Annotated in this window: 48 protein-coding genes and 1 pseudogene (1 of these 49 running past the window's edge); 26 read left to right on the top strand and 23 right to left on the bottom strand. The window is 69.1% G+C overall.

Annotated features, from left to right (window positions below; genetic code table 11):
- The 5 genes from ABOD76_RS07560 to ABOD76_RS07540 all read right to left on the bottom strand — a co-directional run.
- A protein-coding gene (locus ABOD76_RS07560) for a tyrosine-protein kinase domain-containing protein (protein ID WP_350244196.1) crosses the window boundary here: on the bottom strand, positions 1–1,204 show its 5' portion. Its footprint begins 407 nt before the window's first position; the window shows 1,204 of its 1,611 coding nt (coding positions 1–1,204); the start codon lies at positions 1,202–1,204; its stop codon lies off the left edge, out of view.
- 391 nt (positions 1,205–1,595) lie between these two features.
- Positions 1,596–2,243, bottom strand: a complete 648-nt coding sequence (locus tag ABOD76_RS07555) for a hypothetical protein (protein WP_350244194.1) — start codon at positions 2,241–2,243, stop codon at positions 1,596–1,598.
- On the bottom strand, positions 2,240–2,740 hold the full coding sequence (locus ABOD76_RS07550) for a hypothetical protein (protein WP_350244193.1): 501 nt from the start codon (positions 2,738–2,740) through the stop codon (positions 2,240–2,242). The genes ABOD76_RS07555 and ABOD76_RS07550 overlap by 4 nt, the downstream gene beginning before the upstream one ends.
- Positions 2,741–2,851: 111 nt before the next feature.
- Positions 2,852–4,252 carry an O-antigen ligase family protein gene (locus tag ABOD76_RS07545; protein ID WP_350244192.1) on the bottom strand — a complete coding sequence of 467 codons (1,401 nt, stop codon included), beginning with the start codon at positions 4,250–4,252 and terminating at the stop codon, positions 2,852–2,854.
- On the bottom strand, positions 4,249–4,767 hold the full coding sequence (locus tag ABOD76_RS07540; protein ID WP_350244191.1) for a hypothetical protein: 519 nt from the start codon (positions 4,765–4,767) through the stop codon (positions 4,249–4,251). The genes ABOD76_RS07545 and ABOD76_RS07540 overlap by 4 nt, the downstream gene beginning before the upstream one ends.
- A gap of 429 nt (positions 4,768–5,196) precedes the next feature.
- Between ABOD76_RS07540 and ABOD76_RS07535 the strand changes: the two genes are divergently transcribed.
- Positions 5,197–5,418, top strand: a complete 222-nt coding sequence (locus ABOD76_RS07535; protein WP_350244190.1) for a hypothetical protein — start codon at positions 5,197–5,199, stop codon at positions 5,416–5,418.
- Positions 5,419–6,086: 668 nt separating this feature from the next.
- Here the strand turns inward: ABOD76_RS07535 and ABOD76_RS07530 are convergent.
- Positions 6,087–6,269, bottom strand: coding sequence for a hypothetical protein (locus ABOD76_RS07530; RefSeq protein WP_350244189.1), 183 nt, complete (start codon positions 6,267–6,269; stop codon positions 6,087–6,089).
- 308 nt (positions 6,270–6,577) lie between these two features.
- On the opposite strand from ABOD76_RS07530, the gene ABOD76_RS07525 reads away from it, so the two are divergent.
- The 3 genes from ABOD76_RS07525 (at position 6,578) to ABOD76_RS07515 (ending at position 8,809) form a co-directional block, all read left to right on the top strand.
- On the top strand, positions 6,578–6,811 hold the full coding sequence (locus ABOD76_RS07525) for a hypothetical protein (RefSeq protein WP_350244188.1): 234 nt from the start codon (positions 6,578–6,580) through the stop codon (positions 6,809–6,811).
- 794 nt (positions 6,812–7,605) lie between these two features.
- On the top strand, positions 7,606–8,190 hold the full coding sequence (locus ABOD76_RS07520; protein WP_350244187.1) for a DUF2271 domain-containing protein: 585 nt from the start codon (positions 7,606–7,608) through the stop codon (positions 8,188–8,190).
- A complete protein-coding gene (locus tag ABOD76_RS07515) occupies positions 8,168–8,809 on the top strand; it encodes a PepSY-associated TM helix domain-containing protein (RefSeq protein ID WP_350244186.1) in 642 nt (213 codons plus the stop codon). Before ABOD76_RS07520 ends, ABOD76_RS07515 begins: the two co-directional genes overlap by 23 nt.
- A gap of 93 nt (positions 8,810–8,902) precedes the next feature.
- On the opposite strand, the gene ABOD76_RS07510 is transcribed toward ABOD76_RS07515, so the two are convergent.
- Both ABOD76_RS07510 and ABOD76_RS07505 read right to left on the bottom strand, forming a co-directional pair.
- Entirely contained in the window at positions 8,903–9,352 is a 450-nt protein-coding gene (locus tag ABOD76_RS07510) for a cupin domain-containing protein (RefSeq protein ID WP_350244185.1), read from the bottom strand.
- Positions 9,353–9,383: 31 nt separating this feature from the next.
- Positions 9,384–10,223, bottom strand: a complete 840-nt coding sequence (locus ABOD76_RS07505) for a class I SAM-dependent methyltransferase (RefSeq protein WP_350244184.1) — start codon at positions 10,221–10,223, stop codon at positions 9,384–9,386.
- Between the two features lie 159 nt (positions 10,224–10,382).
- On the opposite strand from ABOD76_RS07505, the gene ABOD76_RS07500 reads away from it, so the two are divergent.
- Positions 10,383–13,235, top strand: coding sequence for an ATP-binding protein (locus tag ABOD76_RS07500; RefSeq protein WP_350244183.1), 2,853 nt, complete (start codon positions 10,383–10,385; stop codon positions 13,233–13,235).
- Positions 13,236–13,387: 152 nt separating this feature from the next.
- Here the strand turns inward: ABOD76_RS07500 and ABOD76_RS07495 are convergent, their stop codons facing one another.
- Positions 13,388–13,624 carry a hypothetical protein gene (locus ABOD76_RS07495; protein WP_350244182.1) on the bottom strand — a complete coding sequence of 79 codons (237 nt, stop codon included), beginning with the start codon at positions 13,622–13,624 and terminating at the stop codon, positions 13,388–13,390.
- Positions 13,625–14,444: 820 nt separating this feature from the next.
- On the opposite strand from ABOD76_RS07495, the gene ABOD76_RS07490 reads away from it, so the two are divergent.
- Positions 14,445–15,758 (top strand): lasso peptide biosynthesis B2 protein, encoded by a 1,314-nt coding sequence (locus ABOD76_RS07490; RefSeq protein WP_350244181.1) that lies wholly within the window; start codon positions 14,445–14,447, stop codon positions 15,756–15,758.
- A gap of 200 nt (positions 15,759–15,958) precedes the next feature.
- Here the strand turns inward: ABOD76_RS07490 and ABOD76_RS07485 are convergent, their stop codons facing one another.
- Together ABOD76_RS07485 and ABOD76_RS07480 are read right to left on the bottom strand one after the other, a co-directional pair.
- The gene (locus ABOD76_RS07485; RefSeq protein WP_350244180.1) at positions 15,959–16,915 is read right to left on the bottom strand and encodes an NAD-dependent epimerase/dehydratase family protein; all 957 of its coding nucleotides are present in this window, start codon (positions 16,913–16,915) and stop codon (positions 15,959–15,961) included.
- Between the two features lie 167 nt (positions 16,916–17,082).
- Positions 17,083–19,038 carry an FUSC family protein gene (locus tag ABOD76_RS07480; RefSeq protein WP_350244179.1) on the bottom strand — a complete coding sequence of 652 codons (1,956 nt, stop codon included), beginning with the start codon at positions 19,036–19,038 and terminating at the stop codon, positions 17,083–17,085.
- A 969-nt stretch (positions 19,039–20,007) separates the two neighbouring features.
- Between ABOD76_RS07480 and ABOD76_RS07475 the strand changes: the two genes are divergently transcribed.
- Positions 20,008–21,393, top strand: coding sequence for a S8 family serine peptidase (locus ABOD76_RS07475; protein WP_350244178.1), 1,386 nt, complete (start codon positions 20,008–20,010; stop codon positions 21,391–21,393).
- 106 nt (positions 21,394–21,499) lie between these two features.
- Positions 21,500–24,133, top strand: coding sequence for a tetratricopeptide repeat protein (locus tag ABOD76_RS07470; RefSeq protein ID WP_350244177.1), 2,634 nt, complete (start codon positions 21,500–21,502; stop codon positions 24,131–24,133).
- 4 nt (positions 24,134–24,137) lie between these two features.
- Here the strand turns inward: ABOD76_RS07470 and ABOD76_RS07465 are convergent, their stop codons facing one another.
- Entirely contained in the window at positions 24,138–24,569 is a 432-nt protein-coding gene (locus tag ABOD76_RS07465) for a hypothetical protein (RefSeq protein WP_350244176.1), read from the bottom strand.
- Between the two features lie 162 nt (positions 24,570–24,731).
- Between ABOD76_RS07465 and ABOD76_RS07460 the strand changes: the two genes are divergently transcribed.
- From ABOD76_RS07460 to ABOD76_RS07420, 9 genes and pseudogenes are all read left to right on the top strand, one after another.
- Positions 24,732–25,028 (top strand): hypothetical protein, encoded by a 297-nt coding sequence (locus ABOD76_RS07460; protein WP_350244175.1) that lies wholly within the window; start codon positions 24,732–24,734, stop codon positions 25,026–25,028.
- A gap of 141 nt (positions 25,029–25,169) precedes the next feature.
- Positions 25,170–26,162: an ion channel gene (locus ABOD76_RS07455; RefSeq protein WP_350244174.1), complete on the top strand. Its 993-nt coding sequence runs from the start codon at positions 25,170–25,172 to the stop codon at positions 26,160–26,162.
- Between the two features lie 109 nt (positions 26,163–26,271).
- Positions 26,272–27,834: pseudogene (locus tag ABOD76_RS07450) on the top strand (AMP-binding protein); the annotation flags it as partial.
- Positions 27,835–28,054: 220 nt separating this feature from the next.
- A complete protein-coding gene (gene meaB / locus ABOD76_RS07445; protein WP_350244173.1) occupies positions 28,055–28,957 on the top strand; it encodes a methylmalonyl Co-A mutase-associated GTPase MeaB in 903 nt (300 codons plus the stop codon).
- A 55-nt stretch (positions 28,958–29,012) separates the two neighbouring features.
- Positions 29,013–29,453 carry a cobalamin B12-binding domain-containing protein gene (locus ABOD76_RS07440; protein WP_350244172.1) on the top strand — a complete coding sequence of 147 codons (441 nt, stop codon included), beginning with the start codon at positions 29,013–29,015 and terminating at the stop codon, positions 29,451–29,453.
- A gap of 18 nt (positions 29,454–29,471) precedes the next feature.
- Complete coding sequence (locus tag ABOD76_RS07435) at positions 29,472–31,238, top strand: hypothetical protein (protein WP_350244171.1); 1,767 nt, start codon at positions 29,472–29,474, stop codon at positions 31,236–31,238.
- A 54-nt stretch (positions 31,239–31,292) separates the two neighbouring features.
- Complete coding sequence (locus ABOD76_RS07430) at positions 31,293–32,936, top strand: methylmalonyl-CoA mutase family protein (RefSeq protein ID WP_350244170.1); 1,644 nt, start codon at positions 31,293–31,295, stop codon at positions 32,934–32,936.
- A 77-nt stretch (positions 32,937–33,013) separates the two neighbouring features.
- Positions 33,014–34,852, top strand: a complete 1,839-nt coding sequence (locus ABOD76_RS07425) for an FAD-dependent oxidoreductase (RefSeq protein ID WP_350244169.1) — start codon at positions 33,014–33,016, stop codon at positions 34,850–34,852.
- A 9-nt stretch (positions 34,853–34,861) separates the two neighbouring features.
- Entirely contained in the window at positions 34,862–36,151 is a 1,290-nt protein-coding gene (locus tag ABOD76_RS07420; RefSeq protein ID WP_350244168.1) for a replication-associated recombination protein A, read from the top strand.
- Between the two features lie 193 nt (positions 36,152–36,344).
- On the opposite strand, the gene ABOD76_RS07415 is transcribed toward ABOD76_RS07420, so the two are convergent.
- From ABOD76_RS07415 to ABOD76_RS07405, 3 genes are read right to left on the bottom strand one after another with little or no spacing between them, the layout of a single operon-like run.
- Positions 36,345–36,737, bottom strand: a complete 393-nt coding sequence (locus ABOD76_RS07415; RefSeq protein ID WP_350244167.1) for a RuvX/YqgF family protein — start codon at positions 36,735–36,737, stop codon at positions 36,345–36,347.
- A 32-nt stretch (positions 36,738–36,769) separates the two neighbouring features.
- The gene (locus ABOD76_RS07410; protein ID WP_350244166.1) at positions 36,770–37,627 is read right to left on the bottom strand and encodes a GNAT family N-acetyltransferase; all 858 of its coding nucleotides are present in this window, start codon (positions 37,625–37,627) and stop codon (positions 36,770–36,772) included.
- A gap of 58 nt (positions 37,628–37,685) precedes the next feature.
- Entirely contained in the window at positions 37,686–37,865 is a 180-nt protein-coding gene (locus ABOD76_RS07405) for a DUF2256 domain-containing protein (RefSeq protein WP_350244165.1), read from the bottom strand.
- 129 nt (positions 37,866–37,994) lie between these two features.
- Here ABOD76_RS07405 and ABOD76_RS07400 point away from each other — a divergent pair, with 129 nt between their 5' ends.
- Together ABOD76_RS07400 and ABOD76_RS07395 are read left to right on the top strand one after the other, a co-directional pair.
- Positions 37,995–39,752: an ABC transporter ATP-binding protein gene (locus ABOD76_RS07400; RefSeq protein ID WP_350244164.1), complete on the top strand. Its 1,758-nt coding sequence runs from the start codon at positions 37,995–37,997 to the stop codon at positions 39,750–39,752.
- 43 nt (positions 39,753–39,795) lie between these two features.
- Positions 39,796–41,619 carry an ABC transporter ATP-binding protein gene (locus ABOD76_RS07395; protein ID WP_350244163.1) on the top strand — a complete coding sequence of 608 codons (1,824 nt, stop codon included), beginning with the start codon at positions 39,796–39,798 and terminating at the stop codon, positions 41,617–41,619.
- A gap of 200 nt (positions 41,620–41,819) precedes the next feature.
- On the opposite strand, the gene ABOD76_RS07390 is transcribed toward ABOD76_RS07395, so the two are convergent.
- Positions 41,820–42,395: a dienelactone hydrolase family protein gene (locus tag ABOD76_RS07390; protein WP_350244162.1), complete on the bottom strand. Its 576-nt coding sequence runs from the start codon at positions 42,393–42,395 to the stop codon at positions 41,820–41,822.
- A 128-nt stretch (positions 42,396–42,523) separates the two neighbouring features.
- Between ABOD76_RS07390 and ABOD76_RS07385 the strand changes: the two genes are divergently transcribed.
- From ABOD76_RS07385 to ABOD76_RS07365, 5 genes are read left to right on the top strand one after another with little or no spacing between them, the layout of a single operon-like run.
- A complete protein-coding gene (locus tag ABOD76_RS07385) occupies positions 42,524–43,936 on the top strand; it encodes a phytoene desaturase family protein (protein WP_350244161.1) in 1,413 nt (470 codons plus the stop codon).
- A gap of 23 nt (positions 43,937–43,959) precedes the next feature.
- Complete coding sequence (locus tag ABOD76_RS07380) at positions 43,960–44,976, top strand: GNAT family N-acetyltransferase (protein WP_350244159.1); 1,017 nt, start codon at positions 43,960–43,962, stop codon at positions 44,974–44,976.
- Positions 44,973–45,917, top strand: a complete 945-nt coding sequence (locus ABOD76_RS07375) for a GNAT family N-acetyltransferase (protein ID WP_350244158.1) — start codon at positions 44,973–44,975, stop codon at positions 45,915–45,917. Before ABOD76_RS07380 ends, ABOD76_RS07375 begins: the two co-directional genes overlap by 4 nt.
- A 2-nt stretch (positions 45,918–45,919) precedes the next feature.
- Positions 45,920–46,885, top strand: coding sequence for a GNAT family N-acetyltransferase (locus ABOD76_RS07370; RefSeq protein WP_350244157.1), 966 nt, complete (start codon positions 45,920–45,922; stop codon positions 46,883–46,885).
- Positions 46,886–46,935: 50 nt separating this feature from the next.
- Entirely contained in the window at positions 46,936–48,069 is a 1,134-nt protein-coding gene (locus ABOD76_RS07365) for a prepilin peptidase (protein ID WP_350244156.1), read from the top strand.
- A 63-nt stretch (positions 48,070–48,132) separates the two neighbouring features.
- Here ABOD76_RS07365 and ABOD76_RS07360 read toward each other — a convergent pair whose 3' ends face one another.
- Positions 48,133–48,924 (bottom strand): substrate-binding periplasmic protein, encoded by a 792-nt coding sequence (locus ABOD76_RS07360; RefSeq protein WP_350244155.1) that lies wholly within the window; start codon positions 48,922–48,924, stop codon positions 48,133–48,135.
- Between the two features lie 138 nt (positions 48,925–49,062).
- Positions 49,063–49,422, bottom strand: a complete 360-nt coding sequence (locus ABOD76_RS07355) for an MGMT family protein (RefSeq protein WP_350244154.1) — start codon at positions 49,420–49,422, stop codon at positions 49,063–49,065.
- A gap of 87 nt (positions 49,423–49,509) precedes the next feature.
- On the opposite strand from ABOD76_RS07355, the gene ABOD76_RS07350 reads away from it, so the two are divergent.
- Entirely contained in the window at positions 49,510–49,992 is a 483-nt protein-coding gene (locus tag ABOD76_RS07350; RefSeq protein ID WP_350244153.1) for a hypothetical protein, read from the top strand.
- 59 nt (positions 49,993–50,051) lie between these two features.
- Here the strand turns inward: ABOD76_RS07350 and ABOD76_RS07345 are convergent, their stop codons facing one another.
- The 5 genes from ABOD76_RS07345 to ABOD76_RS07325 all read right to left on the bottom strand — a co-directional run bounded on the left by ABOD76_RS07345 (position 50,052) and on the right by ABOD76_RS07325 (position 55,686).
- Positions 50,052–50,759: a succinate dehydrogenase iron-sulfur subunit gene (locus ABOD76_RS07345; RefSeq protein ID WP_350244152.1), complete on the bottom strand. Its 708-nt coding sequence runs from the start codon at positions 50,757–50,759 to the stop codon at positions 50,052–50,054.
- 117 nt (positions 50,760–50,876) lie between these two features.
- Positions 50,877–52,625, bottom strand: coding sequence for a succinate dehydrogenase flavoprotein subunit (sdhA, locus tag ABOD76_RS07340; protein WP_350244150.1), 1,749 nt, complete (start codon positions 52,623–52,625; stop codon positions 50,877–50,879).
- Positions 52,626–52,659: 34 nt separating this feature from the next.
- The gene (locus ABOD76_RS07335) at positions 52,660–53,037 is read right to left on the bottom strand and encodes a succinate dehydrogenase hydrophobic membrane anchor subunit (RefSeq protein WP_350244149.1); all 378 of its coding nucleotides are present in this window, start codon (positions 53,035–53,037) and stop codon (positions 52,660–52,662) included.
- Positions 53,038–53,397, bottom strand: coding sequence for a succinate dehydrogenase, cytochrome b556 subunit (gene sdhC / locus ABOD76_RS07330; protein ID WP_350244148.1), 360 nt, complete (start codon positions 53,395–53,397; stop codon positions 53,038–53,040).
- 189 nt (positions 53,398–53,586) lie between these two features.
- Entirely contained in the window at positions 53,587–55,686 is a 2,100-nt protein-coding gene (locus ABOD76_RS07325) for a protein kinase domain-containing protein (RefSeq protein WP_350244147.1), read from the bottom strand.
- Between the two features lie 160 nt (positions 55,687–55,846).
- Here ABOD76_RS07325 and ABOD76_RS07320 point away from each other — a divergent pair, with 160 nt between their 5' ends.
- Complete coding sequence (locus ABOD76_RS07320; RefSeq protein ID WP_350244146.1) at positions 55,847–57,664, top strand: hypothetical protein; 1,818 nt, start codon at positions 55,847–55,849, stop codon at positions 57,662–57,664.
- The last annotated feature ends 7 nt before the right edge of the window (positions 57,665–57,671 follow it).

Below are 57,671 nucleotides of genomic sequence, written 5' to 3'. Positions count from 1 at the left end.
GCGTCGCTTGACCATCTTTAGTGGCTCCCGGAAGACGTACGGTCGTCGTGCTGTTCATGTTCCAGACACGGTGCTGAGTAGGGCGATGGAGGTCCGCGTCAATCAGCAACACCCGCAACCCGCCCTCGGCGAAGCTGGAAGCCAGAGCCGCGCTTAGGCTGCTCTTTCCGGCGCCGGGAGCGGCGCTGGTGACGGCCAAAATCCGGCCCGATTTGGGCTCGGCCGTACTGAGGTTGATCCGCAGAAAGCCCAGCGCGTCGTACAGCCGCCCGCTCCGACTCGCTCCTAAAATTCCACGCGTCAACTCGCTGCGCTTCATCAATGGCAGCTGACCAAGCAGCGGTAGGCCCAGAGGGACGAGATCCGAGGCGTTGTTTACGCGACGGCGCAACGAGCCAAGCAACAGCACTAAGCCACTGGCTGCAAATAGTGTCAGTAACGCCGCGAGGACCGCGTTCCGTAATGGTCGTGGCGATACTGGGCTGATGGGATCGCTGGGATCAGCTCCAGCTGACAGAGTGCCACTTGAAGTCTGCTCCAATGCCGTCATCTGTGCCAGATTCTGTAAAATCACGCCGCGCGCCGTCGTCAGACTCACATAGTCAGCACTGCCAGGAGAGGTTGTCTTTAATCGAGTGTCCAGCGACTGCAATTGAGATTCAATGTTCTTGCGTGCGCTGGACACTCCACGCTGGGCACGCTCGGCGTCCCAGCCGAGCAAGGCGTTGACGGTTGCTCCGGACAATACGCTGGCGGCACGCGGTGAGCTGGCGTGCGCCACGATCTCGTACACCCCGCGCTGCAGAGTGTCCAGTCGTGAGTTCACTTTGATTAGACTATTCTTGCCAGTGGCCAAGCTGTTCTGGAGGCCCCGGCGGATCGCATTTGTCTGAGCTGCATCGAGATGCGCCGCCATCACCGACTTTAGAATGTTATTGGTCACGCTTTTTGAGCGCATCGCCTCATCTAAAGCTCCCTGGGGCAGAGGAGGGGCAGTTACTACGGTGCTGTTCACCACTTGGTTGCCCATATTGCTGTACAGACTGATGATGCTGCTGCGAGATTCATACACCGGATGCTGTGCCCGCGACGCCAGGTAGGTGCCCGCACCGACCAGCACCGTCGCGCCCATAATCGGGAGCAAACTCCGGCGCAGGGTGCCGAGCACCTGGAGCAAATTGATGTCGTCGTTGGGCTGGGTCATAGGAACCTCGTTCTCGAAACTCGTCGGCGCAGACAGGACAGCGACCTCCGGGCAGGACAGGTGCGAGCGGCGGAATCGGGGCAGCCTTCAGGCCGCACCTAGTGACAGGTACGAAAGCAGGACGGTACATGACGTGCCGTCCCTAAAAATGTTGCTGATGGGGACAGGCCAGTACGCCTTTGTTGAAGCTTCGCCTGAGCCGTGGCAAGGCCGGCGGACCGGAGCCAACAGAATTCAGCGATGAGCGGCGACGTACTGGACTGCATGCTTCTGCTCCATCCTCTCAGCGTCCCCGAGGGGTCGCTTGGGCGCATGAAAGTCAGCGGGGAGGATGGAGAGAAGACGTGACTTCACGGGGTGACGGTGGACGGCTCCGAGAGGACCGAGTGAATTACTTAAAGTGCGCGACGAAAGCCTGGGCTAGCGCCGGGTTGTTGCTGGTCTGCACCTTTACTTCGCTCGCGGCCTGGACAGCCAGCTGCTGCGTGGAGCTCTTGGTCAGGCTCGCCGCGTTCGCTACCGGGACGCTATCGACCTGCACCAGCGCCAGCTGTGCGGCCTGCTGGCTGCCGTTGGTCATGGTCCAGGTCCCGCTGCCGGCGATCACGGCGTGGCCGTTCACGACCTTCACCAGGCCATCAGTGTCTTCAAAGTAGAAGCGAGTGCTGTTGCCGCCATCCGGGACCATGCCGACCGTGAGCTTGCCGCTCAGGCTCCCGATCAACACCGTGCCCTGCTCTTCGGGGGTGGTGCACGCGGGGTTCATGCACCAGCCGCCCGCACCTGCGCCAGCATTCAGGAACGAAGCGTCGCTGCCCTTGACCGAGATGCTGACCACGCCAGTGCGCTTGGTGCCGTCCGCCAGAGTAGCGGCCAGCGCCCAGTCACCGCGGTACGCGATGCGGGTATCGGTGCTCTGGGTGGTGCTGGCATCCGGGTTATAGGGGTAAGTCCCGACCGGCGTGGGATTCCCGCCACCACCACAGGCGGTCAGGGCCAGCAGACCCGCCATCAGGGCGCTGAAGCCGAAGCGCTTCACTTGTTCCCTCCGACCGGCGTGACCGGCTGGGTCGCGCCGTTGGCGATGCTGTTGATCTGGTTCAGCAGGTCCGGATTGGTGATCAGCTGGGCCAGGGTCGGCACGCTCACCGCTTCCAGGTTCTTGTTCTTGGCAATCAGCGTCTGCACGCTACCCACCAGCACCTGCTCACCGGTGGCCGACTGCACCCCGGCCTGGGTGGCCAGCAGGCTCGACACCGGCACGCCCGCGTTCTTCACCAGCTGGGCCAGCACGTCGGTGCTGATGCGCAGCTGCTTGGCCAGGGTGGCGGCCGCCTTGGACTGCAGGAAGGCGCTCGGGGTGCGCAGGATGGCGCTCTGGGTCGAAGCGGACAGCGGCACGCCGCGGGCATTGCCGAGGGCCACCAGCACCTGAAGGCCGGTCACGCTGCTCTTCTGGACGGCAAAGGACGGAGCGCTGACGAGCGCAGTGGTGACGGTGAGGGCCGTCAGGCGGAACAGAGTGGACTTCGACATGCATACCTCCGGAAAGTAGCGGTTATGGTGCGCCCTGGGGCCATCGAGGAAGAAATCAGAGGCGCGCGGTATGGCCAGACCATAGCAGATGAGACCACGCTCAAGTTCAGCTTAGGCGCTTAACCCTGACAGATTTCTGTCCGAATCGCTGGTGGAAACCGACAAATCAGCATCGTCGGCATCAGAGTTGGTCAGACCCCGTTGGGCGCGCTGGTTTCTCGGGCCGGGCGCTGCCGCCAACGCTGCCAAGCTAAGTGCAGCAATGGCTGTGCCGGGGATGGCAGTAAGGTGCGCATCATAAGTACCGGCGAGTAACATTGCCGGTAGCGTCGACCACCAAAGTAGCCTGGGCAGCGAGCGGCCTCGGCGTGTCAGTGGTAAAACGACTACCAGCGCGTAGAGCGCCACGCCCGGCAGGCCCAATTCCGCACCCACCTGCAACGCGTCATTGTGGGCGTAGTTCACAGCAAGGCGGTCTATGCCAGCCCCTACTGCCCGCTCGCTGGCCCGGTAGTGCGGAGCCTCATTGTAAAATTGCCCGGTCCCCAGGCCGGTCATAGGGTGCTCGGCCCACATGGTGCGGCCATAGCGCCAGACGGCTTGGCGTATATGAAAAAACTTCTCCCATTGGTTGTGTAGCCCGAGTTGCAGCTGATACTTTGCAAAAATGGCTTGGCCCTGTGGGGTGAGGAAGCGCTGCCCGGCAACAAGCGAGCCGCCCAGAAGCACCAGGGTTAAGACCAGCCCCATCCAGCGTTGGCGGGTCCAGACCCACACTAAGAATGGCATAGCACTGGCGAGCAGCACGGCTGGAATGCTGCTGCTGTCGGTTTTGATGTTTACCATATGTAGCACGGTCAGCAGCGTTAACAGCACCAGGGTGTGCAGATGTAGACGCGTGAACAGTACCAAGCCCATCAGCAGTGCCGAGATCACGATCAGGAAGCCGCTGAAGTGGCTGGCGTTGAAATAGGGACCGGTTAGGACCCGGATGCCGGCTGTCGGATCATAGGTGTAACCGGGCACCATAAAGCCACGGGTCTGCAGGTATGCCAATACCAGCGCGGTCGCGCCCGCTAGTAACAATGCGCCCAGTCCCAGCCACAAACGCCAGCCGCGCGCCAGCAACTGTATCGTCAGCGCGGTGCCCAAGATGCCTGTCCAAAGTGCCGCACTGCGTAATGCGTCACTCTGTGTGGGAGCCCAGCGAACGCTCAGCCAGATCCAGGCCAACAGCGCCACCGCTACCAGCGGCCACGGCCCGCTGCGCTCCGGCAAGCGGCCACGAACCGCCAGCGCGACCAGCATTCCCGCGGTGGTCAGCAGGCCCAACAGCGTCAGGCCGCTGCGGCCCCATCCGAAGGTGCTGCCCTGGGCCAGCGGGCCCCACAGCACCGTGAGGGCGGCTAGCAGCACCGCCAGCACTTCCAGCATTTGAGCGATGGTGGCCCGCAGGGAGCGATGAGGGGTGGCCCGCACGGTGGGCTGCTCCTGTTCCAGCACTGCGCTCACGCTGCCCCCAGCCGCTTCACCGAGGCGCGGCATTCCGCCACCTCATCCAGGTCCAGGCAGTGCTGATATGCAGCACGTGCTTCTCGGGGCTGCTGGTCGGCCTCCAGCAGTCGAGCGCGCTCCAGCCAGTATCCGGCGTTGTTCGGGTCGCGCTGCAACGCACCCTGCAGCAGCGCCAGGGCACGGGCATTCTGGTGCTTGAGGCTGTACATCCTGGAGTGCTCGTACCATGGCCAGGCTGCGTGGGGACTCAGCCGTGCCGTTGCGTCGTACGCCTGATCCGCTTCATGCTGCAGGGCCGCAGTCTCGCGGAAGTTCCACAGAGCACGGGCACTCGAGGCCAAGCGCAGCTGAACCTCCGGGTCGTCTGGGCTGAGCCGAGCCGCCTGGCGCACCTGCTCCAGTCCCTGGTCGAAGGCCAGCTGCTCGTTCGACGCCTGCGCCTGGGTGAGGAGCCGCTGCACCTGCAGATCGGTCAGGGCTTGCCGGACAGGGAAGCTCAGCAGCGCCAGCAAGGGTAGCGACAGCCACCAGGGCCATGCAGGAGTAACAGCCTGTCGCGACGCTTGGTCGGGAAGGAACGTGCTCACCGGCTCGACCAGAATAGAGCACACAGCGGAACAGGAGGGTTCGGCATCACCGGGCATTGTGCCGGCCTCAACTGCACACGATTGTCACCCGCCCGCGATGGTGCTCTGGTGGTCGCACGCGAGGTCATCGTCTGGAACGGATGACCAGCGGGGTCGCCAGCCCGTCTAGAGTTCCGCCTGAGCTGGACCGCGCCTCGGTTCTCTGTTGCCATGGCTGAGGTCACCTCTCTTGATCAGGCACTTAAGGTACTGGGGGGGCCGCCCCTGGTGCGTTCATTTGCATGGAGCTGAATGAATGCCACGTGCTACCCCTGTGGTATGAAGATGCGTCGACGGGTCATCAGGATGTGGTCGATGTATATCGCCCTGGGACTTCTCTGTGCTGGATTTGTGGGTCTTCAGCTGGCTGGCGCGCCAGCAGAGTGGTTGACCGGAGGAGCGGCCCTGGTGATGGCCGCCGTGTGCGGGGCGGCGGCATTGGAACGACAGCAGTACGGCGACTCCCGTTCCCAGGTCCTGGGCTTTCTGGTGCTCGCCGGTGCATTGGTGATCGTGGCTGGCCTGTCTATCCTCTGACGTCATTTGCTGAGTCAGAATCACAGGGACGGGGGCCAGACCTGTGATCTAACTGCTCCCTGTAAATCCCATGCCGCAGTCGCCGGCCAAAACGCCTTAAGCCGCACCAGGCGTACCGGGCAAACGACCTGTAGCTATTTCTCTTCTCCAGAAGGACATACGTGTCGCGGCTGAGTTTGACGAAGCGCATCGCGTTCACCATCCTGTAGATCCACGTCCGTATCAGGGCGAGGTCACCCTGGAAAACACGGTCGGCGGTCTTCGCCGGCTACGGTCCCGCTCACTGGAGCTTGGCCTCGGTATACAAATGCTTCTCCGAGGCCAGGCCAAGCCCGGCTTCCGACACGGTGTTTCATTGAAGCCCAACGCAGCCGTCACCTCCGCCCGACTTGATCCGGCTGCAATCAACCTGCGCGCCTGACGGTAGGTCTAGATGCCGGCTTCCACGCGCTACTCAACTCCGTACTGCAAGGCATTTGGATCCAGGGCTCTGGTCTTGTAGCCCTACAGAACGTGCAGCTCAGAAAGGATGATGCCCTTGGCCAGCTAGCCGCGTAGCCATGCTTCGCTCCAGTACAGCGGCAGCCCGCGTTCCAGCAGCTTCGCTCCCGGCTGCTGGTGGCCTCGCGCCTTCGCTTCCGCCCGGACAGCCATCAGTTACTGAGGCGTCAGCGTGACGCGAAACCGCTGAAATGCGTCTTCAGGATTCGCTGGACCGTCTGGTCCCGGTCCGTACCAAATCCCAGGGCGAGTTCGTCCAGGGCCGCGATCATGTAACCCCGCGGGGTCAGCTGAAGCCGCACCAGGGCATCCTGGGACGCCTGCCGCTTGATCCCTACATCCTGCCGCACCTGAACCACCCGCCGCCACGCTGTTCATCCCTCTACGCCATCTCCACGTCCGATGGGACCGGCGCGCACCGGGTCATTGTCCGCATGGTCGAGCTCAGCAGGGGCCTGACAGGTCGACCTGAGGGCTGCTCTTGTTCCGGCATTCCACTGAGTGGGAGTCACGGCAGTAATTGGTCTTAGGGTGCCTCCCGTGGGAGTGAGCAGATCAAGGTGGGATGCAACAATGCCGAAGGAGAGCTCTCGACTGTGTGATCTCCTGCTCAGTGGACGCGCACGTCCTAACATGGACTGACGTTCACACTGTGCAGATGACTCGAGACCCACGTGACGAAGCGCGGCTCCGTGAGGTGGCCGGACTCCTGGAGAAAGCTGAGGCCTGCCTGGACGACGCCCAGCAGGTAATCGATCATGTTCGGGAGGACCAGCAGGAGATCCGGCAGGCGCTGACCCAGCAGCGTGAAGCCGTTGGGATCGCGTGGGAGGCCCTGACCCATCTGCACCCGCAGGAGAGTCTGCCGCATCCGCCCAAAACCGAGAACTGACCCGTTCACGCGCCTCAGGCGGCGTTAGGGAACAGCCCCGACCAGCGCTGCCGGCTCCGTTTTTCGATCAGTCAGGCCATCGGGGAACGGTCCTGGCCACCGATGATCATCCGCATCCCCGAGGCCAGGTGCGACTCGGGTACCGGAAACAGCCGTTTTTAAGGTCCCCCAGAACGGAAACCTTGCGGATCTGCAGTGTATAGGCGCTTTGGAACTGGTCGGATGACCGCAGGTGCACTTCTTGACTGGTGAAGAGGACCCGTATCGTGGCCTGAAGCTGAACGATCAGGAGAGAAGGGCATGTCATTCCTGGCTCCTGAAGCTGACCTGCGGCGTCTGGGTGAGCCTCAAGCGGAACCAGTTCTGGAGTTCACCTGGACGAGGTTCACCAGCATCATCACTTCAAGCACGCAAAGTTGAAGCGCTGGTGGAATGAAGGACGATGGAGAACGCTGACGGCCCTTAGACGCTGCAGTGCGCCTGATGCGTCAGGCGCACTGCTCTGGCAGGAACACTGAGCAGCAGCTCGGGCCGGTCTGCGCGCCTTGAGAACTCAACTCGCCTGCACCACGCAGCGCCAGCTCAAGTGGGCATTCTCCTGGCCTGGGGCCGAGCCACGCTGCTTGGCCTACCGCAGGGTGAAGCGAGACTCACTGACACTCGCTGGGAACAGTCAGGCGGGTCAGCTGCTCCCGTCTGCGCCGCATCTGCACAATCTCTTAACACTGGATTAATCGGCATACGCCAGACTCTCAGGGTCCGTCCCGCTCACACCCTTCCCTCCAGGAGTCTCCATGCGTCACACCATCAAAAACGGCCGCATCACCCGGCGCAGCTTTCTGATCCACAGCACCGTCGCCAGTCTCTCACTGGCCCTCGGCGGCCGTTTCGCCTCGGCCCAGGCCGCCAAACCTAAGTGGAACGCGGCCATGGAACTAGCCGTCACCTTCACGACCGTGGATTCCGGCACCGGGCGCTACCAGCGACCCTACGTGGCGGTCTGGATCGAGGATGCCGCCGGCACCCCAGTGCGAACGCTGAGCATCTGGATGCTGTCGCCCCCACGCGGCACCCGCTACCTCGATGAGCTCCGCCGCTGGTACGGCGAGGCCACCGACAACCCGGTGCTCACCAACGGCACCACCAGCAGCCCCACCCGGCCCGCCGGCACCTACACCGTCACCTGGGACGGCAAGACCGACAAGGGCGCGCTGGTCAATCAGGGCGACTACTACGTCTGTGTCGAGTCAGTACGCGAGCACGGCCCGTACAGCCTGGTGCGCGGCAAGGTCACGCTGGCCTCGGCCCCGCTGACCCACAAGCTGCCGGACGACAGCGAGCTGAAGGGGGTCAGCGTTGAGCTCCGCAAGCACGCCTGAGGGCGAGCGGCCCGCCCGCGCCGCCCGCCGTCCCCGCACCTTGAAAAACCGCAGCTATCAGGTGGCGCGCTGGCTGCACGTTTACACTTCGATGATCAGCCTGCTGATCGTGCTGTTCTTCTCGGTGACCGGCGTGATGCTCAACCACCCGGACTGGACCTTCGGGAGCAGCGAGACTCAGCAGACCGTCAAGGGGACCCTGCCGGCCAACTGGCGCTCAGGCGACGCGGTGGACTGGTTGCGGGTGACGGCGGCGCTCCAGGCCCAGTCCGGACTGAAGGGCATTGCCGGAGACTTCCGCACCGCGTCGGACAGCGATTCGGTCAGCTTCCGCGCCCCCGGTTACAGCGCCCAGGTAGACATCGATCCCAAAACTGGCAGCTATACCGCCAACGTGGATGCTCAGGGCTGGGTGGCGGCGATCGGCGACCTGCACCGCGGCCGGGATGCCGGGAGCGCGTGGTCAGTGGCGCTGGACCTGGCCGGCTACTTCCTGATCCTGATCGCGCTGACCGGGCTTGCCATGCTGCTGTACCTCAAGAAGCTGCGGCTGTCCGGCCTGCTGACGCTGCTGGTCGGCGCTGTGGTGGTGTTCGGCCTGATGCGGCTGGCACTGTAAGACAGCCGGAGGGACTCAACGGGTTCCCTTCAACCAGAAAAGGCGGCGGTGGAGTTCGGAAAAGTTTTCCAAACTCCACCGCCGCTCTCTTCGCTATTTGCGTGGATCCAGGCTTGGATCCGCGTATGTGATCTCGAAGGGGCCCTGCAGGTGCACCTGCACGACGGTTTCCTCGTCTGTCCAGACGGAGTGGTTCATCTTCTCGGGCAAGGCGACGAACCCGCCGGCCTTCAGAAGCGTCCCTGCCGCCTCGTCCAGCTTGTCGCCCATGCCCACGTGCAAGCTGCCACTGATGACGGTGACGTCCTCCTGGGTGGGGTGCCAGTGGGCGGGTACCTGGTATCCGGCGGGGAAGCGCAGCCGCAGCGTGACGCGCACGTCCTTGCCGGGATCGCCGTCCAGCACGACCAGCTCGGCGCCCGCCGGCAGGAAGGGTGGCGCGGGGCTCCACTTCAGGTCACTGGTGTTGCTGCCCTGAGAGCCGGCTAAGCCCATAGCCAAAAAGGCCACGGTGCAGATCAGACGGCCGGGTCGGGTGAGCATGGCATTCCCTCCTGGGCGGTAAGGGCGGTGCTCACGCGCGGGTGGCCCGCACGATCAGCAGTTCCGACTCCAGCCGGGTGGACCCGTCGGTCGCCTGGTTGTGGTCCGCCCAGTGCGCTTCCAGGTCCGCCCGCAGCGCCGCCTGCCCCGGCTCGTCCAGCCCGGCGAAGGCGCGGTTGGTGGGCCCGTAGTACGTGCGGTAGACCTCCACCACCTCAGCCGGTCCGAACGGGTACGCGAACGGGTAGGCGAAGCGCTCGAAGCGCAGCTCGCTCACCCCGGACCCCAGCCGCGCCCGGACCGTGTCTTCGTCACCCCACAGCATCGGCGAGGGCACCAACGGACTGGGTGGCACGTGGCGGCCAATCACCCGGAACATGCCCCCGATGAAACTCTGCGGGGTCCAGTTGCCCAGCACGATCCGCCCGCCCGGCCGCGTGACGCGCAGCAGCTCCGACACAACCCGCTCCGGGCGCGGGGCGAACATCACGCCGACCAGACTGCTGACCACCTCGAAGCTGGCGTCCGGGTAGGGGAGCGCCTCGGCGTCTCCCTCGTCGAGCCGCACCTTCAGGCCCTCCTGCTGAGCCCGCTGCCTGGCCTGCGCGATCAGGTTCGACGCGAGATCCAGGCCGGTGGCGTCCACCCCCGCACGGGCCGCTGGGATGACCAGCTGGCCGGCACCGCACGCGACGTCCAGGTACGGCTCGCCAGACTTGAGCTGTAGGCCCGCCAGGAACGTCAGCGCGCCGGGTTCCAGGTACGTGGCGAACACGCCGTAGTCGCCGCTCTCCCAGGTGGCCTTGAGTTTCGCCTTCAGGCCCTGCATTTCGGGGCTAAGGGCGCTGCTGGAGGTGCTGCTTGCCGTCATGGGTTCCTCCTGACCGGACGGATGCTGGGCGATTCCCCGCGGATGCCCAGTGTGCGTCAAGTGTAGGGGCGGCCCCGCCGGGAGGGGTACGGGGTTCTACGGTAGGCGCGCGCGGTACTACGGTCCGGCGCCATCTCTTGGGCAGGCGTACGCTGGATCATGGACACGCGCTCCAGACCCCCGGTGCTGATCGGCCGTGAACCCGAACAGGCCCTGCTGAGGGCCGCGCTCGAGCGGGCGCGCGGCAGACAGGGCCAGCTGCTGCTGATCGTGGGCGAGGCCGGGATCGGCAAGACCCGGCTGGTGGACGCCACGGTGCGGGACTTGGCGGTGCCCGCCCTTCACGGCCCGTCGCGCGAGGGCCGCCTGACCGCGCCCTACGCGCCGTTCGCTGACGCGCTTCGGTCGTACTTGGCGGCTGCGCCGGGCGCGCTCGACCACCTGCTGGGCCGCGAGCAGCTGGCGCTGCTGCTGCCGGAGCTCGGCCTGTCCCTGCCGGAGGGGGGCGGCACCCCCACCGCCTTCCAGGAGGCGCTGCTCGGCGCGCTGACCAGCCTGACGAGCGCCTGGCCGGCTGTGCTGGTGCTGGAGGACCTGCACTGGGCCGACCATGCGACCCTGGACCTGCTCCCCGCCCTGGCCGACCGGCTGGACAAGCTGCCGCTGCTGGTGATCGGCACCTACCGCCGCGAGGACCTGCCGCGCCTGCACCCGCTGCGCCGCGTGCGTCAGGAGCTGCGCCGGGCCGGCACGCTGCACGACCTCACGCTGGAACCGCTGGACGCGGTCGCCACGGCAGCCCTGGCAGCTGAGCAGGGTGGGGCGCCGCTGACCGCACCGCTCGCCCGACTGGTGTACGACCGCACCGAGGGCGTGCCGCTGTTCGTGCACGAGTTCCTGCATGCGCTGCGCTCGGCCGGACGGCTGGAATCGGGTCTGGACGGCACGCTGACCCTGCGGCCGGGGCCGGACCTGGAGGTGCCGCTGACCCTCGATCGCCTGAGTGACCGCGCGCGCCAGGCCGCGGAGACCGCCGCGGTGCTGGGCGCCAGCTTCGACGCGAACCACCTGCTGGACCTGATCCAGGACGACGCCGCGTTCGACTCGCTCACCGACGGCGGGGTCCTAACCCTGGACGGCCCGCACGCCACCTTCCGCCACGCCCTGATCCGCGACGCCATCTACGCCGGGATTCCCTGGGCCCGGCGGCGCACCCTGCACCGGCTGATCGCCGCGCAGCTGGACCGCGCGGGCGCTCCACCTGGCGTGACGGCCGGGCACTGGCTGGCCGGGCAGGAACCGGAACGGGCCCGCGCCGCCCTGCTGGTGGCCTCCACCGCTTTCTGCCGCCTGCACGCCTACCGGGACGCCGCCGACGCCGCGGGCCGGGCCCTGGAACTGTGGCCTAATGGCGTCGACGAGCAGCAGCGCCTGGATGTGCTCGACCAGCTGGGGCGCTGCGCGCAGGCGTGCGGCCAGCTGCCCGAAGCGGCCCGTGCGTGGCGGGAGGCGGCCCAGGCCCGCCGTGACGCCGGGGACCCGGCCGGCAGCGGGGCCGCGCTGCGCCGCTATGCCGGAGCGCTTGAACTGCAGGGCCTGTGGGAGCAGGCCCTGGAAGCCCGCCGCGCTGCCGCCGACGCCTTCGACGCGGCTGGGCAGGTGGCCGCCACCGAGGAACGCCTCGCCGTGGGCACGGCGCTGCGCGCCACCAGCCGCAACACCGCTGCCCTGGACGTGCTCGCCCAGGCCCTGACCGGTGCCCGTCAGGCGGGCCGCCGCGACCTGGAAGCCCGCATCCTCGGCCAGATGGGAAACGCCCGTGTGCGCGCGGGTCAGGTCGCGGAAGGCCTGATGGACGCCCGCGCGGGGCTCGCCCTCGCCCTGGAAGACGGGCACACCGCTGCGACGGCCGAGGTGCTTCACCGGCTTGCCGACAGTCTGGAACACGCTGGCGATTACGCGGGTGCCCGCAGTGCCTACGTGGACGCCATCGAGGCCTGCGCTGAGGGTGGCCTGCCGGACTTCGCCTGCCGGGCGTGCATGGCCGTGCCGCTCTACCAGATGGGCGACTGGAATCAGGCGGCCGCCGAGTGCCGCCGGGTCCTCAGCTCACCCACGGCGTCGGCGGTGCCGCGCGCCGTGGCGAACGCCATGCTCGGCACCGTGCTCGCCCACCGGGGACAGACGGGCCGGGCGGGGCCGGCCCTGCACGACGCGCTGGCCTCCTCCCGGCAGCTGGGCCTGGTGGCGGTGCAGCTGCGCGCCCTGTGGGGCCTGGCGCTGATGGAAGAGGAGGGCAACCCTGCGGCCGCCGCCACCTGGACCGGGACGCTGCTGGACGTCTGGAACTCGTCCGAGGACCACTACCACGTCCTGTTCCCGATGCGCTGGGCTGTCACGCTGTACGCCCGCCTGGACGCCGGTGCGGAGCTGCGCCGCGCGTCCACCGCCCTGGGCCGCGCCGCCGAACTGAACGGAGGTGCTGTGGCGTACTCAGCGCTGGCCCACGCGCTGGGGGAACTCGCCGCTGCGGACGCGCAGCTGGAATCTGCCGCGCAGCAGTTCGACGTGGCGGCCACCCTCCTGCGCGACACGAACACGCCCTTCGAGGAAGCCTCCACCCGCCTGCGGCTCGGGCAGGTGCTTGCCAGCCTGAAGCGCCCAGACGAGGCTGCCCTGCACCTGAACTGGGCGTACCGCGCGGCCCGCACCCTGAACGCCCGCGCTCTCGCTATTCACGCCGCCCAGGCGCTGGAGGATATCGGTCAGCCGATCAGTCCCAGCCCGGCCGGCACCTCGAACGCCATCGGCCTTACGGCCCGGCAACTAGAGGTGCTGCGGCACGTCGCTCTGGGGCTCACCGACCGCGCCATCGCGCACAACCTGCACCTCAGCCCACGTACGGTCGAGATGCACGTGGGCCGCATCCTCGCCAGCCTGGACAGCCACACCCGCGCCGAGGCGATCGGGAAGGCCGCCCGGCTGGGCCTGCTGGGGAACCCAACAGCGTAGAAAACGAACGCCATTGGCCACTAAACAGCAAGGGCAGGTCTGGAAATCATCACAGACCTGCGTCATTCCATGCATGCATTGTTCTGCGTCCAGACGGCCGGGCTCTACAAGGGCCTGCTGCTTAAAGGAGCAAATTCTGTTAAGCCCTTGATTCAGGGATAGAGGTCGTATCCAGCCTCGCCGAGCAGCTGTTCCAGGCGTTGCTTCGCCAGTTGGATGTCGGCCGAGCGCTCGGCCTCAATGGCGACCTTGATGGGGCGGCCAGGACGGGCGCGGGGGAGGGTCCAGGTGACGTCCACCAGCTGTTCGTCGTCCTGGAGTTTGCTGACGGCCGCTTTGACGGCCTTTTCTGGGATGCCGGCGTGGATGGCCATGTCGTCTTTCATCATCTGCAACGGTAGCGGTTTTGACCCGCCTCCGTTGTAAATAGATGCCGAATCGGCGGCTTGACTGGCCATTGCTATGTGGCAGCTCGGCGCGTCACGCTGGCTTAGATGACGTAGAGCGCAAGTTGTGGACAGCTTGCAGCATGGAGTTCGTGGTGAATGGACCGCCTAGCAGTCGGAGCGAGGGGAGGCCAACTGCCACAAACTTGCCTTTTTGCCGGACAAAATTCCATCAAGCGCAAGTGGGGCCTCTCCATAGCACGTGAAAGAAAAATGAAATTTTTACTCATTATTATCGATAACAGGAAATACACGGCTCCGTCAGACGAGGCGTCACTACAGCTGCTGACACTGGTGGTTGTTGCACTGCGAGCGCTAAAGAATGGAGATTTATGAACCTCATCCCGGTCCACTCCTACCCGTCTTCCTCCATCAAGAATTCTGCTGAGCCCGCTTCTCCTCAGGTGGTTCAGCGTCAACAGTATGCTCAACCGACCGTTGAGCTGGTTGGACACTGGCAGAACCTAACATTGACCCTGAGCATTGGGGGCGACGTCGACCCTTGCGCTGGCGGTTGCTACGAGTATTGAGGGGAAGCGCCGGTAGACGGCTAATAGAGCATTCCGACGCTCTGTTCTGTCCGAGATAGGCGTCAGACTTGTGCACGCAGATATGAGCGCTTAGCTCCATGCTCGCCTGTTGGTTTTTGGATCAAACAACGAAATGATAACCCCAACTTGGCGCTTGGCTTGTAAAGCTGGGGTCAATCGCGTCCATCCTGGCGTATCCATGAGCGCCTGCATGCGGCCTCTATAATGCTGGCATGACGAGCCGCCTGGCAGCCCTGCTGCTTCAGGACATCCCGGACGTGCAGCCGGAAGATATTCCTCACTTGCAGAAATCAAGCGTGGTAGGGGAACTCTGTGCCCGCTTGCCAGCTGATCATCCGATGCAGGTCCCCCTGCGGGCCGCGCGGCTCGGATTGAGCGTACGCAACGAGCGTATTCGTCAAGCCATGCGGCCGCTGCTCGAAGCGTGGCATCGCCAGGGGATCCGGAGCATTCTCCTTAAGGGCTTTGCATTCGCCGAGTTTGAATACCCTCAGGCAAACCGGCGTTTTTTCGGAGATGTGGACGTGCTGCTGCACGAGAAAGATCTCAGGACTGCGATTGAGGCTGCCCGCTCCATCGGGTGGACAACCGACTTTTTAGCGACTCACCCCCAGCTGTGGTCGCACGAGATGGCCCACCTGTTCAGCCCAGGGGGCAAAGTGCGTCTGGATGTTCACCGCGCGTTGACCATCCTTCAGCCGCGCAAGCAAAGGCAGCAGCTGACGTCCGCGTTGTGGGCCGCGAGTAGAGAAGTCGACTGGAACGGAATCCCAGTGGGTCTACTGGATCCCCGTGATATGGCCTTGCATCTGGCCCTTTCACGTGCCTGGAGTGGAGACCGGGGCTTCGTCAAACCAGCCGATTATGTTGATCTGCGTCAGTTGATCCTGCGCCACCAGCTCACGCCAGACCAGATCGAAGCGCGAGCACAGAAGCTGGGTCTCACTTCAACATGGCAGGCGTATCAGTCCGTTTGTAACCCCTGGCTCTCCAGCTTGCATCTGGGAGATGCACAGGCAGCCCGCCGGCTGCGTCAGGCCGCAGAGCGAGATGGCCGACAGCGTGAGTGGCAACGGGTCGTGACAACACGCCTGCGTCGTCTGCCTCCTATCGCGAGGGCACTGCTCCAAGTCATACCTGACGTGGTGATCGTGAGTCTGTTGCTGCGCAGACGCCAGCCACCTCAGCGCCTGTTGAAGCACTGGACGTTGAGCACGTCACGTCAGGGTGTCACCGACATGCACCGGTACGAACTAATCCGCGGTGTTTTCTGGCTCACGCGGCTGCTGTATCCCCGAAGCAAGGGGGACTGCGTGCCCAAAGCAATGGCCACCCACCGTGCGTTGGTACGACGTGGCTACCCAGCCGTCTTTGTCAGTGGCGTCCGACGAATGGCAAGCGGGCAGATCGAGGGCCATGCCTGGGTCGAGGGTCCAGACGGGCCCCTGGATGACTACGAACGTGGCCAACAGCGTTTGCGGTACGAAGTGCTCTTCGAGCATCGCACCGAACCTATGGCGCGGTGAGTGTAAGTGGCGCCCGGTAAGACGCACCCTTGACCCTCTTTCAGCGTCAGGCCAATTGCCGGCGCACTGCTGAGGTGGACCACGCTCGACCGGATGAGCGAGGAGCCGTGGGGCGGCTGTGGCCTCCTACGGTCAGTCGGAATGGGAGCGTTTCTGCTAAGTGGCGCAGCGCCGTGTCATCCAACTGACCGGATTCGAGGCTAAGCCACCGTCACAAGGCCATCCTCAATCAGGGCATTCAACGACTCGCGCACCCCCTGGAGGGATGAATACCGGGGAACGTACCTCAACCGTCGGCGGGCCTTGTCGATGCTGCAGTTCGGGCTGCGCTGGATGTGCTCCAGGGTCGCTTCGGCATCTTTGGCTGAGACCTGCTCCCGCCAGGTCTCGAATGGCTGGAACGTCAGGTTCGCAGCATGCCCGAACCATCCCGACACCGCTTCCGCATAGCCACGCAGCGTCACGGCAGCGGGCGAGACGAGGTGAAAGGCCTCGCCCACGGCCGAGCTCCAATGGGTCAGCGCCTGTTCGAAACCCTGCGCCACGTCGTCGGCGTGGACGTGATGCACCGTCTCCATCCCGAAGTTGGGCAGCGCCAGCTCCTCCCCACGTGCCAGCGTGCTGAACACCGCCGGATTGAAGTGCCCGGCTGGATTGAGCGGGCTCCAGCCAGGGCCGACGATGTGCCCAGGGTGCAGCACGGTGGCGGGGAAGCCCCGCTGCCTCGCCTCGGACAGCAGGTCACGCTCGATGGCCGCCTTGGCCACGCCGTACTCGCCGAAGGGGCGGCGGGGTGCGGACTCCGGGGTGGGCACCACTTCGCTGTGCCCATGCACCCAGATGGTCCCGCAGTGCAGGAAATGCTGCACCTGGTCACGCAACGCGTCGACCAGCTGGCGGTTGCTTTCCGGGGTGAAACAGATCAGGTCAATGACCGCGTCCGGCTTAAGCGCCAGAATCTCGCGTCCGAACTCTCCCGCCGCCTCGGCCGCTTGTCGGTCGAGCGTGACCTGCTGCACGGCCTTCCACTCGCCCCGCTGCTGATACGGTTCGCGCTGCCCCCGGCTGACCGTGACGACCTCGGCCCCCGAGGCCACGAGGCGCGGAATGAGGGCGGTGCCGATGTGGCCGGTGGCGCCAATGACGACGATTCGCATGTGGTGCTCCTTTCGATGAACCTTTCGCCGGATGATGACACGCGCTGTTCGACCACAGCGAGCGCACTGGCCTACCGGTGTCCTGCGATCCGGACCAGACGGTCCTATGAGGGGCGTCATCATCTCTGGCTGCCATGGGCCGCCGTACCCAAGGTTGGATTCAACCGTTACCCTGGCGGCTGTGTGCCCATGGACCCAGCTTGACCGTCCTGCGTCGGTCCTGGCGAATACTGCCCAAGGGTGGCGTGCAATTCCGCCGTCTCGCCCAGGCACCCCGTCAGCTCGTTGTGGAGCTTGTCCGGGCGAAGAACGGCGCCTGCCTCCACCTGAGCCTGGATGGCCAGGAGCTCCGCCGCGTTCGCATTCAGCCGGGTCAGGAGCTGCTGGGCGAGCGGCCTGGGCAATGTGCCGGCCCAGTGCGGCTCGACGAGCGCGCTCTGCAGCAGCTCATCGGCCCGCAGGCGCCACCGGCGGGCGTGGCCACGCTGTTCCTCCACCGGCTCCGCGACCGTCCCACCCATCCACCTCGCCAGCCCCTCGGCGTACCCCTGCTGCGCCTTCACCGCCTCCAGCAGCACGTCCCAGAGGTGCGGGGCATGCCAGGTGGGCCAGACGAGGTAACTGCCCATCGCGATGACGCCGCCCAGCAGGGTGGCCAGCAGCCGCTGCGCGCTGAGGTCGGCCACCGGACCGGACAGGCCCGCCGCACTCAGCGAAAGGATGATGTAGACGGTGATGGCCGCCGAGAACACCGCGTAATTGGTCAGGAACAGGGCGTACGACAGCCAGGCAGCCATGATCAGCAGACCGGACAGCGCCAGCCCCGCTGGATGCAGCACCAGCATGATGCTCATGGCCAGAACGACGCCCACCCCGGTTCCGGCGATGCGGGTCACGCCACGGTGGACCGTGACGGAGAACTCAGGGCGCAGGACCAGACACACGGTCAGGGGAATCCAGAACCCGTTGGGGATGTGCAGCAGACGTTCGGCGAGGGTGGCCAGCGTCATGGCCCCCGTGAAGCGCACCAGATGGCCCTGAAGGACCGGACGGAGGGCAGGGGAGGGCACTTGCACCGGGGCGAGCCGTTCCGATCCTGTTCCGGCCGCTGGTGCCCCAGACGGGCGCAGGAACTGCAGGTGCAGCAGCATAATCCGGGTCCAGTGCGCGTACGCCTGGTGGGCCGCCCGGCTCGTCTCGGGCAGCTGGTCCTCCATGGCCACCACGGCGCGTTCAAAGTCGTTTAGGCGGTTCGGAGGGAGTCCAGGCGGATGTCCTGCCCGGAGTTGCTGCACCACCGTTCCGAGGAGGTCTTCTAGCAGCTTCAACGCGGCGTTCGCCTGCGCTTCACCGACCGCTCCGGTCTGACGAACCAACGCGTCGGCCTGAGCAAAGCCGACGAGTGCGGCGTGCAGCCCTTCGCCCTGGCGCAGCGCCTGGAGCAGCGTGAGATGTTCCCGCCGCGCGCCAAGCCGGTGGGCGTCGGCCAGGATCACCCTGGCGTTCTGAAACGGCAGCACACCGGGCAGCCGACTGCCGCTGCCGGATGCCAGGGAGGCCACGAACCTCGCCAGGCTGTCGTAGGCGGCCGCAACGGCATTCCGCTCGGCGCGGCGGGGACTGGCCGGCCACACCATCACCAGCAGCAGCGTCTGGATCAGACCGCCGGCCAGCACCAGCCCGGCGGTCCCGAACGGCCCGAGCCCCGGATTCGGGAAGCCCAGCAGCAGGGTCTGCATGGTGAACGCCTGAATAATGACGGTGTTCGCGCCAACCGCCGTCGCCGTGTAGCGGGCCAGCACCAGACTCATCAGCGCGACGGCCAGGACGGGCAACAGGAATTGCTCGGCAAGCACAGTCCCCAGCCCCGCCGCCAGGGCCATCGCCGCGCTGACGGTGAGCATCAGCCGAGCCCGAGCGCGGTAGGCACCGTGAAACGAGGCCATGCCCGCCATCAGGGCACCGAGTGCGGCGACGACGCCCCAGGTTGGATGACCGGTGGCTGCGCCCAGAAGGATGGGGATGGCCACGCCGAGCGCCGACCTGAACGCCAGCCACGGCCGGAACTGCGTCCAGTTGAGCCGGAGGGCGGCGCGGAGAATCAGGGTACGGCGGTTCAGCATTGGAGAGGCGAGGCAGCCCATCAGGCGCCGTGCTTGGCGATCCTATACCCACCCGTGCGGGTGATTCCGTTGTGGGCTAGGTCGGTCATCAGGGTGTCCTGCGCTCCAGGGGACCATGGGACATCCTGCTGGGTCTATGTGCGACTCAGCCGGCGCATGGACCGACCGAGGACTTTTCTAAGGAACCGACGTGGGTCTGCTTTCAGGATCTCAGCAGAAAAGGTGTCAGGAAGCTTGGCTGTCTGAGGGTGTCAGAGTGGCGGTCTGTGCGGTGAAGTCTATCTGCCAGGGCAGCGTTTGGACTGTTGCACCCCACAGTGCCCAGCACGCCGGGCGCCTTCTCGTGGCTGCCCTTGCGTCTTCAGTAGCCGTTGGCGTTAGAACGTTGTGGCAGTGGGAGGTGGCCTTCCAGGCCAATGGAGAATGGCCGAACACGTGGCCGTCTGCTCGGCGCAGAGGAGACGGGAGTGCAAGAGCTTCCGCATGGGCCATCGTCGCCTGCATCTCTGGTAATCAGCCCTCATCGTCTGGTGAATGGGCTGCCGCCTCATTCAACCTGTGAAGTATTTCACACCGTGTCTTCTGAATTAGCCAGCCGTGTTTACCCCCATCCACCCCCAATTACCCTCATTATGCATGGTGGCATTGTGAAAATATCAGCTTGGGAACGAAGAATATCGAAATTGACCGTCTTTTGGACGAAGGGCAGTTATGCAGTCGAAAGTACGCGAAAAGTCGGGGAGTCGACAGAAACGAGCGCGTTCCGTCCCTTTTGCGTCAGTTGGCGGCCCCTGGCCGTCGTTTTCCTGCACCATCCCTGCCTCTGTGCCGACCTTCCTCGTCTGAGCAGCCGTGTCGTCTGCCTCCTCAGTCACCCCCACCCCCTCTGGCTAAACCTGGGATGAACCCGCTGCACGACACTTTAAAGGGGGTTGTAAGGCCCTGACAGCGACAGTGATGGTGGCTCGCATGAAGGACCGCCCCGTTCAGGAGGCGGCCCTTTATCGCTGGCGGGCCAAGGAGGATGAATTGCAGCGCTACGACATGATGTTCCTCAAAGGCCTGGGCCTGACCGCCATGCTTCTGGTGGCCGGATGTGCTCAGCAGAGCAGCCAGGCTCCCCCCACGGCGCGCGGGACGCAGTACCCCTACACGACCGCGGTGGCGGTCTCGGCCACCGACACCCAGGCGCAGATCGCGCAGCGGTACGGCGGGACCGTGCTGGTCTGGCAGCCGGACGCCGGCCTGGCGGTGCTGGGCCTGACGCACGCGCCGGACTCCAAGCGGCTGCAGGCGCTGGGTCTGACGGACCTGCCGGTCATCGAGCCCAACCAGAACGTGTACGACGCCAGCGGCACGGCCAGCGCCTGGGCAGGGCAGGATCCCCACCTCGACGCAGCAGGCCGCGCCTACGTCTGGAGTGGCGGCCGGGCCTACGTCTGGAGCGGTGGGCGCGCCTACGTCTGGAGCGGCGGCAACGGGGTGGTGGGTGGCCTCTCCGAGAACAGCGAAGCCTGGAACCAGATCGGCCTGCCGGCCGCCTGGGCCGCCGCGCCGAAGCTGGGCGAGGGCGTGAAGGTCGCGGTGATCGACAGCGGCATCGACCTGAACCACGAGATGTTCCAGGGCTCGCTGGTGGACCCGGCCGACCGCTGGGACTTCGTGGGCAACGACCCGGTGCCGCAGGAGGAGGGCGGCTTTACCGATGAGGCGTTCGGCCACGGCACCAACGTGGCGGGCATCGTGCTGCAGATCGCGCCGCACGCGAAGATCATGCCGCTGCGGGTGCTGAGCCCCGACGGGAGCGGCGACGCGACCACCGTGGCGCAGGCGATCAACTTCGCGGTGATGCACGGGGCGCAGGTGATCAACCTGTCGCTCGGCTCGGTGGAGAAGGCCGACGTGATCCAGAAGATGATCACCTTCGCCAACAGCAAGGGCATCAACGTCGTCGCGTCGTCCGGCAACACCGGCGATGAGCGGATCACCTTCCCGGCGCAGCAGGCGGACGGCAAGTACGCCATGAGCGTCGGCAGCGTGGACCACGGCGACCACAAGTCTTCGTTCTCCACCTACGGCGACAAGCTGGACGTCACGGCGCCCGGCGAGATGGTCTGGGGCCCGGTACCGGGCAACCTCTGCTCGTACTGGAGCGGCACCTCCATGGCCGCACCGATGGTGGCCGGCTCGGTGGCGCTGGCGCGCGGCCAGTCGCTGGCCGTCAAGCCAGAGGAACTGACCGACACGCTGCTCCGGATGTCCAAGGACATCCAGCCGCTGAACCCGAAGTACGGCAAGAAGCTCAAGCGGCGCCTGGACGTGGGCCGGTTCATTCAGGCGGTCACGCTCCCCTAGCGAGAATTTGGTCAGGGGGCCTGGGGCAGACTCTGTACAAGAGTCTGCCCCTTTGTTGCCGCGCCGTCCCCGTCCTGTTCTCCTCATTCCCTCCACGGAGCCCGTCATGCAGCCACCGTTTGGTTCCCTTCCCCCCTCCGACCCGGACCAGCCCAGCGCCCAGGCGCTGCTGCACGCCGGCCGGGCGCTGCTATCCACCACGCCGCGGCGCGCCCTGGACATGGCCCAGGAGGCGCTCAGCGTGGCGACGGCCCAGGCGGACCGGGCCGGGCAGGCGCACGCGCACCTGCTGTGCGGCCAGACGCTGCACCGGCTGGCCGACCTGCAGCAGGCCGAGGCGCAGCTGAGCGCCGCCGCCGACCTGTTCGCCCTGCTCAAGGACCCGGCCCAGGAAGCGCAGGCGCTGGTGGACCGCGGCCGGGTGCTGCGCGAACTGGGCGAGCCGCAGCAGGCCGCGGAGGTGCTGGAGCGGGCGCTGCACTTCAGCGAGCAGCTGAACGACCGCGCGCTCAAGGCCACCATCCTGAATCACCAGGCGGCCCTGGCGCAGATGAGCGGGCACGCGGAGCTGGCGCTGCGGCAGCTGGAGGACGCCCTGAGCATCCGCCGCGAGCTGGGCGACCGGCTCGGCGCCGCGCAGTGCCTGAACAACATCGGGCAGGTGCGGCTCAGCCGCCACGACCTGCCGGCGGCCCTGCAGACGCTCACCGAGGCCTACGAGCTGCTCAAATCGGCCGACGACGCCACCACCAGCGCCCACTGCCTGGTGAACATCGGCTACGTCTACGAGGAGATGGGCGACCACCAGCTCAGCTACGACGCTCACGCCCGAGCCCTGCAGATGGCGCGCGGCCACGGCAACCACACGCTGGAGCTGTACTGCCTGAACAACCTCGCGGAGGCGGTCAGCAGCCTGCAGCGGCATCAGGAGGCGGCCGAGCTGTTCGCGGAGGCGCTGCAGATCGCCGAGCGCATCGGGATGCGGTCGCTGAGCGGGTCGGCGCACCATGGGCTAGGTCGCGCTGCCACGGCGCTCGGCCGACCCGCCGAGGCGCTGCCGCAGCACCGCCGGGCGCTGGAGATCGCCACCGAACTGGGCGAGCCGCAGGGCGAGGTGGACGCGCTGCTGGGCCTGGGCGAGGCGCTGCTGGCCCTGCAGCGGCCCGCCGAGGCCAGGGAGGCGCTGGAGCGGGCGCTGCCGCTGGCGGTGCAGGGTGAGCTGCAGACCCAGGTGGCGCGGCTGCGCGCGCTGATCGCGCAGGCGGCCCAGGCGACCGGCGACCTGGCGGTGGCGGTGCAGCAGCTGTGGGCGCTGCGGGCGCTGGAACAGGGCCTGTTCCGGGAGGAGCGCGAGCGGCAGACCCGGCAGCTGACGGTGCAGTTCGATGTGGAGCGAGCCCATCATGAGGCGGCCGTGTCGAACCTGCAGACCGAGATCGCCCAGCGGGCCTATCAGGAGGCCGAGGCGAAGGTGGGCGAGCAGACCCGGCGGCTGGCCCGCACCCAGGTGGAGGTGGTGACGCGGCTGGCCAACGCGGCCGAGTACCGCGACGACGTGACGGGCGAGCACACGCTGCGGGTGGGGCAGGTCTCGGCGCTGCTGGCCCGCCGGCTGGGGCTGGGCAGCGAGGAGGTGGCGCTGCTGCGGGTGGCGGCGCGGCTGCACGACGTGGGCAAGATCGGCATCTCGGACCTGGTGCTGCAGAAGCCGGCCCGCCTCACCCTGGAGGAGTTCGAGCTGATGAAGCGCCACACCCTGATCGGCGGCGAGATCCTGATGGGCGGCGAGTCGCCGCTGCTGCAGATGGCCGAGCAGATCGCGCTGTCACACCACGAGCACTGGGATGGCGGCGGCTATCCGTACCGGCTGAGCGGCGAGCAGATTCCGCTGCTGGGCCGCATCGTGGCGGTCGCGGACGTCTACGACGCGCTGCTGCACCCCCGCCCCTACAAGCGCGCCTGGACCCTGGACGCGGTGCTGGCCGAGCTGCAGCGCCAGCGCGGACGCCAGTTCCAGCCGGAGGTGGTGGACGCGCTGCTGGCGCTCCACCGCAGCGGCGAGCTGCCGCTCAGCGCGGTGGTGGACGACGACCAGCCGGTGCAGGACGTGCTGATCCGCCGCAGCGCCCTGAACGACGTGGCCCCGGTGGAGCCGCTGCCCGGCTACCCCGGCACGCCGCAGTGGCGGCTGCACGATCTGGAGCACCGCTACCGTCAGGCAGTGCAGACCATCGACACGCTGCACACCGCCGCCTTCACCGACGCCCTGACCGGCCTCGCCAACCGGCGCGCCTTCGAGGACGAACTGGAGACCGAACTGGTGCGCGCGGCGCGGCACGGCACCACCCTCAGCGTCGTCTCGATGGATCTGGACGGCCTCAAGACCGTCAACGACCGCGATGGCCACGAGCGCGGCGACGCGCTGCTGCGGCAGGTGGCGCTGGCGCTGCGCACCCACCTGGGCGCGACCGGCCGGGTCTACCGCATCGGCGGCGACGAGTTCGCGGTGGTGCTGCCGGACCTGGGCCCGGCGCAGCATCCGGCCGTCCTGCAGGAGCTCGAACAGGTGGTGCAGCGGCTGCAGGTGCAGGGCTTCGCGTCGGCCAGCGTCAGCGCCGGGATCGCGGCCTTCCCGGACGAGGCCACGGTGGAGGGCGACCTGCTGCGCCTGAGTGACCAGCGCATGTACGCGCGCAAGCTCGCCCGGCGGCAGGACCGGCTGGCGACCCGCGTCCCCTGAGCGTTCAGCCGAGCCGCGCGCAGGCCGCCCGGTAGCTCTGCTGCAGCAGCGGCAGCATCGGGGCCAGGGTCAGGGCCCGCACCAGCGAGCCTTCGAGCCGCAGCTGCCCGCTGGCCATGGCCGCCACCACGTTCAGCTCCCCGGACCAGAAACGGTGCGCGGTCGGGCCGGACATAGAGAAGCGCAGGTCCGGCGCCGGGCCGCGCCGCGCCGCGTCCCCGAAGGACACGGCCGGCGCCTCTTCAGGCGAGCGCGGGCTCTGGCCGTCCAGCAGCACCTCCAGGTCCGGGTCGCGGAACGAGAAGCCGAGCCGCAGGCGCGCCTGGGTCAGCGCGCTCGCCTGCGCGTCCGGGTAGCGGCGCGTCAGCACCTCGTGCAGCACCGCCTGAAACTCGGCGGGGTGCTGGGCGGGCCAGTCGGGGGAGAGGGGGGACACGCCCGGAGTATTCGCCCGCCCCTCCATGAGAGAGTGCAGCCGGGCGAACGGTATGAACGGCGGCGCAAGTCACGGGCGGGTCAGCCGGTAGCAGACCAGACACTTTCGGCCACGTTCAGGGCGTTTCCTGAGGGGGCGTTACCCATTCCTAGGAGGTCAGATATGAACGAACAGCTTCAGCAGACCCTCAATGCCCTGCAGGGCGGCGTCACCAGTCTGGACGCCAGCACGGCCGCCAGCAACGTGAGCAGCTGGCACCAGACGCTCAACGGCGTGCCGGGCGCCGAAACGCTGGTGTCTCACCTGGGCCGCCTGCAGGAGGCACTCACCAGCGGCGACCTGCAGGGCGCCGCCGCGCTGTTACCGGGCCTGAGCAGCGAGACCGAGCGGCTGGCCTCCAGCGCCCCGGCCGCCGATCAGGACGGCCTGCGCCAGCTGGCCGCCGCGCTCCGGGGCTGAGCGCCCGACCCTCATTCAGGGTGCCCCCGCCAGACGATGGCGGGGGCACCCGTCTGTCGTGCCCCGGCAGGCCCCGCGCCCCCGGCCTCCCGCTACACTGGAGGGCATGAAGGCCTGCCCGTCTGCGCCCCGGCGGTCCCGGTGAGCGCGTCCGGGGCAGAGCCGCCGGCCCGCCCGGCCGCGCCCGACCTGAACGCCGACCTGGGCCTGGGCGGCGCGGTGGCCCAGAGCAGCGGCGAGCGCTTCCTGAACCGCGACGGCAGCTTCAACGTGGAGCGGCGACAGGTGGGCCTGCAGGGGATCAACGTCTACGGCGAGCTGCTGACCGTCGGGTGGGGCCGCTTCTTCGTGCTGATGGCCGCCGCGTACCTGGGCCTGAACGCGGTCTTCGCGGCCGCCTATGACGTGATGGGCCCCTCCGCGCTGAGCGCCATGCCGGGCCACGGGCTGGCCCGCTTCCTGGCATGTTTTTTCTTCAGCGTCCAGACCTTCGGCACCATCGGCTTCGGGCACGTGTATCCGGCGAGCCTCGCGGCCAACCTGATGGTCACGGTCGAGGCGTTCGTGGGCCTGCTGGGGGTGGCGCTGGCCACCGGGCTGCTGTTCGCGCGTTTCTCCCGCCCCACCCACCGGCTGCGCTTCAGCGAGCGGGCCGTGATCGCGCCGTATCAGGACGGGCAGGCGCTGATGTTCCGGGTGACGAACGCCCACCGCACCCAGCTGGTGGACCTGAGCGCCGAGGTGACCTTCTCGCACTTCGAGCAGGCCAGTGAACCCGGAGGCCGGACGCGCCGCTTCTATCCGCTGGCCCTGGAGCGCCACCGCGTGACCTTCTTTCCGACCTCCTGGACCATCGTGCACGCGCTGGTGCCGGGCAGCCCGCTGTGGGGCCAGACCCCGCAGTCGCTGGCGGCGGGCGAGGCTGAGCTGCTGGTGGTGCTGCGCGCCACCGACGACGCCTCGCACGGTCAGATTCACGCCCGCACCAGCTACCGGGCCGATGAGCTGCGGTGGAACGCCCGTTTCCGCCCGATGCACCGCACCGACGAGGCGGGTCACCTGTGGGTGGACCTGTCGCGCCTGAGCGACACCGAGCCGGTGCCGGCGCCTGCAGCTGATCGGCCGGGTCAGTAGCGGTCGCCCGCGCCGGGCCGCTACACTGGGCCTGCACATTCCAGTCCAGTTTCCCGGTTGCGGCCCAGGGCGCCTGCCTGCCGGCCGCCCGCGCCCCGACGAGGTCCGTATGAGCCAGCCGAATCCTGACGTTTCCCGCCCGGCCGCCGGCCCGGACCGGGCCCAGAGCGCCGCCAACTTCCGCGCGGCGCTGCACGCCATCACCGCCCACCGGGACGACTACGCCGCCCAGCGCGCCACGTTCGCGTGGCCGCAGCTCGGCACCTTCAACTGGGCCGACGACGTGTTCCGGCCGCTGAGCGAAGCGTGCGGCGACGCCCCGGCGCTCGTCTGGGACGGCGGGCAGCAGAGCTACGCGGAGCTGGAACGGCAGGCCAACCGCATCGGGCGGCTGCTGCAGGCGGGCGGGGTGCAGCCGGGCGACCATCTGCTGCTGATGCTGAGCGGCGTGCCGGAGCTGTGGGCCATTCTGATCGCCGCCATCCGCATCGGGGCGGTGGTGCTGCCGGCCACCACCCTGCTGCCGGCCCACGACCTGCCCGACCGGCTGCGGCGCGGCGAGGTGCGCCACGTGATCACCGAGGTGGCTGAGGCGGCCAAATTTGAGGGGCTCTCTGGCTTCACCCGCTATGCGCTGGGCGACGCGGGCCCCGGCTGGACCGACCTGCTGGCCGGGGCCGCCCAGCAGTCGCCGGAGCGGCTGGAGGGCCACCCCACCCACGCCACCGACCCACTGCTGCTGTACTTCACCAGCGGCACCACCCACCAGCCGAAGCTGGTGATGCACACCCAGCAGAGCTACCCGGCCGGGCACCTCAGCACCCTGGCGTGGCTGGGCCTGCGCCGCGGCGACGTGCACTGGAACATCAGCTCGCCCGGCTGGGCCAAGCACGCCTGGAGCACCTTCTTCGCGCCGCTCACGGTGGGGGCGGCGGTGGTGGTGAACAGCGAGCGCTTCGACGCGCGGCGCACCCTGGAGTTGCTGGTGTCGCTGGGCGTGACCAGCCTGTGCGCTCCGCCCACCGTGTGGCGCATGCTGATCCAGCAACCGCTCGAGCGGTACCGCGGCCAGCTGAGCAATGCGGTGGGGGCCGGTGAGCCGCTCAACCCGGAGGTGATCGAGGTGGTGCAGCGCGCCTGGGGCCTGACCATCCGCGACGGCTACGGCCAGACCGAGACCACCGCCCAGGTGGGCAACACACCGGGCCAGCCGGTGCGCCCCGGCAGCATGGGCCGCCCGCTGCCCGGCTACACAGTGGCGCTGATCGGGCCGGACGGTCAGGAGGGGCAGGAGGGCGAGCTGAGCCTGCAGCTGCACCCGCGCCCGCTGGGCCTGATGGCCGGGTACGCCGGTGACCCGGAGCGCAGCGCGGCGGTGCTGGGCGGAGCGTACTACGGCACCGGCGACGTGGTGCGCCGCGACGAGGACGGCTACCTGTACTACGTGGGCCGCACCGACGACGTGTTCAAGAGCTCCGACTACCGCATCAGCCCGTTTGAGCTGGAGAGCCTGCTGATCGAGCACCCGCAGGTGGCGGAGGCGGCGGTGGTGCCGAGCCCGCACCCGGAGCGCCTGAGCGTGCCCAAGGCCTACATCGTGACGGTCAGCGGCGCGGTGCCGGGCCGCGAGCTGGCCCAGGACATCCTGGCGTTCGCGCGCGACCGGCTGGGGCCGCATAAACGGGTGCGTCGGGTGGAGTTCGCGGACCTCCCCAAGACCATCAGCGGCAAGATCCGGCGGGTGGACCTCCGGGCGCACGCGGCCCGGCTGGAGCGCGGCGACCTGGAGTTCTGGGAGGAAGACTTCGGAGGAGAGGGGGGAGCGGTCAGTGAGCGGCCCGGTCACCCCGCTGCGCTCGGCCGGCCTGCTGGAACGCTATCAGGCCGGGGACATGCGGGCGCTGTCCAGGATCATCACGCTGGTGGAGGCAGGCGGCCCGCAGGCGCATACGCTGCTGCAACAGGTGCGGGCCACGCTGGGGCGGGTACAGCGGCCCATGGTGCTGGGCCTGACCGGCAGCCCCGGCAGCGGCAAGAGCACGCTGGTGGCGGCATTGATCGGGGCGCTGCGGGCGCAGGGGCAGCGGGTGGGCGTGCTGGCGGTGGACCCCAGCAGCCCCTTTTCCGGCGGGGCCATCCTGGGCGACCGCATCCGCATGCTCGGTTACCACGCCGACCCCGGCGTGTACGTGCGCTCGCTGGCCTCTCGCGGGGCGCTGGGCGGCCTCTCGGCGCGCAGCATGCAGGTGCTGAGCGTACTGGAGGGCTACGGCTTCGACGTGCTGCTGCTCGAGACGGTGGGGGTGGGGCAGTCGGAGCTGGACATCGCCGCGCTGGCCGACCACACCGTGCTGGTGCTGACCCCGGCCGGCGGCGACGGGGTGCAGGCCTTCAAGGCCGGCATCATGGAGATCGCGGACGTGCTGGTGATCAACAAGGCCGACCTGCCGGGCGCCGACCGGCTGGCCCGTGAGCTGCGCGGCGCCCAGCTGCTGGCCCCGCACGACGAGACCACCTTCTTTCCGCCGGTGGTGCAGACCATCGCCAGCCGCGCCGAGGGCACCGAAGGGTTGCTGGCCGCCGTGCAGGCGCACCGCGATCACCTGGGGCCAGAGGGCCTGCACCTCAAGCGGCTGGAGCGGGCCCGCTTCGAGCTGCGCTCGCTGGTGCAGCAGCAGGCGCAGGCGCTGGCAGCGGGGGCCGACCCGGCGCTGCTGGAGCGGCTGTCGTCCGGGCAGCTCAGCGCCGACGACGCGGCCCATCAGGTGCTCGCGGCGCTGGGGGGGCACGTGTGAGGTCCGGCGGCGCCACAGGCGGCATACTGTACGTATTCAGGGAGGGAGACAACTGATGCAAGAACCGACGACCCCCCCGGCCGGCGAACGCCGCATCCGGGTGCTGATCGCCAAGCCCGGCATGGACGGCCACGACCGGGGCGCCAAGATCGTGGCCCGCGCGCTGCGCGACGCCGGCATGGAAGTGGTGTACACCGGCCTGCGCCAGACCGCCGAGATGATCGTGAACGCGGCGGTGCAGGAGGACGTGGACGCCATCGGCGTCAGCGTGCTGTCCGGCGCGCACATGCACTACTTCCGCGACATCATGGCCCTGCTGCGCGAGCGTGGCGCCGACGACATCCTGGTGTTCGGCGGCGGCATCATCCCGGACCAGGACCTGCCGGCCCTGGCGGAACTGGGCGTGGGCCAGGTGTTCACGCCGGGGGCCAGCACCGAGGACGCCGCCACCTACCTGCGCCGCGAGGTACAAGCGCGCTGGGCGGCCCAGGGTTGAACGGGGCGGGCCACCGGCATGAGTGACGTGGCCGTGCGGTTCGGGACAGAGACCTGGACGCGGCCTGGCGGTCCGGCGGGTGAGCAGCAGCTGGTGCTGAACCTGCACCCGCCCGTGCCCGGCGAGTCGCCCGGCGGCTGGCAGGTGGAGGTGCACACCTGCGCCGGCATTCAGGTACAGCGCGCCCCCGACGGCCTGACGCTGCTGCTCAAGGGCCTGGTGGACTGGCCGCCGGAGGAGCTGTTCCGGCGCTACCGCGCCGAGGGGGTGCCAGGCCTGCGCGGCTGGTGGGGCACCTACACCTTCGTGCTGCTGGACCCGGCACGCGGCGAGGTCTACGTGGGCACCGACGCGACGGCCTCGCGCAAGATGTACGCCTCGGTGCAGGGCGGGCGACTGTGGCTCAGCACCTCGCTGCGGGGCCTGGCGGAGCAGGCGGCGTTCCGGGCCCAGCCGTTCTCGCGCGCCGGCGTCGCCGCCTACCTCGCCAGCGGCCAGATGCCGATGGGGCACACCCTGATGGCCGGCGTGCAGCGCCTGGAACGCGACCGGGTGTACCGGCTCGGCGTGGCTGGCGGCCAGCCCACGCTGGAGGTGGCCGCCTGCGACACGCAACACTTTGCGGTGGCGCCGGTCCGCGACGGCCGCGCGCTGAAAGAAGAGCTGAACCGGCTGCTGCTGGCGTCGGCGCAGCGGCACTGGGCCAGCTGCGGGCCGCGCCCGGCCGTCTCGCTGAGCGCCGGGGTGGACGCGCGCGCCCTGCTGGGCCTGCTGGGCGGCGACCTGAAGGCCCGGGGCATCACCGCCTTTTCCTACTCGCTGGGCACGCCGGTGCCGGGGTCCGATCCGGCGCTGTCGCCGCAGCTGGCGGCCCATTACGGCTACCCGCACGTGCTGGTGAACTCGTACCGGGGGCAGCTGCTCGACACGCTGCAGCGCAACGCCGTGTGGGGCGACGGCGGCAGCAACATCTGCGACGAGGTGGACGCCTGGGACGAACTCGCCTCGCTCGGCTACAGCGACGTGTTCACCGGCGACCACGTGTACGGCTGGAACGGGGAAGCGCCGGCGCACCAGCGCGACTTCCTGCTGCACCAGCTGGGCCTGCCGCGCTGGGACGCGCTGGGCGCGCTGCAGCCGGTGCTGGACCCGCATGCCTGGACGCAGCTGGGCCAGGACTGGATGGCCCTGCGCGCCGAGCAGGAGGCGCTGGGCGGGCCGCTGTATCCGCCGCTCAACTTCGTGGACCAGCTGTACCTGGAGAGCCGGGTGCAGCACACGCTGGTGCTGTGGCGCGAACACTTCAGCGAGCAGGGCGGGCGGGTGCATCTGCCGTACCTGGACCCGGAGATGATCGCCTTCGTGAAGCGGCTGCCGCCGGAATGGCGCGACCACAAGCGGCTGTTCCGCGAGCTGGTGCAGCAGCGCTACCCCGGACTGTTCGCCCTGCCGTTCGCCACCTCGCTCGGCTACAAGCCGGACTGGAACGCCGAGCTGCAGCGGCACCGTGCGGCGGTGCAAGACGAGCTGCGGCAGCCGGCGCCCCGGCTGGACGAGCTGCTGCCGCCGGACCGGCTGGCCCAGTTGCTGGACCGCCTCACCCCGGCCGGCGCGCCGCCGCGCTTCGCCGCCGCCCGCACCCGGCTGGCCACCGTGCGGCGCTCGGCGCTGGGCACCCGGCTGCTGGGCGAGAAGCCGTCGCGCGCCACGGTGCCGCCGGCCACCCTGCTGATGCGGGCGCTGACGCTGCGCGCCTTCGAGCGCTCGCTGAACCTGTCCTCCTGAGCTGCTATCCTGGGGCAAACAACCGTTTGTTTCCCTGTCCCCAGGAGGGCCGCCATGAAGAAGAACGACTGGCTGAGCAGCGTCTACCGCCCGGCCACGCAGCGCTTTCCCGAACGCGACATCAACTTCAGCACGCTGAGCAACCAGCAGCCGGACCCGATCTACACCGCTGACGACCTCAACGGCTGGGACGCGGAGCAGGAGCTCGGCTACCCCGGCGCGTTTCCCTACACCCGTGGCGTGCAGCCGAGCATGTACCGCGCGCGGCTGTGGACCATGCGGATGTTCGCGGGCTTCGGCAGCGCCGAGCAGACCAACGAACGCTTCCGCGCGCTGCTGGGTGCCGGCCAGACCGGCCTGAGCACCGCCTTCGACCTGCCGACCCTGATGGGCTACGACGCCGACCATCCGTTCAGCGCCGGAGAAGTGGGCAAGTGCGGGGTGAGCGTTAGCAGCCTGGCCGACATGGAGCGGCTGTTCCAGGGCATCGACCCGGAGCAGGTCAGCACCAGCATGACCATCAACAGCCCGGCCAACGCCATCTGGGCCATGTACATCGCCAACGCCCAGAAGCAGGGCAAGGACCTGAACCGGCTGAACGGCACCCTGCAGAACGACATCCTCAAGGAATTCATCGCGCAGAAGGAGTTCATCTTCCCGCCCGCCCCGAGCGTGCAGCTGGTGATCGACACCTTCGAGTGGGGCCCGAAGCACGTGCCGAAGTGGAACTTCATCAGCGTGAGCGGCTACCACATCCGCGAGGCGGGCGCGACGGCGGTGCAGGAACTGGCCTTCACGCTGGCCGACGGCTTCCATTACGTGGAGCAGGCGCTGGCCCGCGGCCTGGACATCGACGAGTTCGCGCCGCGCATCAGCTTCTTCTGGGACGTGCACAACGACTTCTTCGAGGAGATCGCCAAGTTCCGGGCCGCCCGCCGCATCTGGGCGCGGCAGATGCGCGACCGCTACGGCGCCAAAAACCCGCGCAGCCTGATGCTGCGTACCCACGCCCAGACGGCCGGGGTGTCGCTGCCGGCGCAGCAGCCGCTGATCAACATCGCCCGCGTGGCCATTCAGGCGCTGGCTGGGGTGCTGGGCGGCACCCAGAGCCTGCACACCGACGCCTACGACGAGGCCCTGGCGCTGCCCACCGAGGCGGCGGCCACCATCGCGCTGCGTACCCAGCAGATCATCGCGTACGAGACCGGGGTGGCGGGGGTGGTGGACCCGCTGGCCGGCAGCTACTACGTCGAGAAGCTGACCAACGACGTGGAGGCGGCCGCGCTCGGCTACATCGAGCAGATCCGGGCGATGGGCGGCGTGGAGGCCGGCATCGAGAACGGCTTCTTCCAGGCGGAGATGGCCGAGGCCGCCTTCCGCTACCAGCGCGAGGTGGAGCGCAAGGAACGCATCATCGTGGGCGTCAACGACTTCGTGCAGGACAGCGTGGAGGTGCCGATCCAGCTGATTGACCCGGCGGTGGAGCGGCTGCAGGCCGAGCGGCTGGCCCAGCTGCGCCGCGAGCGCGATCCGCAGCGGCACCGGGAGGCGCTGCAGGCGCTGCGCGACTCGGCGGTGCAGGGCACCAACAGCATGCCAGCCTTCCTGGCCTGCGCGCACGCCTACGCCACGCTGGGCGAGCAGATGGACGTGCTGCGCGCCGTCCACGGCGAGTACGTGGAAACGGCCGTGGTCTAGGAAAAGCGCGAGCCTCCGCAAAAAGCCCTCAAGCCCGCCGACTTCCGGCGGGCTTTATGCTGGTCTGAGGAGGCACCGTGCGGCGCGGGCAGAACAGCAGACGGCTCCGGGTTCCTGACCTCTGGCTGGTGCTGGCCGTGCTGCTGGCCGCCCTGCCGGGAGTGGGGCCGCTGTGGCTCCACCCCACCCCGGCCGGGCCGGGGCCGGACCTGCTGGTGTACGGGGCCACGCCGCAGGGTGTAACGGCGGCCGCGGCGGCGGCCCGCAGTGGCCTGCGGGTGCTGCTGGTGGAGCCGGGCGACCGGGTGGGCGGCGTGCTGACCCAGGGCTGGCTGGCCACCCTGGACCTGAGCAGCGACCGGCTGGGCCGCCCGCTCAGCGCCGGGCTGTTCCAGCCGTTCTACCGGGCGCTGCACCACGACAATTCCTTCGACGTACACACGGCGGAGCGTGCCCTGCGCGGCCTGCTGCCGTCTTCGGTCCAGCTGCGGCTGCGCACCCGGCTGCGGGCGGTGCAGGTGCAGGGAGGCGTGGTGCGGCAGGTTGAACTGCAGGCGGCGGGTGGCCGGACCCGCTGGGTGGCCGCGCCGCGCTACATCGATGCGAGCGACACGGCCGAGCTGGCCGCGCGGGCCGGAGCTGGCTTCACCGTGGGGCGGCAGGACGGCGGCCAGGACCGCCGGCAGATGGCGGCCACGCTGGTGTTCCGGCTGCGCGGGGTGAACTGGCCCCGGCTGGCCGCCGCGCTGGACCGTGAGCGGGCACGGCTGCACGACGGGGCCAAGCTGGCCGGGCGCTCGGTGTACGGCCTGGGGCCGCTGGCCGCCGCCTACCGGCCCAGCGACCCGCAGCGCTTTCACCTGCGCGGCCTGAACGGAGCGCGGCAGGACGACGGCAGCCTGCTGGTCAACGCGCTGCTGATCTACGGCGTGGACGGCACCGACCCCGCCTCGGTGCGGCGCGGGTACCGGGACGGGCGGCGCGAGAGTGCGCGGGTGGTGCGCTTTCTGCGGCTGGCGCTGCCGGATGCGTTCGGGCACGTGTGGCTGGCGGGGGTGGCCCCGGCCCTCTACCTGCGCGAGACCCGGCACCTGGTGGGGCAGCAGCGCCTGCACGCCGATCAGGAGCTGGATGGCCGTACCTGGAGCAGCAGCGTGGCCGTGAGCGCCTACCCGATGGACGGGCAGGTGTACCGTCCCGGCGACGCCCCCTTCCTGCTGGGCCAGCCGCAGCCGTATGCGGTGCCGCTGGGCGCGCTGCTGCCCAGAGGTTACAGGAACCTGATGGTGGTGTCGCAGGCGGCCTCCTTCGACAGCGCCGCCGCGTACTCGGCGCGGGTGGTGCCGCTGCAGATGTCGCTGGGCGAGGCGGCCGGGACGGCGGCGGTGGTGGCCCGGCTCAGCGGGCGCAGCTTCGCCCAGTTGAACCGCTCCAGGCTGCTGACCGTGTGGCTGCAGCTGAGCCTGGAACGCCACGGAGCGCGGCTGACCGCGCCGCCGGGAAGCGGCTCCTGCCCGGATGGGCGCAGTCCGGCGGCCAGCCGGCGAGCGGCCCGGCAGCTGCTGCGGCGCGGCCTGCTGAACCAGCCGTACCACTATCAGGGCTGCCTGTACCTGACGGCTCCGCAGCTGACCGGAGAGTTTCTCAACGACCTGCAGCATCAACTGGGGCGCCCGGACCAGCAGGCGCTGTTCGAGGGGCTGCGGCAGCTCTACGGCCCGGAGCGCCCCCTGGACAGCGGCGCGGCACAGCTGATGCTGGGCCTGCTGCACCAGCCGGCCTCACTGCTGGATGGCCCGGACCGCCTGATGACCCGCGGGGACGCGGCCCGGCTGCGCTGGCGGCTGTGGCGGCTATGGGCCCGGCAGGGGCGCGTGGTGGCGCCGCTCACGGCCCCTGCCGTTCCTGCCCGCTAGCATGCGGCCATGACGCTCTTTGATCCGCCCGCACCACTGGCCGAGCGGCTGCGCCCGCGCACCCTGGATGAGGTGGTGGGCCAGTCGCATCTGCTGGGACCGGGAAAACCGCTCACCCGGGTGCTGCAGTCCGGGCGGCTCGGCAGCCTGATCCTGTGGGGTCCGCCGGGGGTGGGCAAGACCACCCTGGCCCGCCTGCTGGCCGCCCAGGTGGGGGCGCACTTCGTTGCCCTCTCGGCGGTATCAGCCGGGGTCAAGGACGTGCGCGAGGCGGTGGCTGAGGCCGAGCGGCTGCGGGGCCGGGGCCAGCGCACCATCCTGTTCCTGGACGAGATCCACCGCTTCAACAAGGCGCAGCAGGACGCGCTGCTGCCGCACGTCGAGAGCGGCCTGCTGACGCTGGTGGGCGCCACCACCGAGAACCCCAGCTTTGAGGTGAATCCGGCGCTGCGCAGCCGCGCCCGCACGCTGGTGCTGCAGGCCCTGACCCGTGAGGAGGTGCGCGGCCTGCTGGAACGCGCCCTGACCGACGAGCGCGGGCTGCCGGGCGTGAGCGCCGAACCGGCCGCGTTGGAGCTGCTGTCGCGGCTGGCCGACGGCGATGCCCGCCGGGCGCTCAGCACGCTGGAGGTGGCCAGCAGCCTCGCCAATCCCGTCACCGAGGAGGCGGTCACCGAGGCGTTCGGGCGGCACCTGCCGAGCATGGACAAGGGTGGCGAGGACTTCTACAACCTGATCAGCGCGCTGCACAAGTCGGTGCGCGGCTCGCACCCGGACGCGGCACTGTACTGGCTGGCCCGCATGGTGGCGGGCGGCGCCGACATCCTGTACGTGGCGCGCCGGGTGGTGCGGATGGCGGCCGAGGACATCGGGCTGGCGGACCCGCAGGCGCTGCGGCTGTGCATTGCGGCCCGCGACACCGCCGAGTTCCTGGGCAGCCCGGAAGGCGATCTGGCGCTGGCCGAGGCGGTGGTGTACCTGTGTCTGGCTCCCAAGAGCAACACCGTCTACACCGCCTGGAAGCGGGCGCTGCAGGCGGTGGAGGGCGAGCAGCTCTCGGTGCCGCTGCACCTGCGCAACGCGCCCACCGGCCTGATGCGGCAGCAGGGCTACGGGGGCGGGTACGCCTACTACTTCGACGACCCGGAAGGCAGCTTCCGGCAGCGGTACCTGCCGGACGGGGTGCAGCTGAACCTCTACACGCCGGGGCCGGAAGGCTGGGAGGGCCGCGTCCAGGAGCGCTGGCGCAAGCTGATGGTGGCGCACGGTGAGCTGGAGGTGCCGGAAGCGGAGGCCTAGCGGGGCCGGGGCGGCCCGGCGTGCGCACCGCCCTGAAGCGGCCGCGGCCCGTGCGGAGCGGCCACCCCGGCCAGGTCATCATTGGGCGGTGGCTTTCTGGTTCCGGTGAGTCGTTTGACCCAGAGCCGCAGCCGGTCGGTCAGTCGCTGAACGGTCATGGTTCCGGGTACGCTGGCCGGCCCCCCGGCGTTCCCTACTGCAGCAGGCCCTGCACGTACAGTTCCAGAATCTGGACGGCGGCGGCCTCGTCCAGGTCGGTGGCGTGCAGCTCACGGGCGCGGCGGGTGGTGAAGCGTTCGTCCTGGTACAGCACGGTCAGCCCGGCGTTCCGCAGCTCGCGCCCGAAACTCCGGACCCGGTCGGCGGTGGGACTCTGGGCGCCATCGGTGCGCAGCGGCAGGCCCACCAGCACCTGGGTGGCCCCCTCGGCCTTCGCGCGTGCCTGCACCTGCCGCACGTCCCAGATCAGCCGCTTGCGGTCCAGCGAGCCGCGCCCGAACACCAGCGCGCCGTGGTTGACCGCAAAGCCGATGCGGTGCTTGCTCACATCGAGCGCGAGGGTCAGGGGCAGGTCGGAGCCGGTCATGCCGGCAGTCTAGCGGAGGACACAGGGCACGCTCACCGTGGCGCCCGCACTCCGGCAGAGGAGTCGTCCACCAGGGCGGCGTAGATCGGCGTCAGTTCCTGCACCGTCAGCCCCAGCGCCAGATCGTCGGCCCGTTCCTCGGGCGTGTCTCCCCAGGCTTCGAGCGTGATGTGCGTGACACCCCGGTGGGACAGCCGCTCACAGACGCTGAGCAGCAGCGCCTGTCGCAGGCCGGTGCCGCGCAGGGGCGGCTGGACCCCCGGCGCGTCGATGCTGGCCTGCGTGTCCTGAATCGCGGCGCGGCACAGGCCCGCCGGCGTTCCGGCGGTGTCGTAGGCCACCACACTTACGTCCGCGTCAAACCAGTTCCGGACCGCTTCCGGCAGGCGGTCGGGCGCCACGGCATGATGACCGATCCGGTCCTCGTAGCTGGCGAGGGCGCGAATCCAGTCGTCCGGGTCCGGTGACTCCGAAATCGGCCGGATGGAGAAGCCCGCCGGGCACTGGGCCGGTTGGGTGGGCGTGGGCCCGGCCAGCAGGGTGTAGGCGCCGACCACACTCCAACCGGCCTGTGTCAGCGCCTCGGCCGGGAAACGCTGGGGATCGGCGTAGGCGTACAGCTGCGGCTGATGGCCGTGGGCGGCCTGCAGCAGGTGCCCGGCCACGGCCAGCTGATGCACGCCCGGCGCCGCGCCGCCCATCAGCTCCGCCCCGTGCATCGGCGATGGGCGCAGGGCCACCGTGCCCAGCACCTCACCGGCGTCGTCCAGCACCTGCCAGACCTCGGTCAGCTGTTCGGCCATCGCCTGGAACTCGCTGACGGACGCGCCGTACATCTCGGCCAGCCCGGGCAGGGCGGCCTGGACCGGGCGCTTGATGATCTGGGGCATGAGACCCTGAACGTACCATGCTCCGGCACCGCCTGCCTGGGGTGACGCTGACCCCCGGTTATTTCTGCGGTGCGCGCCGTTTTGCCTCGCTGCGGCAGCGGTCCGAGCAGTAGCGCACCTGCGCCCAGTCGCGCTCCCATTTCTTGCGCCAGCTGAACGGGCGGCCACAGTGGGCACACACTTTGCTGGGCCGCTCGGAAGGGGGGCGGCCTTTGCCGGGGGAGGGTCGGACAGGCATGCCTCAGCATCTCGCCCGGCGGCCGGGCAGACCGTAAGCGATCCGGCCTCCACTCATGAAGCTTCTCCTGCGGTGCCGCTACGCCACACGGCAGATGCCCCGCACGGCGCGGCACTCTAGCCTGGGCGTATGTCTGCCGAAGCCTCCTCCAGCCGTGCCGCCGTGGGGGTGCTGGCCACCTACCTCAAACCCGAGTGGCCGCGCGTGCTGCTGCTGGCCGTGCTGCTGCTCAGCAGCATCGGGCTGAGCCTGTACCTGCCGCAGCTGCTGGCCACCTTTCTGGACAGCGCCCAGCAGCGTGGTCCGCTGGCCGGACTGATCCACATCGCCCTGAGCTACATCGGCATTGCGGTGGCGGTGCAGCTGCTCTCGGCCGGGGCCACCTATGTGGGCGCCGACGTGGGCTGGGCCGCCACCAACCGCCTGCGCCGCGATCTGGCCGCGCACCTGCTCAGCCTGGACATGAGCTTTCACAAGGACCGCACGCCCGGCGAGCTGATCGAGCGGGTGGACGGCGACGTGACGGCGCTGTCCAACTTCTTCTCGCAGTTCGCGGTGCGGGTGTTCGGGGCGGCGCTGCTGCTGCTGGGCGCGCTGGTGATGTTCTTCCGCGAGGTGTGGTGGCTGGGCCTGGGCGTGACCGTGTTCGCGGCCTTCACGCTGTTCGCCATGAACCGGGTGCGCCGCTACGGGGTGGAACCCACCCGGCTGGAACGCGAGGCCAGCGCCCGGCTGTTCGGCTTCATCGAGGAGCGGCTGACCGGCATGGACGACGTGCGGGCCCTGGGCGGCGGTGCCTACACGGTCCGCAGCTTTCTGGGCGTGCAGCGCAACTTCTTCTGGAAGGCCTACCAGGCGTGGGTGCGGCGCAGCGTGGTGTGGCAGCTGAGTATGCTGCTGTTCTCGGTCGGCTACGCCGGAGTCATCTCGGCGGCGGTGGGCCTGTACCTGGGCGGGGCCATCACGGTGGGCACCGCCTTCCTGTTCTACCAGTACATGAGTCTGGTGGAAGAGCCGATCGATCAGCTGACCCAGCAGCTGCAGGACCTGCAGAAGGCCGGGGCCAGCCTGATCCGGGTGGGCGAGCTGCTGCAGCTGCGCTCGGCGCTGCCGGAGGGTCAGGCCACGCTGCCGGAGGGCCCGGCGGCCCTCACCTTCGACCACGTCTCGTTCAGTTACCAGGACGACGGCACGCAGGTGCTGCAGGACCTGAACTTCACCATTCCCGCCGGGCATACCGTGGGGCTGCTGGGCCGCACCGGCAGCGGCAAGACCACCCTGACCCGCCTGATCACCCGCCTCTACGACCCGACCTCGGGGCAGCTGCGGCTGGGCCAGACCCCGGTGGAGCAGCTGAGGCTCGCCTCGCTGCGGCGCTCGGTGGCGGTGGTGACGCAGGACGTGCAGCTGTTCCAGGCCACCGTTCGCGAGAACCTGACCTTCTTCGACCATACGGTGCCGGACGACCGGATTCTGGACGCGCTGGCGCGGGTGGGCCTGCTGTCCTGGCTGGAACGGCTGCCGGACGGCCTGGGCACGGCGCTGGCGGCCGGCAGCCTGTCGGCCGGTGAGGCGCAGCTGCTGGCGTTTGCCCGCGTGATGCTGCAGGACCCGGCGCTGATCATCCTGGACGAGCCGAGCTCGCGCCTGGACCCGGCCACTGAAGCGCAGCTGACCCGCGCGATGGGGGAGCTGCTGGCCGGGCGCACCGCGATCGTGATCGCCCACCGCCTGGACACGGTGGCCCGCGCCGACGACATCCTGGTGCTGGGCGCGGGGCAGGTGCTGGAGTACGGCCCCCGCACCCAGCTGGCCCGCGACCCGCGCAGCCACTACAGCACGCTGCTGCGGGCCAGCCGCGCCCAGCAGGACGAGGTGCTGGCATGAGCCCGGCCCCGCATCATCCCGCCTTCTGCCCTCTGGAGCGCCCATGACCACCGCTGCCCCCACCCCCGAAGCGCCGCGCCCCGCCACCCTGACGCTGATGCGGCGGCTGTTTGCCTACCGCCCCGGCCTGTTCGCGCTGAACATGGCCGTGTGGGGCGCCTTTCATACCCTGCCCGCCGTGTTCAGCTACAGCATCAGTCGCATCTTCGACCTGCTGAGCCGGCACGCCGCGCAGATCGCGGCGGGACAGCCGTCCACGTCGCTGGTGACGGCCGCGTGGTGGATGGTGGGCCTGTTCGCGGTCAGCCGGCTGGGGCGTTTTGGCGTGTTCCTGTGGGCCTTCCGGCTGTTCATCCGGCTGTGGTACACCCTGGACGCGCTGGTGCGGCGCAACCTGCTGGCCTACCTGCTGACTGCACGCGGCTCGCGCCGCCTGCCCGACACCCCCGCCGAGGCGATCAGCCGCTTCCGCGACGACGTGGAGGACGTGGCCGGCTACACCGAAGTCTGGATCGACGCGTCCGGCTTCGTGCTGTACACCATCGTGGCGCTGACGCTGATGGTGCGGGTGGACCCGCTGATCACGGTGGTGGTGTGCACCCCGCTGCTGCTGGTGGTGCTGCTGGTGCAGCGGCTGTCGCCCACCATCCGCACCTACCGCCGACGCATGCGCCAGTCCACCGCCCGCGTCACCGACTTCATCGGTGAGACCTTCGGGGCGGTCAGCGCCGTGAAGCTCAGCGCCAGCGAGGACCGGATGGTGGCCCACCTGAACCGGCTCGGCGAGGTGCGCCGCCACGCGGCCCTGCGCGACGTGCTGCTTACCGAGCTGATCAAGGGCGTGAACAACAACATGATCACGGTGGCCACCGGCCTGGTGCTGCTGATGGGGGCCAGCCGCTTCCGCACCGGCGTGCTGTCGCTGGGCGACTTCGTGCTGTTCGCAGCGCTGCTGCCGCGCCTGACCGGCAGCATGGGCTTCTTCGGCGACATGATTGCCCGGCACCGCCGCACCGGGGTGTCGTTCGAGCGCATGACCCGGCTGCTTCAGGATACCCCCACCGAAACCATCGTGGCGCACCATCCGGTGCACCTGGAAGGCGAGTTGCCGGAGCTGCCGCCACGCCCGGAGGCGATCCCACTGCAGACGCTGGAGGTGCGTGGTCTGAGCGCCCAGCATCCGGGAGGGCGCGGCGTACAGGACGCCAGTTTCACGGTGCGGCGCGGCGAGTTCGTGGTGGTGACCGGCCGCATCGGCAGCGGCAAGACCACCCTGCTGCGCGCCCTGCTGGGCCTGATGCCGCGCGACTCGGGCGAAGTGCAGTGGAACGGCGAGACGGTCGCGGATCCGGCCAGCTTCTTCGTGCCGCCGCGCAGCGCCTACACGGCCCAGCTGCCGCAGCTGTTCAGCGAGTCGCTGCGCGAGAACGTGCTGATGGGCGAGCCGGAAGCGCGTCTGCCGCACGCCCTGCGGCTGGCCGTGATGAACGATGATCTGGCGCAGCTGGACCACGGTCTGGAAACGCTGGTGGGCGCCCGCGGCGTGAAGCTCTCGGGCGGGCAGGTGCAGCGGGCGGCGGTGGCGCGCATGCTGGCCCGCGACGCCGACCTGCTGGTCTTCGACGACGTGAGCAGCGCCCTGGACGCCCGCACCGAGGCGCAGCTGTGGGCCGGGCTGTTCGCCGACCGGGCCGCCACCTGCCTGGTGGTGTCGCACCGCCGCGCCGCCCTGCTGCGCGCCGACCGCATTCTCCTGATGGAGGGCGGCCGCATCGTGGACGAGGGCCGCCTGGGGGACCTGCTGGAACGCAGCGCGGAGATGCGCGCCCTGTGGGCGGACGAGGAGACGGAGGAGATCGGAGCCTGAGGGCTGCGGACCTGGACCGGCTGCGGCGTGGGGTCAAGCGTACCCTCGGTGGGGCATGGAGCCCCGGTCGTCCTGGATTCACCCCTTTGACGGGAGCTGTCCATCAGCCGGGCGGAACCTGACGTCTGGGGGGTCCAGTCAGGCAAGTCTGGCGAACACAGGTGGAATGGCCTGACGGTCCAAGCCAGCAATGTGCCGGTTCAGCGCTGTGCCAGGAAATCGAGCACGCGCTGTGTTAAAAGTGCGCTGGACGACGCGTCATACGACGGCAGGCTGCGGTCGGTGAACAGGTGCTGGTGACCCGGATACAGAAACAGCTCCGCCTGAGGCGTGGACGCGACCAGGGCCTCGGCGGCGTCCAGATCGCCGTCTTCCACGAAGAACGGATCGGCGTCCATGGCATGCACCTGAACCGGGACATTCTCCGGCCACTGCGCGCCGAACTCGGAGAAGGGCAGACAGGCGTGGAACAGCAGTGCCCCCCGCGCGCCGGGACGGGTCTGGGCCAGCTGCTGCGCCGGCATCACGCCCAGCGAGAACCCGGCGTAGATCAGCTCGCCGCCCAGGCTCTCGGCCGCCTGCACGCCGTGTTCCAGCAGGGTGTCAAAGCCGAGTTCCCGCGCGTGCCCGACGCCCGCCTCCAGGGTGTCGAAGGTGCGGCCCCCGTAGAGATCGGGGGTGGTGACCTCGTGCCCGGCCTGCCGGAGCTCGTCTGCGAAGGCCAGAAAGCCTGGAGTCTGTCCCTGGGCATGGTGGAACAACAGGATGTGTGCCATGACCCAGAGCGTAGCTGAAATACCCGTCAGCCCCTGTCGCCTATCCCGGCCAGTTGGGTAGAGCGCTCCTGACCACTCCGTAGCCGTCCTGACCACACCCGGCGCCCCACTGCATTACCCTGGCCGGCATGGCGACCCCCTCTGCCCTGGTCATCGGTTCCGGCTTCGCGGGTCTGATGAGCGCACTCCGGCTGCGGCAGCAGGGAGTGAGCGTCACGGTGCTGGACCGGCTGGCGCGGCCCGGCGGCAAGGCGGCACTCGGCTGGGAGAGCTTCAGCAGTGGCCCCACCGTGGTCACGATGCCGGAGGTGTTCCGGGGCCTGCACCGCCGGCTGGGACTGCCGGAACCGCAGCTCACTCCGGCCCGGCCCACCACCCGCTACCTGTACCCGGACGGCCGGGTGTTCGCGCCGGAGGCGCTGCAGGTGGCCGGGAGCCTGGACAGCACCCTGGCCCAGCTGACTCGCGGGGAAGGGCAGGATTATCAGCGGCTGCTCCGGGCCGCGCATACCATGTACCGGGACGCAGAGCCCACCTTCATCTTCGGGCCGCCGCCGGGACCCGCCCAGCTGGCCCGCTACGCCCTGAGCGGGGGCCGCCGGGCCGCCCCCCACCTGCAGCTGTCCCAGCTGGTGCAGAGTGGCCCGCACCTGACCCCCTTCTGGTTGCGCTTCGCCACCTACCTGGGCGCGGACCCCTACCGGGCGCCGGCGGTGCTGCACAACATCTCCTGGGTGGAGCTGGGGCTGGGCGTGTGGCACCTGGCAGGTGGGCTGGGCGTGCTGGCCACCCGGCTGGCCGAGCAGGCCCGGCAGCTGGGGGTGCAGTTCGAGCCGGACACCCGGGTGGAGCACCTGATCGTGCGGCAGGGCCGGGTGGTGGCCGCCCAGACCGACCGGGGGGTGTGGACCGCCGACCTGTTCGTCAGCGCCGCCGACCGCTCGCTCACCCGGCAGTGGCTGGGCCTGGGCGCGGACCCCCAGCCCCGGGGCGTCAGCGGCTTTGCCCTTCAGCTGCAGTTCGGCGAGCACCTGGGGCAGGCGCACCACCTGCTGTTTCCCCCCGACTACGCCCGGGAGTGGCAGGACATCCGCGCCGGGCAGCTGCCCTCCGACCCCACGCTGTACCTGCACCTGGACGGCGAGCGGGGATTTCTGCTGGTGAACGCGCCGCCGCGTCCGGACGCCGTGACGGACCGGGACGGCTACGCCCGTTTCCTGCTCTCGCGCTTGCAGACCCGCCTGCCGCTGCCGGTCCGCGACTGGCTGGCGCTGGACCCGGCCCGCTACGCCCTGACCGCCCAGGCCGGCGCGCTGTACGGACGCGCGCCGCACGGCCTGCTGGGCAGCCTGCGCCCCGGCTGGCGCATTCCTGGCCTCGGCAATCTGGCACAGGTGGGCGGGACGGTGCATCCGGGCGGCGGGGTGCCGCTGTCGTGTCTGAGCGGCTGGAACGGCGCCGGTCAGCTGCTGGGCTTGCCGTATGACGACCTGGACGGCCGGGGAGCGGCGCGGGAAGCCATTTGGCGGATGCATTCCTGACCGCCTCCCCGCACCATGAATTCATGACCACCACGTCCCTGACCCTCCGAGAGGTCCGCACTCCGGACGATTTCGCCGCCATCGCGGCCGTCCTGAGTGCGGCCGATCCCGACTGGCCCGCCACGCCTGAACTCCTGCAGGCGGAAGACGAGGCGCGTGACCGGCAGTTGTACTTCACGCAGCGGGTGGCCGAGCAGGAGGGCCGGGTGGTGGGCGTGATGCACGCCGGACACGATGACTTCGCCTTCGAGCCGCACCGGTACTCCGGCAAGATCGTGGTGCATCCGGACGCCCGGCGGCAGGGAGTGGGCAGCGCGCTGTACGCGGAGGCGCTGCGGGTGCTTCAGGCGCGTGAGCAGCAGGAACAGCTGGGCCGCCTCGTGCTGCGGACCATGCTGCCCGACAGTGAGCAGACCGGCATTCACTTCCTGAAGGCGCGAGGCTTCGAGGGCGTCTGGCAGCGCTATGATCTGCGGCTGCACACGGCCCGGGTGGACTACGGCACGCTGGACGCGCTGGAACCCCGCCTGCAGCAGGCGGGCGTGCGGCTGGTCAGCCTGGCGTCGCTCGCCGGCGAGCCGGAGCGTGACCGCTGGCTGTGGGCGCTCGACTGGCAGCTGTTTCAGGACGTGCCGATGGGGCAGACGCTCACCCAGCGGCCCCTGGAGGCCTGGGTGCAGCAGGAGCTGCTCGACCCGATGTTCCGCCCGGAGCTGTCGTTCGTGGCGCTGCGTGACGGCCTGGATGACCCCGAGAGTGGCCCCTTCATCGGCTACACCACGCTGATGCAGAGCCCCGGCGGGTTCTACATGATCGGCATGACCGGGGTGCGCCGGCAGGACCGGGGCCTGGGCGTGGCCCGCGCCCTCAAGCTGGCCTCGATGCGGGCGCTGCAACAGCAGGGTGGCGGCGAGATCCGCACCTACAACGACGCGCCAAATGTGGCCATGCGGCGGATGAACGAGCAGCTGGGCTTCGAACTGGCGGTGATCCGGCGCCGCTATGAGCTGACGCTGCAGACCGGGGCGGTGCAGCCGTGACCGTCCGGCCGTTCGTGCGCGGTGATGCGGAGGCGGCCGCCCGGGTCTACACGCGGGGTCGCCCCGGCAACCCGGCCACCGCCGCCACGTTGCTGGCCGAAGATGACCGGCAGCGGCAGGCCGGCGCCACCCACGCCCGCTGGGTGAGCGAGCGGGAAGGACAGATCGTGGGGGTGGCCGAATGGCTGGAGCCGCTGGGGGCGCGCCGGCCCGGTTCGGTGTGGCTGGAGCTGGCGGTGCTGCCGGAGCAGCGGGGCCGTGGGCTGGGCGCGGCCCTGTATGACACGCTGGGGACCGCCATGCAGCCGCTGAACCTGCGGGTGCTGCGGGCGGTGGCGAGCGAGGCCAACCCGGTGGCCCTGCGCTTTGCCGAGCGGCGCGGCTTCGTGGAGGAGCAGCGCTTCTGGGACCGCACCCTGGATCTGGCCGCCTGGACCGATGACGCGGCTCCGCTGCCCGACCTGCAGTGCCTGACCCTGCCGGAGCTGCCCGCCGCCGTGCCCAACTGGGAAGCGCAGCTGTACCACGTCTACCAGCAGGCCCGCCAGGACCTCCCGCGTCCGGAAGGGGAGCCCTTCACGCCGCAGACCCTGGAGCAGTTCCGGCACGATTGGCTGCAGGGCGCGCCGGTGCGGCCCCAGGACCTGATGGTGGCCATCCGGGAGGGCGTGGTGCTGGGCTTCACGGCGCTGGAAGACAGCGGCGAGCCGGGAGAACAGGTGGTGGCCATGACCGCCGTGGCGCGGGCGGCCAGGGGACAGGGTGTGGCGCTGGCCCTCAAACGCGCCTCGATCGGTCAGGCCCGCCGCAGCGGGGTGCAGCGCATCCGCACCTCCAACCACAGCCAGAACCTGCCGATGCTGCGCGTCAACGACCGGCTCGGCTTCACGCGTGAACCGGCCCGTCTGGGCCTGGTGCGCCACGAGAGAGGTGACCTGTGACCATGACGATCAGTATCCAGCCCGCCAGCGCCGCAGATCTGGAGGCGGTGGCGGCGCTGATCACACAGCTGCGTCCGGACCGCGCCATCAGCGCCGACGAACTGGGCAGCATGGACCGCGACCAGCGGCAGCTGGCGTACCATCACGCCCGCTGGGTGCTGCGCGGCCCCCGCGAGCAGCTGCTGGGCTTTGGCCAGTACATGCAGTCGCCCGGTCAGTACCACCCGCGCAAATTTGTGATGGACCTGCTGCTGCACCCGGACGCGCGTGGCCGTGGGCTGGGCCGGCAGCTCTACGACACCGTACTGGAGGGCCTGCGCGCCCACAATCCGCTGTCGGTGCGTGGCGCCGTGCGCGAGGACGATCCGTCCGCCCTGCAGTTCTTCGAGCAGCGCGGGTTCCGGGAACACAAGCGGTACTGGACCAGCTGGCTGGACCTGACCCGCTTCGACGCCGCCCCCTATGCCCGGCTGCAGGCGCAGGTGGCCGAGCAGGGCGTGGAGCTGCTGAGTGTCGCCGACCTGCAGGCTCAGGACCCGTCCGGCTGGAAGGTGCAGCTGCACCGGCTGTTCAGCGAGGTGCGGCTGGACGTGCCGCGCAGCGACCCGGCCACCCCCATCCGCCTGGAGCAGTATGACGAGTGGGTGCTGCAGGACCCCGGCTTTCTGCCGGACGGGTATCTGCTGGCCCGCCACGGAGACCAGCTGATCGGCAGTTCCGACGTGTACCGCAGCGCGGCCAGCCCCGACCTGTTCATCGGCCTGACCGGGGTCCGGCGGGCCTGGCGTGGCCGGGGGGTGGCCACGGCCCTGAAGCTGGCGGGCATCCGGTATGCCCAGGCGGCCGGGGCGGAGCGGCTGTGGACCGACAACGAGAGTGGCAACGCCCCGATCCTGCGGATCAACGAGCAGCTCGGCTTCGTGCGCGAGCCGGCGCTGATCAACCTGCTTAAGGTCTGGCCCGACTGACCGGGGCGCTGTAAGAGGCGCGCAACCGATGAGCCCCTACACTGCGGGGCGTGATCCCGGACGCCCTGATGATCGTTGTGGCCACCGTGCTGGGGCTGCTGATCGGCTCGTTCTCGAACGTGCTGATCTGGCGGCTTCCCCGGCACGAGAGCGTCAATTTTCCGCCGTCTCACTGCCCGAACTGCGACCATGCCCTGGCGCCGCTGGACCTGGTGCCGGTGCTGTCGTGGGTGGCGCTGGGCGGCCGCTGCCGCTACTGCCGCGCCCCGATCAGCCCGCGCTACCCGGTCATCGAGCTGATCACCGGGCTGGCATACGGCCTGCTGGCGTGGGCTTTCCCGTACTCGCAGGTGGGCGCCAGCCTGCTGGGCCTGGGCCTGCTGTTCACGCTGCTGCTGGTCGCCTCGGTCATTGACCAGGGCACCTACACCATCCCCGACGAGCTGACCCTGCCGGGCGCCGCGCTGGGCCTGCTGTTCGGGCTGGTCAACGCCCGCACCGGGGCCGACGCCACCGGCCTCCCGGTGTTCGCCGAGGCGCTGCGCGGCATGCTGCTGGGCGCCGGCCTGCTGATCACCATTGACCTGCTGGGCTCCTGGGTGCTGCGCCGCTTCCGCGAGCGCTCGTTCCCCGAGTATCCGCTGGGGTATCAGCAGATCGCGGTGTCGCTGCTGGTGGGCGCGTGGCTGGGGGTCGGCTGGGGCCTGGGCGCCGGGCTGCTGAGCGCGGCCCTGAACCTGCTGCTGAAACGCACCCTGCGCGTGCCGGAACTGCTGACGCTGGGCGGCGTGCTGGTCAGCCTGGCGCTCGGCTCGGCCGGCTACGGCCCCGGCCTGATCCTGATGGTGCAGGGCGCCCTGGCCGCCGCCGGAGCGATGAGCCTGGTGTGCGGCGTGTACTGGTGGACCCGCCCGGACGACGACAGCGAGGACTACGACCCCTCCGCGATGGGCTTCGGCGACGTGAAGCTGGCCGCCGTGATCGGCGCGTTTCTGGGGTGGGAGCGGCTGCTGGTGGCGGTGGTGGTGGCGGTGGTGGCCGGCGCGCTGCTAGGGCTGCTGCAGCGGCTGATCTGGCGTGAGAACCGGCTGAAGTTCGGTCCGTATCTGGCGCTGGGCGCCCTGGTGGCGCTGTTCTGGGGCGAGGGGCTGGTGCGCGCCTACCTGGGGTACCTGGGGCTGTAAGCGCCAGGGCAGACAGAAGCGCCGGGCCACCCTGACTGGAGTGGCCCGGCGCTTCTGTGTGACTCAGCCTTTCTTGCAGCGCACGTCGGTGCCGAAGTAGGTCTGGCTGAGCTTCTCGTACCGCCCGTCGTGCGTGACCCGGATCAGGCCCAGGTTGAGGGCCGAGCGGGTGGTGGCGTTGTCCTGGGCGGTGGCCATGCCGATCGGCACGTTGAACAGCGCCGGCCCGAACACCACCGGATACTTCGGGTACAGCTTGGCCAGCACCGGCTTCATGATGGTGTAGCCGAAGGTGGCGTCAATCTGGTGGGCGAACAGCGCCAGCGTCACGTCGCTGATGGTCGGGTAGACCCGCACGCTCTTCTGGAACGCCAGGTGCTGCACGTAGCTCTCGATGATGGTGCCGGCCGGAACCCCGATGGTGTGGCCCTGCAGGTCGGTGTGCAGCTGCAGCTTGGGATCAGAACTGATGACACTGACGCCGGCGCACAGGGTCGGCTGGGTGAAGTCCACCCGCTGCTCGCGGGTGCTGGTGATGGCCAGCGCGGCCAGGGCCACGTCGGCGCGGTCGTCCTGCAACGCCTGGAACAGCTGGTTGCTGGGGGCGTGCTGCACCTCGACCTTCAGGTTCATGTCGCTGGCGATGGCGGTGATCAGGTCAATCTCGAACCCCACGTCCGTGCCGCCGGCCACATAGCTGAAGGGCGGCAGGTCGGCCGGGGCGATGACGCGCAGGACGCCGCTGGCACGGATGGCGCTCAGCGGCCGGGCCTGGGCGGCTGAACCGGCGGTCAGGGCCGCCAGCAGGCTGAGGACGGTCAAGGGCAGGGTGCGTCGGAGAAGGGATCTGTGCATGAGTGAAAGGCTCCTGGGCAGCGTTCAGCCGGTCCGGCGCAGGGGCGCACAGACCGGCGGTTCAGATGGAGGCGTGCGCCTCCTGCTGCAGCTGAAGCACTCTAGTGCCCCGACTCTGACACGCTTCTCACCCGGCGATCAGCCGAAGAGGCTGTCCTGCGCCGCTGGCTCTTCGTCCGGCCACCACTGCAGCCGCTTCAGGTCGCAGCGTCCGGCCGTGTCGAACACCACCCCCTCGGCGGCCAGCAGGCCCCGCTGCAGGTCGCCGAAGCCCAGCCGGTCGGTGCTGACCGCCCCCTGCGCGTTGATAACGCGCTGCCAGGGCAGGTCGCCGGCGGCGCCGCCCGCCAGGCCGCTCAACACGAACCCCGCCTGCCGAGCCGCGCCCGGCGCGCCGGCCAGGGTGGCCAGCTGACCGTAGGTCATCACCCGCCCGGACGGAATCCGGGCCACCAGCGCCAGCACCCGTTCACGAAAGCCCGCGTCACTCTGCGTCATGCTGGCAGTGTGGCATAAGCGGCGCTGCGGGGCAGTTTACGCCACTCTCAGCCACGCACCACCCGGCGAGCCTACCCTGGAGGCACCATGACCCGTCCTCCTGTGCTGCTGCTGGCTGCCGTGCTGTTCGCCTCGTGCGCTCCTACCCTGCAGGACACGGCTGGCCGCGTCGTGAATGTCCGCAGCGGCCAGGAAGGCACCATCCGCTTCCCGGCGGGTCTCCCGACCCGCGCGCTGCTGCCCGGCGATCCGGACAACGTCGTCGTGACGCTGGGCCAGGACCGCTACAGCGGCAAGGCCACGGTGCTGGGCGAGGCGCCGCCGCTGGGTCTGAGCGTGAGCTTCGCGGGCGGCTACCAGAGCGGGGGCGGTCCGGATGGCTTCTTCAGCGGGGTGGGGGTGCAGGCGCCGGGTGGCCCGCGCCCCGGCAGCGCCACCCGCCCCGGCAACCTGATCGCCAAGACGCCGCAGGGCAAGACGCTCAGCTGCACCTTTCAGGTGGACCGCTCCGGCCACGGCATCGGGGACTGTCAGGACAGCGCGGGCGGCACCTACACCCTGCAGTTCTGAAGGTCAAAGGGCAGCGGCGCAGAGATGATCCTCTGCGCCGCTGTGGTGAAGCCTGAGGGTTACGACTGGGCGTACATCTCGGCCCGCTTGACCTCCTCGATCAGCTGGGTGATCGGGATGTCGCGGGGGCAGGCCTCGGTGCAGTTGTAGGCGGTGCGGCAGCGCCACACGCCGGTGTTCTGGTTCAGGATGGCCAGGCGCTCGCGCGCCGCGTGGTCGCGGGTGTCGAAGATGAAGCGGTGCGCCTGCACAATGGCCGCCGGACCCAGGTAGCGGCCGTTGACCCAGTAGATCGGGCAACTGGTGGTGCAGCAGGCGCACAGGATGCAGTTGCTGCCGTGGTCCATCCGCTCGGCGTCCTCGGGGCTCTGGATCCGCTCGCCCACCGGGGTGGGGTCGTTGTTGACAAAGAACGGCATCACGGCGCGGTAGGCGTCGAAGAACGGCTCCATGTCCACCAGCAGGTCCTTCTCGACCTTCAGGCCACGGATCGGCTCGGCGGTCAGGGTGCCGCCTTCCTTCACGATGTCCTGCAGCAGCGTCTTGCAGGCCAGCCGGTTGCGCCCGTTGATCAGCATCGCGTCCGAGCCGCAGATGCCGTGGGCGCAGGAGCGGCGGAAGGTCAGACTGGGGTCCACGTACCACTTGACGTAATTCAGCACGTCCAGCACCCGGTCGCCCGGGGCCGCCTCCACCGGGTAGGTCTCCCAGTGGCTCTTTCTGTCCTTCTCCGGGTTGTACCGGAGAATCTTGACGTTGATCTTCATGTGGCTCCTTGCAGCGGGGAAGAGGGCCGGTCAGCCCGGCCGCCCTTCATTGTCCTGCGACCGGCACGGGCCGAACAGGGTCAGGCTTCCAAAGCGGCGGACCTGCGGCCCGGCCGCTCAGTACACGCGGGGTTTCGGCTCGAAGGCGCGGGTGTAGCCCTTCAGCGTCACCGGCTTGTAGTCGATGCGCACGTTGCCCGGGTGCTCGAAATCCTTGTACGCCAGGGTGTGCTTCAGCCAGTTCTCGTCGTCGCGGGCGTGGTAATCCTCGCGGTCATGGGCGCCGCGCGACTCGGTGCGGTTCAGGGCCGAGTGGGCCATCGCCTCGGCGCAGTCGAGCAGGAAGCCAAGTTCCAGCGTCTCGATCAGCTCGCTGTTGTAACGCACGCCCGGGTCCGTTACAGCCACGTGGGCGTAGCGGGCCTTCAGCTCACGGATGATCTGCACCTGCTTTTCCATGTCCGGGCCGTTGCGGAAGATGCCGACGTTGTTCATCATCGACTCCTGCAGCTCCTTACGGATCTGGGCGGCGTTCTCGTTCCCGCTGGCCGACTTGACCTGCTCCAGCAGCGTGCGGGCGTCGGCGGCCGGGTCTTCCGGGACCGGCGGCAGCTCCACCGTCTTGGCGTACTTGGCGGCCACCACCCCGGCCCGGCGCCCGAACACGATCAGGTCGCCCAGGCTGTTGGTGCCCAGCCGGTTCGCCCCGTGCAGGCTCACGCAGGCCTGCTCGCCGGCTGCGTACAGTCCCGGCACCACCGTGGTCGCGTCGGCCAGGCACTCGCCGTCGATGGTGGTCGGGATGCCGCCCATCGCGTAATGCGCGGTCGGCTGGATCGGCACCAGGTCCTTGACCGGGTCCAGGCCCAGGTAGGTGCGCGACAGGTCAGTGATCTCCGAGAGTTTGTTCTCGATGGTCTCGCGCGGCAGGTGCGTCAGGTCGATGTAGATGGCGTCCTTGTCCGGCCCCACCCCGCGCCCCTCGCGGATCTCGGTGATGATGGCGCGGCTGACCATGTCGCGCGGCGCCAGGTCCTTGATGGTCGGTGCGTAGCGTTCCATGAAGCGCTCGCCCGAGTTGTTGCGCAGGATGCCGCCCTCACCGCGCACGCCCTCGGTGATCAGGATGCCCAGCTTGGTCAGGCCGGTCGGGTGGAACTGGTAGAACTCCATGTCCTCCAGCGGCAGGCCCTTGCGGTAGTACACGCTCATCAGGTCGCCGGTCAGGGTCAGGGCGTTGCTGGTGATCTTGAACACCCGCCCGTACCCGCCCGCCGCCAGGATGACGGCCTTGGCCCGGAAGGTGTGCAGCTCGCCGGTGGCGTAGTCGTAGGCCACCACGCCGGCGCAGCGTCCGTCTTCCAGAATCAGGTCCAGCACGTGGTACTCGTTGAAGAAGGTGGTGCCGGCCTTGACGTTCTGCTGGTAGAGCGTCTGCAGGATCATGTGGCCGGTGCGGTCCTTGGCGTAGCAGCTGCGCTCCACCGCCGCCTTGCCGAACTCGCGGGTGTGGCCGCCGAACTTGCGCTGGGCGATCTTGCCTTCCGGGGTGCGCGAGAACGGGAGCCCCATGTGCTCCAGTTCGTACACCGCCTCGATCACGTCCTTGGCGAACACCTCGGCCGCGTCCTGATCGGTCAGGTAGTCGCCGCCCTTGATGGTGTCAAACATGTGCCATTCCCAGTGGTCCTCGGCGATGTTGCCCAGCGCCGCGCCCACGCCGCCCTGCGCCGCCCCGGTGTGCGAGCGGGTGGGGTAGAGCTTGCTGAGGACGGCGACCGAGACGTCGCCCTTGGCCGCGTACAGCGCCGCCATCAGGCCCGCGCCGCCCGCGCCCACCACCAGCACGTCGTATGTATGGTGCATAGCCATTGCTAAACGTCCTTTGAGAGAAAGTACTTCAGATGCTGAACAGGCCCACGGTGCCGAGGGTGAAGATGACGCCCACCAGGGTATAGAAGATGCTCTTGACCCAGAAGCGGTTAGGGCGGGTGCGGATGTAGTCCTCGATGCTGTAGCGCGCGCCGTTGAGGCCGTGCAGCAGGGACAGTACCAGAATCAGCCAGTCGTAGAACTTCCAGGCCGGATTGCTGAGCTTGCTCACCACCGCGTCATAGGTGGCGTCCGACTCCGAAACCTGCACGAAGGTCATGTACACGTGACCCAGCACCAGGAACATCAGGATCAGGCCACTGACCCGCATGAAGATCCACCAGTTCAGCTCGGCATTGCCGCTCGCCTGCGTGCGGGCGTCGCTGTAGGTTTTGGCACGGATCACTTAGAGTCCTCCGAAAAAGATGCGCGGGATGACCTTGTAGGCCACGTAGAGCATGGTGAGCGCGCTGAGGGCGAGCACCCCATACCACATCTGCCGCTGGTAGGCCACGCCGGTCCCGGCAAAGTCCATCACGATGATGCGCAGCCCGTTGAACGAGTGGTACACCACGGCCGCCGAGACGAAGATCAGCCCGATGCGGAACAGCGCGAAATCATAGAGGTTGTGGACCGCCATATAGGGGTCCTCACCGAACACGAACAGCGAGATGCTGATGACGTGCAACAACAGGTAGGCCAGAATGGCCAACCCTGACAGGCGGTGGAGCATAAATGCCCACTGCCCCTCTCTGCCTCGGTACATTCCGTATTCCTCCTTCGAAGTGTCAAGGCTCAGACGTGCAAAGAAACTCCAGGCTTGACTTGCCTCAGAATATCACCCGCTCAGCGGACGCCCGTAAGCCGCGTAGCAGTCTGGGACAACAGTACCGGCCCGCCATCTCCCGCGCGGGCCGGTACTGTTGTCACTGTCAGGGAGACGCGCCAGAGCGGCTCAGTTCAGCAGTGGCCCCATGCTGTCCGACACCACGCGCGGTTGGGTTTCTGTGGGGGTGGGCTCGCCGCGCTGCTCCAGCGGACGCTCCAGCAGCGACATGGCCTGCACCGGCGCGTACATGTCGGTGCTGCTCATCAGGTCGCCCACCGAACTGTAGGTCCGCAGCACCTGTCCGCCCTGCCGCACTGCGTATATCACGCCCTGGTCGGTGACCTGCAGCAGCCACGGCACGTCGCTCGGCTCGCCCACCAGCGTCTCCAGTGGGAAGGTCAGGCCGGGAGTGCCGCCATGCTCGATCTTGCGCAGCTTGCCGGCGGTGCCGTCCACGATGTACACCGCGCCGTGGGCGTCCACCGCCAGCCCCTCCAACGGGCGCAGCGTCTCGGAAGTGCGGTCCTGGCGGAAGGCGTAGCGCGAGACGTACTCACCGTCATAGCTGAAGCGCTGCACCTCGCTGTTGCCGCTGTCCAGCACGTACACGTCGCCCTCCGGGCTGACCGCCAGCTGGCGCGGTCCCTCGAAGCGGCCCCCGCCCTGGCCCCGGCCACCGAAGCGCCGGATGAAGTGGCCCTGGTCGTCGAAGATCACCACGTGGTGCGCCTCGGCGTCCAGCACGTACAACCGTCCGCCCAGCGCCGCCAGACTGACCGGCTGCAGCAGCTCGTCCTCGCCCAGTCCGTAGGCGCCGAACGCCAGCACCTCGTTGCCGTAGGCGTCCAGCTTGCGGATCAGGGCGCCGCTCTTGCCCTGCCGGTACTCCAGCAGGCTCATGTACAGGTTGCCGTGCTCGTCGCCACACAGCGCGCTGGGCGCGGTGGGCAGTGAGCCCGGGCCGGCGAGGTCGCGCAGGCTCTGGCGCAGCTTGGCCTGCAGGTCCAGCAGCCGCAGAGCGCCGCGCTTCTCCTGCACGCTGATGGCCAGCCCCACCGGGTCGGTCCAGCGCTCGTCCGACAGCACCCCGGCGTCAATTCGCGCAATCACTTCATCGAGGGTGGGGCGGCTGGCCGGGTCCTTCTCGATCATGTTCAGGATCAGGTCGTTGAGCTTGCCCGGCACCTCAATCCGCACCTGACGGGGCGGTTTGGGCGACTCGAACACCTGCTGGTGCACCACCGCCTCGTAGCTGCCCTTGAAGGCGGTCTGGCCGGTGACCATCTCGTAGATCAGCAGGCCCAGCGAGTACACGTCGCTGCGGGCGTCCACCCGGTTGCCCTTGGCCTGCTCGGGCGCCATGTAGATGGGCGTGCCGACGCGGGCGCCGGTCATGGTCAGCCGGGTCAGCACCTTGCCCACCGCAATGCCGAAGTCCATCAGCTTCACGCCGCCCTCGCGCAGCCGCCCGTCCTGGAAGGCGCCGCGCAGGACCATCACGTTGGCCGGCTTGATGTCGCGGTGCACCACGTTCTGGGCGTGGATGTGGCGCAGCGCGTCGCTGAGCGCGCGAATCACCTGCACCGTCTCGGCAAAGCTCAGCTGGCGCTCCTCCAGCAGCGCCTCCAGGCTGTCGCCGTCCAGGAACTCCATGGCGATGTAATGTTCGTTGCCCTGCGCCTTGTAGTCATAGACCCGCACGATGCTCGGGTGGCTGAAGCGCTTCAGCACCTCCGCCTCGCGGTAGAAGCGCTTGACGAACTTGGCGTCGGCCAGGTATTTCTCCTGCGGGACCTTCAGCGCCACGATCCGGCTGTCGGCCCGGCGGCGGGCGCGGTAGACGCTGCCCATGCCGCCGATGCCGATGCGGTCCAGCACCTCATAGTCCTGGAAGCTCATCTCGCTGCCCGGCTGGGTCTTGGACGGCTGACGGCTGGACGGCGCCGGCTTGGCGGTCCGCACCACCCGCACCGGAAGGCGGGTGCGGCGCGGCCGGCTGGGCCGCGCGTCCAGCTGCACGTGGCCGAAGACCATCACGGCCCCGCTCACCAGCATGCCGGTCACCACCAGCACGCCCCAGCTGCGGTCCAGGCCGCCCAGCAGCACCAGCAGCAGGGCACACAGACCGGCCGCCACCGCCAGCGAGGTGGCCAGCGCGCGCTCCTGCACGCGGATTACCAGCAGCAGCGCCACCACGAACAGGGCCGTCAGCAGCAGCGCGTTCATGCGGCACCTCCGACCGGAAGCCGGGAACGGAGGCGGGGGAGCAGAAGGCAGCGCGTCATTTGCCCTCCGTTATACCGCCCTGATCCTTTCGGGATACTGACAGGTGCTGCGGTCTCCAACAGGAGCGCGGGTTCACCCCGGATTCCCGCATACTGTGGAGGTGTCACTGCCCACATCTCCGACCTTTGATTACTGGGTGGAGCTGGTCGAGCTCTACGAGTACAAGGTGCGCGACCTGATCGCCGGGCGCACGCCGCGTGGCGGGCGCCGCTCCCTGGGCGACCTGCGCGATCTGCTGCAGGCCGCCCCGCTGGACGCCGCGCTGCTGCGGCGCTTCGGCCGGACCGACCGCGAGTGGCGTAACTTCCTGCGCGCCCAGGTTCAGCGTGCGCATCCGGCAGAGGAAGGCGCGCTGTCGCACTGGAGCCCGCAGCCGCAGGAGGCCGGCGGTGAGCAGCACGCGCTGCTGGAGCTGCGCTACACCATCTGGCGCGAGGCGATGTGGATTCAGGCGCAGGCGCAGGCGGAGCAGTGGCTGCGCGAACCGGACCTGATCACCCTGCGGGTGGCGTACGTGCTGCACGTGGACCTGGAGCGTGGGGAGCACAGCATGACCCTGCCGCGGCTGGGCGATCCGCTGACCTCGCTCGACAACGAGAGTGTGGCGCTGACGCTGCTGCGTGAACTGGCCGATCAGGTCTGCACGGCGGTGCGCGACGGCCGCCGTAGCGGGCCGGGCGGTGCCCAGCCGGTGCTCGGTCGCCTGCGGGACGCGCTGAACGCCATCGTGCACAATCCGTACCCGCGTCATCCGGACCAGGACGTGACCACGGCGCGGGTGCGGGCCGCCGAGCGCGACCGGCTGGGGCCGGAGCTGACCCGCACGCTGATTGAGGCGCTGCGGGCCGAAACCGGAGCGCCCCGGCCGGCCGAGGAGCGTGTGCGGGTGCGTGAGGCGGCCGCACGGCTGCTGGAGTTCCTGCAACGGCTGGTGCCCACCTCGGACGGCGGCCAGGGCATCGAGTGGCCCCCGCTCCCGCAGGTGCTGTACGCCAGCCAGGAACGCTTTGCGCTGGCGCAGCCAGACGACGGCGCCAGCGCCCTGGCGGTGCGGCTGAGCGGCGGCAGCCACACGCGCTGGCGCAACCTGCCGCTGCGCTGGAAGCGGGCCGGCGAGGGCTGGCTGCTGGCGGTGGGCGACCTGGAGTACCGGCTGTCATCGCGGGCAGAGGAACAGCCGGGCGGCATCGAGATCAGCCTGGGCGAGCGGACGGCGGTGGCGCTGGTATCGGGCGACTACCTGTACCTGCACTGCCCCGACGAGCCGGGCACCGACCTGGGCGCGCTGATGGGGCTGGCGCGGGTGGTGGCCGCGCTGCTGGACCCCAACGGGGCCTACCTGAACCTGCGGCTGGCCCGCGCGGTGGCGCAGCGGCTGCGTGACGGCCGGGTGGACCCGGACAGCGTGAGCGCGCTGAGCGCGGACCGTTACACCGCGGCCTCGGGACCGGCGCTGCTGGCCTTCGCCCGCAAGGGAGCCGAGAACCTGCTGGCCCGGCTGCGTCACCTGCCGCCCCCCGAGGCCGAGCAGCTGTTCCGGGCCGCCGCCGAGGCCATCGAGGCGCCGGAAAGCCATGTGGCCCAGCTGCTGGGCCTGCTGCAGCAGGCGGCCGATCCGCTGCGGCTGGTGCCGCCGTCCGAGACGCAGCTGCCGACGGTGGGGCCGCTGCGGCTGGTCAGCCCGGACGAGACACTGAGCCTGCGCTTTGCCGGGGAGCCGCTGGCCATCGAGGTGGAGGGCCGGGTGGTGACGCTGCGCCAGGACTACAAGGGCGACCTGGCGGTGGTGCTGCCCGGCGCCCCGGCCGCCATCCTGCGCGACCTGCTGGTGCTGGAGGTGCCGCTGGGCGGCATTCTGCTGGTGCGCCAGGGCAGCTTTGTGATGGCCAGCGTGCTGCCGCACCTGCCGGTGGACTGACGCTGTC

It is taken from the genome of Deinococcus sonorensis KR-87, assembly GCF_040256395.1.
Lineage (GTDB): Bacteria > Deinococcota > Deinococci > Deinococcales > Deinococcaceae > Deinococcus > Deinococcus sonorensis.
This window is presented reverse-complemented; position numbering and strand designations above follow the sequence as displayed.

Coding starts and splice junctions, on each gene's coding strand:
- ABOD76_RS07415 (WP_350244167.1), bottom strand. CDS start 36,737: ATGACCGGCTCCGACCTGCCCCTGACCCTCGCGCTCGATGTGAGCAAG.
- ABOD76_RS07435 (WP_350244171.1), top strand. CDS start 29,472: ATGAGTGACGTGGCCGTGCGGTTCGGGACAGAGACCTGGACGCGGCCT.
- ABOD76_RS07520 (WP_350244187.1), top strand. CDS start 7,606: ATGCGTCACACCATCAAAAACGGCCGCATCACCCGGCGCAGCTTTCTG.
- ABOD76_RS07355 (WP_350244154.1), bottom strand. CDS start 49,422: ATGACGCAGAGTGACGCGGGCTTTCGTGAACGGGTGCTGGCGCTGGTG.
- ABOD76_RS07395 (WP_350244163.1), top strand. CDS start 39,796: ATGACCACCGCTGCCCCCACCCCCGAAGCGCCGCGCCCCGCCACCCTG.
- ABOD76_RS07535 (WP_350244190.1), top strand. CDS start 5,197: ATGTATATCGCCCTGGGACTTCTCTGTGCTGGATTTGTGGGTCTTCAG.
- ABOD76_RS07470 (WP_350244177.1), top strand. CDS start 21,500: ATGCAGCCACCGTTTGGTTCCCTTCCCCCCTCCGACCCGGACCAGCCC.
- ABOD76_RS07350 (WP_350244153.1), top strand. CDS start 49,510: ATGACCCGTCCTCCTGTGCTGCTGCTGGCTGCCGTGCTGTTCGCCTCG.
- ABOD76_RS07495 (WP_350244182.1), bottom strand. CDS start 13,624: ATGATGAAAGACGACATGGCCATCCACGCCGGCATCCCAGAAAAGGCC.
- ABOD76_RS07440 (WP_350244172.1), top strand. CDS start 29,013: ATGCAAGAACCGACGACCCCCCCGGCCGGCGAACGCCGCATCCGGGTG.
- ABOD76_RS07420 (WP_350244168.1), top strand. CDS start 34,862: ATGACGCTCTTTGATCCGCCCGCACCACTGGCCGAGCGGCTGCGCCCG.
- ABOD76_RS07390 (WP_350244162.1), bottom strand. CDS start 42,395: ATGGCACACATCCTGTTGTTCCACCATGCCCAGGGACAGACTCCAGGC.
- ABOD76_RS07460 (WP_350244175.1), top strand. CDS start 24,732: ATGAACGAACAGCTTCAGCAGACCCTCAATGCCCTGCAGGGCGGCGTC.
- ABOD76_RS07510 (WP_350244185.1), bottom strand. CDS start 9,352: ATGCTCACCCGACCCGGCCGTCTGATCTGCACCGTGGCCTTTTTGGCT.
- sdhC (WP_350244148.1), bottom strand. CDS start 53,397: ATGTACCGAGGCAGAGAGGGGCAGTGGGCATTTATGCTCCACCGCCTG.
- ABOD76_RS07410 (WP_350244166.1), bottom strand. CDS start 37,627: ATGCCCCAGATCATCAAGCGCCCGGTCCAGGCCGCCCTGCCCGGGCTG.
- ABOD76_RS07480 (WP_350244179.1), bottom strand. CDS start 19,038: ATGCTGAACCGCCGTACCCTGATTCTCCGCGCCGCCCTCCGGCTCAAC.
- ABOD76_RS07385 (WP_350244161.1), top strand. CDS start 42,524: ATGGCGACCCCCTCTGCCCTGGTCATCGGTTCCGGCTTCGCGGGTCTG.
- ABOD76_RS07405 (WP_350244165.1), bottom strand. CDS start 37,865: ATGCCTGTCCGACCCTCCCCCGGCAAAGGCCGCCCCCCTTCCGAGCGG.
- ABOD76_RS07525 (WP_350244188.1), top strand. CDS start 6,578: ATGACTCGAGACCCACGTGACGAAGCGCGGCTCCGTGAGGTGGCCGGA.
- ABOD76_RS07370 (WP_350244157.1), top strand. CDS start 45,920: ATGACGATCAGTATCCAGCCCGCCAGCGCCGCAGATCTGGAGGCGGTG.
- ABOD76_RS07490 (WP_350244181.1), top strand. CDS start 14,445: ATGACGAGCCGCCTGGCAGCCCTGCTGCTTCAGGACATCCCGGACGTG.
- ABOD76_RS07500 (WP_350244183.1), top strand. CDS start 10,383: ATGGACACGCGCTCCAGACCCCCGGTGCTGATCGGCCGTGAACCCGAA.
- ABOD76_RS07400 (WP_350244164.1), top strand. CDS start 37,995: ATGTCTGCCGAAGCCTCCTCCAGCCGTGCCGCCGTGGGGGTGCTGGCC.
- ABOD76_RS07550 (WP_350244193.1), bottom strand. CDS start 2,740: ATGTCGAAGTCCACTCTGTTCCGCCTGACGGCCCTCACCGTCACCACT.
- ABOD76_RS07430 (WP_350244170.1), top strand. CDS start 31,293: ATGAAGAAGAACGACTGGCTGAGCAGCGTCTACCGCCCGGCCACGCAG.
- ABOD76_RS07485 (WP_350244180.1), bottom strand. CDS start 16,915: ATGCGAATCGTCGTCATTGGCGCCACCGGCCACATCGGCACCGCCCTC.
- ABOD76_RS07360 (WP_350244155.1), bottom strand. CDS start 48,924: ATGCACAGATCCCTTCTCCGACGCACCCTGCCCTTGACCGTCCTCAGC.
- ABOD76_RS07380 (WP_350244159.1), top strand. CDS start 43,960: ATGACCACCACGTCCCTGACCCTCCGAGAGGTCCGCACTCCGGACGAT.
- sdhA (WP_350244150.1), bottom strand. CDS start 52,625: ATGCACCATACATACGACGTGCTGGTGGTGGGCGCGGGCGGCGCGGGC.
- ABOD76_RS07345 (WP_350244152.1), bottom strand. CDS start 50,759: ATGAAGATCAACGTCAAGATTCTCCGGTACAACCCGGAGAAGGACAGA.
- ABOD76_RS07505 (WP_350244184.1), bottom strand. CDS start 10,223: ATGACGGCAAGCAGCACCTCCAGCAGCGCCCTTAGCCCCGAAATGCAG.
- ABOD76_RS07325 (WP_350244147.1), bottom strand. CDS start 55,686: ATGAACGCGCTGCTGCTGACGGCCCTGTTCGTGGTGGCGCTGCTGCTG.
- meaB (WP_350244173.1), top strand. CDS start 28,055: ATGCGGGCGCTGTCCAGGATCATCACGCTGGTGGAGGCAGGCGGCCCG.
- ABOD76_RS07475 (WP_350244178.1), top strand. CDS start 20,008: ATGAAGGACCGCCCCGTTCAGGAGGCGGCCCTTTATCGCTGGCGGGCC.